The organism is Acidovorax sp. NPDC077693 (genome assembly GCF_044542805.1).
GTDB lineage: Bacteria > Pseudomonadota > Gammaproteobacteria > Burkholderiales > Burkholderiaceae_C > Acidovorax.
This window is the reverse complement of sequence record NZ_JBITVD010000002.1, coordinates 111,931-166,460: the sequence shown is the minus strand read 5'-3', so window position 1 is coordinate 166,460 and position 54,530 is coordinate 111,931. Positions and strand designations below refer to the sequence as shown.

General features: G+C 66.5%; 44 protein-coding genes and 1 tRNA gene (1 of these 45 running past the window's edge). 19 read left to right on the top strand and 26 right to left on the bottom strand.

Annotation, left to right across the window (positions count from 1 at the left end; genetic code table 11):
• The 8 genes from ACIGHN_RS02870 to ACIGHN_RS02835 all read right to left on the bottom strand — a co-directional run.
• Positions 1–200, bottom strand: a 200-nt coding sequence (locus ACIGHN_RS02870) for a hypothetical protein (RefSeq protein WP_396503192.1), incomplete at its 3' end; no start/stop codon positions are given.
• A 184-nt stretch (positions 201–384) separates the two neighbouring features.
• Positions 385–1,584 carry a ribonucleotide-diphosphate reductase subunit beta gene (locus tag ACIGHN_RS02865; RefSeq protein ID WP_396503191.1) on the bottom strand — a complete coding sequence of 400 codons (1,200 nt, stop codon included), beginning with the start codon at positions 1,582–1,584 and terminating at the stop codon, positions 385–387.
• Positions 1,585–1,719: 135 nt separating this feature from the next.
• A complete protein-coding gene (locus tag ACIGHN_RS02860) occupies positions 1,720–4,662 on the bottom strand; it encodes a ribonucleoside-diphosphate reductase subunit alpha (RefSeq protein WP_396503190.1) in 2,943 nt (980 codons plus the stop codon).
• Positions 4,663–5,040: 378 nt separating this feature from the next.
• On the bottom strand, positions 5,041–5,673 hold the full coding sequence (gene ampD, locus ACIGHN_RS02855) for a 1,6-anhydro-N-acetylmuramyl-L-alanine amidase AmpD (protein WP_396503189.1): 633 nt from the start codon (positions 5,671–5,673) through the stop codon (positions 5,041–5,043).
• Positions 5,657–7,201: a sigma-54-dependent transcriptional regulator gene (locus tag ACIGHN_RS02850; RefSeq protein ID WP_396503188.1), complete on the bottom strand. Its 1,545-nt coding sequence runs from the start codon at positions 7,199–7,201 to the stop codon at positions 5,657–5,659. The genes ampD and ACIGHN_RS02850 overlap by 17 nt, the downstream gene beginning before the upstream one ends.
• 11 nt (positions 7,202–7,212) lie before the next feature.
• On the bottom strand, positions 7,213–8,916 hold the full coding sequence (locus tag ACIGHN_RS02845) for a nitrogen regulation protein NR(II) (RefSeq protein WP_056417644.1): 1,704 nt from the start codon (positions 8,914–8,916) through the stop codon (positions 7,213–7,215).
• 3 nt (positions 8,917–8,919) lie between these two features.
• Positions 8,920–9,153, bottom strand: coding sequence for a PP0621 family protein (locus ACIGHN_RS02840; RefSeq protein WP_056417647.1), 234 nt, complete (start codon positions 9,151–9,153; stop codon positions 8,920–8,922).
• Complete coding sequence (locus ACIGHN_RS02835; RefSeq protein ID WP_056167431.1) at positions 9,150–9,947, bottom strand: inner membrane protein YpjD; 798 nt, start codon at positions 9,945–9,947, stop codon at positions 9,150–9,152. The genes ACIGHN_RS02840 and ACIGHN_RS02835 overlap by 4 nt, the downstream gene beginning before the upstream one ends.
• 102 nt (positions 9,948–10,049) lie before the next feature.
• Here ACIGHN_RS02835 and ffh point away from each other — a divergent pair, with 102 nt between their 5' ends.
• Entirely contained in the window at positions 10,050–11,429 is a 1,380-nt protein-coding gene (gene ffh, locus ACIGHN_RS02830; protein ID WP_056417650.1) for a signal recognition particle protein, read from the top strand.
• Positions 11,430–11,602: 173 nt separating this feature from the next.
• On the opposite strand, the gene ACIGHN_RS02825 is transcribed toward ffh, so the two are convergent.
• From ACIGHN_RS02825 to ACIGHN_RS02765, 13 genes are all read right to left on the bottom strand, one after another.
• Positions 11,603–12,442, bottom strand: coding sequence for a C13 family peptidase (locus tag ACIGHN_RS02825; RefSeq protein WP_396503187.1), 840 nt, complete (start codon positions 12,440–12,442; stop codon positions 11,603–11,605).
• 261 nt (positions 12,443–12,703) lie between these two features.
• Positions 12,704–14,776 (bottom strand): glucans biosynthesis glucosyltransferase MdoH, encoded by a 2,073-nt coding sequence (mdoH, locus tag ACIGHN_RS02820; RefSeq protein ID WP_396503186.1) that lies wholly within the window; start codon positions 14,774–14,776, stop codon positions 12,704–12,706.
• A complete protein-coding gene (locus tag ACIGHN_RS02815) occupies positions 14,749–16,326 on the bottom strand; it encodes a glucan biosynthesis protein G (RefSeq protein WP_396503185.1) in 1,578 nt (525 codons plus the stop codon). Before ACIGHN_RS02815 ends, mdoH begins: the two co-directional genes overlap by 28 nt.
• Before the next feature lie 181 nt (positions 16,327–16,507).
• Positions 16,508–17,926 carry a sigma 54-interacting transcriptional regulator gene (locus ACIGHN_RS02810; RefSeq protein WP_396503184.1) on the bottom strand — a complete coding sequence of 473 codons (1,419 nt, stop codon included), beginning with the start codon at positions 17,924–17,926 and terminating at the stop codon, positions 16,508–16,510.
• A 14-nt stretch (positions 17,927–17,940) separates the two neighbouring features.
• Entirely contained in the window at positions 17,941–18,633 is a 693-nt protein-coding gene (locus ACIGHN_RS02805) for a hypothetical protein (RefSeq protein ID WP_396503183.1), read from the bottom strand.
• Complete coding sequence (locus tag ACIGHN_RS02800) at positions 18,623–20,089, bottom strand: sensor histidine kinase (RefSeq protein ID WP_396503182.1); 1,467 nt, start codon at positions 20,087–20,089, stop codon at positions 18,623–18,625. The genes ACIGHN_RS02805 and ACIGHN_RS02800 overlap by 11 nt, the downstream gene beginning before the upstream one ends.
• A gap of 22 nt (positions 20,090–20,111) precedes the next feature.
• Positions 20,112–21,455 (bottom strand): tRNA (N6-isopentenyl adenosine(37)-C2)-methylthiotransferase MiaB, encoded by a 1,344-nt coding sequence (gene miaB, locus ACIGHN_RS02795; RefSeq protein ID WP_056418332.1) that lies wholly within the window; start codon positions 21,453–21,455, stop codon positions 20,112–20,114.
• Between the two features lie 94 nt (positions 21,456–21,549).
• Entirely contained in the window at positions 21,550–22,005 is a 456-nt protein-coding gene (locus ACIGHN_RS02790; protein ID WP_056417663.1) for a hypothetical protein, read from the bottom strand.
• 168 nt (positions 22,006–22,173) lie between these two features.
• Positions 22,174–22,250: transfer RNA gene (locus ACIGHN_RS02785), tRNA-Met, on the bottom strand.
• Between the two features lie 26 nt (positions 22,251–22,276).
• Positions 22,277–23,056, bottom strand: coding sequence for an enoyl-CoA hydratase (locus tag ACIGHN_RS02780; protein WP_396503181.1), 780 nt, complete (start codon positions 23,054–23,056; stop codon positions 22,277–22,279).
• Positions 23,057–23,182: 126 nt separating this feature from the next.
• The gene (locus ACIGHN_RS02775; RefSeq protein ID WP_396503180.1) at positions 23,183–24,982 is read right to left on the bottom strand and encodes a M61 family metallopeptidase; all 1,800 of its coding nucleotides are present in this window, start codon (positions 24,980–24,982) and stop codon (positions 23,183–23,185) included.
• 95 nt (positions 24,983–25,077) lie between these two features.
• Positions 25,078–25,806 carry a DsbC family protein gene (locus tag ACIGHN_RS02770; RefSeq protein WP_056417673.1) on the bottom strand — a complete coding sequence of 243 codons (729 nt, stop codon included), beginning with the start codon at positions 25,804–25,806 and terminating at the stop codon, positions 25,078–25,080.
• A 58-nt stretch (positions 25,807–25,864) separates the two neighbouring features.
• Positions 25,865–27,001: an FAD-dependent monooxygenase gene (locus ACIGHN_RS02765; RefSeq protein ID WP_056418336.1), complete on the bottom strand. Its 1,137-nt coding sequence runs from the start codon at positions 26,999–27,001 to the stop codon at positions 25,865–25,867.
• Positions 27,002–27,107: 106 nt separating this feature from the next.
• Between ACIGHN_RS02765 and ACIGHN_RS02760 the strand changes: the two genes are divergently transcribed.
• The 4 genes from ACIGHN_RS02760 (at position 27,108) to ACIGHN_RS02745 (ending at position 31,828) form a co-directional block, all read left to right on the top strand.
• Positions 27,108–27,980, top strand: coding sequence for an MOSC domain-containing protein (locus ACIGHN_RS02760; protein ID WP_396503179.1), 873 nt, complete (start codon positions 27,108–27,110; stop codon positions 27,978–27,980).
• 83 nt (positions 27,981–28,063) lie between these two features.
• The gene (gene ychF / locus ACIGHN_RS02755; RefSeq protein WP_396503178.1) at positions 28,064–29,158 is read left to right on the top strand and encodes a redox-regulated ATPase YchF; all 1,095 of its coding nucleotides are present in this window, start codon (positions 28,064–28,066) and stop codon (positions 29,156–29,158) included.
• A 307-nt stretch (positions 29,159–29,465) separates the two neighbouring features.
• A complete protein-coding gene (gene rarD, locus ACIGHN_RS02750; RefSeq protein ID WP_396503177.1) occupies positions 29,466–30,353 on the top strand; it encodes an EamA family transporter RarD in 888 nt (295 codons plus the stop codon).
• 281 nt (positions 30,354–30,634) lie between these two features.
• On the top strand, positions 30,635–31,828 hold the full coding sequence (locus ACIGHN_RS02745) for a diguanylate cyclase (protein WP_396503176.1): 1,194 nt from the start codon (positions 30,635–30,637) through the stop codon (positions 31,826–31,828).
• 23 nt (positions 31,829–31,851) lie between these two features.
• Here the strand turns inward: ACIGHN_RS02745 and ACIGHN_RS02740 are convergent, their stop codons facing one another.
• Positions 31,852–32,334 carry a YqaA family protein gene (locus ACIGHN_RS02740; RefSeq protein ID WP_396503175.1) on the bottom strand — a complete coding sequence of 161 codons (483 nt, stop codon included), beginning with the start codon at positions 32,332–32,334 and terminating at the stop codon, positions 31,852–31,854.
• 181 nt (positions 32,335–32,515) lie between these two features.
• Between ACIGHN_RS02740 and ACIGHN_RS02735 the strand changes: the two genes are divergently transcribed.
• The 6 genes from ACIGHN_RS02735 to ACIGHN_RS02710 all read left to right on the top strand — a co-directional run bounded on the left by ACIGHN_RS02735 (position 32,516) and on the right by ACIGHN_RS02710 (position 37,571).
• A complete protein-coding gene (locus ACIGHN_RS02735; RefSeq protein ID WP_396503174.1) occupies positions 32,516–33,124 on the top strand; it encodes a D-Ala-D-Ala dipeptidase in 609 nt (202 codons plus the stop codon).
• Positions 33,125–33,348: 224 nt separating this feature from the next.
• Positions 33,349–34,395, top strand: a complete 1,047-nt coding sequence (dusB, locus tag ACIGHN_RS02730) for a tRNA dihydrouridine synthase DusB (RefSeq protein ID WP_396503173.1) — start codon at positions 33,349–33,351, stop codon at positions 34,393–34,395.
• Positions 34,392–34,625, top strand: a complete 234-nt coding sequence (locus ACIGHN_RS02725; RefSeq protein WP_056167477.1) for a Fis family transcriptional regulator — start codon at positions 34,392–34,394, stop codon at positions 34,623–34,625. The genes dusB and ACIGHN_RS02725 overlap by 4 nt, the downstream gene beginning before the upstream one ends.
• Positions 34,626–34,725: 100 nt before the next feature.
• Entirely contained in the window at positions 34,726–36,339 is a 1,614-nt protein-coding gene (purH, locus tag ACIGHN_RS02720; protein WP_396503172.1) for a bifunctional phosphoribosylaminoimidazolecarboxamide formyltransferase/IMP cyclohydrolase, read from the top strand.
• Positions 36,340–36,456: 117 nt separating this feature from the next.
• Complete coding sequence (locus tag ACIGHN_RS02715) at positions 36,457–37,149, top strand: N-acetylmuramoyl-L-alanine amidase (protein WP_396503171.1); 693 nt, start codon at positions 36,457–36,459, stop codon at positions 37,147–37,149.
• Positions 37,149–37,571: a hypothetical protein gene (locus ACIGHN_RS02710; protein ID WP_156372064.1), complete on the top strand. Its 423-nt coding sequence runs from the start codon at positions 37,149–37,151 to the stop codon at positions 37,569–37,571. Before ACIGHN_RS02715 ends, ACIGHN_RS02710 begins: the two co-directional genes overlap by 1 nt.
• A gap of 97 nt (positions 37,572–37,668) precedes the next feature.
• Here ACIGHN_RS02710 and pobA read toward each other — a convergent pair whose 3' ends face one another.
• Positions 37,669–38,865, bottom strand: a complete 1,197-nt coding sequence (gene pobA / locus ACIGHN_RS02705) for a 4-hydroxybenzoate 3-monooxygenase (protein WP_396503170.1) — start codon at positions 38,863–38,865, stop codon at positions 37,669–37,671.
• Between the two features lie 117 nt (positions 38,866–38,982).
• Here pobA and ACIGHN_RS02700 point away from each other — a divergent pair, with 117 nt between their 5' ends.
• Positions 38,983–39,774 (top strand): IclR family transcriptional regulator C-terminal domain-containing protein, encoded by a 792-nt coding sequence (locus ACIGHN_RS02700; protein ID WP_396503169.1) that lies wholly within the window; start codon positions 38,983–38,985, stop codon positions 39,772–39,774.
• A gap of 73 nt (positions 39,775–39,847) precedes the next feature.
• On the opposite strand, the gene hemL is transcribed toward ACIGHN_RS02700, so the two are convergent.
• Positions 39,848–41,152, bottom strand: a complete 1,305-nt coding sequence (gene hemL, locus ACIGHN_RS02695; RefSeq protein ID WP_396503168.1) for a glutamate-1-semialdehyde 2,1-aminomutase — start codon at positions 41,150–41,152, stop codon at positions 39,848–39,850.
• Positions 41,136–42,092, bottom strand: a complete 957-nt coding sequence (locus ACIGHN_RS02690) for a bifunctional hydroxymethylpyrimidine kinase/phosphomethylpyrimidine kinase (protein WP_056417711.1) — start codon at positions 42,090–42,092, stop codon at positions 41,136–41,138. Before ACIGHN_RS02690 ends, hemL begins: the two co-directional genes overlap by 17 nt.
• 94 nt (positions 42,093–42,186) lie before the next feature.
• Between ACIGHN_RS02690 and ACIGHN_RS02685 the strand changes: the two genes are divergently transcribed.
• From ACIGHN_RS02685 to ACIGHN_RS02655, 7 genes are all read left to right on the top strand, one after another.
• The gene (locus tag ACIGHN_RS02685) at positions 42,187–42,360 is read left to right on the top strand and encodes a rubredoxin (protein WP_082485978.1); all 174 of its coding nucleotides are present in this window, start codon (positions 42,187–42,189) and stop codon (positions 42,358–42,360) included.
• A gap of 57 nt (positions 42,361–42,417) precedes the next feature.
• Entirely contained in the window at positions 42,418–42,816 is a 399-nt protein-coding gene (locus ACIGHN_RS02680; RefSeq protein WP_034692846.1) for a PleD family two-component system response regulator, read from the top strand.
• On the top strand, positions 42,816–43,181 hold the full coding sequence (locus tag ACIGHN_RS02675) for a PleD family two-component system response regulator (protein ID WP_056417714.1): 366 nt from the start codon (positions 42,816–42,818) through the stop codon (positions 43,179–43,181). The genes ACIGHN_RS02680 and ACIGHN_RS02675 overlap by 1 nt, the downstream gene beginning before the upstream one ends.
• Before the next feature lie 15 nt (positions 43,182–43,196).
• Positions 43,197–43,724, top strand: a complete 528-nt coding sequence (locus ACIGHN_RS02670; RefSeq protein WP_056417718.1) for a chemotaxis protein CheW — start codon at positions 43,197–43,199, stop codon at positions 43,722–43,724.
• Between the two features lie 21 nt (positions 43,725–43,745).
• The gene (locus tag ACIGHN_RS02665) at positions 43,746–46,034 is read left to right on the top strand and encodes a methyl-accepting chemotaxis protein (RefSeq protein WP_056417721.1); all 2,289 of its coding nucleotides are present in this window, start codon (positions 43,746–43,748) and stop codon (positions 46,032–46,034) included.
• 54 nt (positions 46,035–46,088) lie between these two features.
• Positions 46,089–52,367, top strand: coding sequence for an Hpt domain-containing protein (locus tag ACIGHN_RS02660; RefSeq protein WP_396503167.1), 6,279 nt, complete (start codon positions 46,089–46,091; stop codon positions 52,365–52,367).
• A 172-nt stretch (positions 52,368–52,539) separates the two neighbouring features.
• Positions 52,540–53,709 carry a PilT/PilU family type 4a pilus ATPase gene (locus tag ACIGHN_RS02655; protein ID WP_082485979.1) on the top strand — a complete coding sequence of 390 codons (1,170 nt, stop codon included), beginning with the start codon at positions 52,540–52,542 and terminating at the stop codon, positions 53,707–53,709.
• Between the two features lie 177 nt (positions 53,710–53,886).
• On the opposite strand, the gene ACIGHN_RS02650 is transcribed toward ACIGHN_RS02655, so the two are convergent.
• Positions 53,887–54,530, bottom strand: the final stretch of a protein-coding gene (locus ACIGHN_RS02650) for a cryptochrome/photolyase family protein (protein ID WP_396503366.1). 841 nt of this gene lie beyond the right edge of the window; only the last 644 of its 1,485 coding nucleotides appear in the window; the start codon falls outside the window, past its right edge — the gene reads right to left on this strand; its stop codon occupies positions 53,887–53,889.

Genomic DNA, 54,530 nt, shown 5'->3' with positions numbered 1-54,530 from the left:
GCAGCCTTCTTTGCTGCTACTGCCTTCTTGGCGGGAGCGGCCTTCTTGGCGGGTGCTGCCTTCTTGGCGGGTGCTGCCTTCTTGGCGGGCGCAGCCTTCTTGGCCGGTGCTGCCTTCTTTGCTGCTACTGCCTTCTTGGCAGGAGCGGCCTTCTTCGCGGGGGCTGCCTTCTTAGCAGCGGTCTTTTTCGCAGTTGCCATCATGTTCTCCTTGGGTCAATTTGCAAAGAGCACTTCCTGTCTTCAATGGACAAGAAGCGATCCATGGAGATGGAGGTCGACCCCATCCCCATGAACACGGGAACGCTCCACACGGCAATGCTCTGGGGCGCTGTCGGTGTGGTGCGTGGTGTAGATATCCATGGTGGTGCAATGCTAAAAAGTGCTAGTCCCAGGACAGCGCACCACCAGACTGGTATTCAATAACCCGGGTCTCGAAGAAGTTGCGTTCCTTCTTGAGGTCGATCATCTCGCTCATCCACGGGAACGGGTTTTCTTCATTGGGGAACAGCGTCTCCAGGCCGATCTGCGTGGCGCGGCGGTTGGCGATGTAGCGCAGGTAGCCCTTGAACATCGATGCATTCATGCCCAGCACGCCACGCGGCATGGTGTCTTCGGCGTAGCGGTATTCCAGCTCGACGGCCTTCATGAACAGCGCGTTGATCTCGGCCTTGAACTCGGCGGTCCACAGGTGCGGGTTCTCCAGCTTGAGCTGGTTGATCAGGTCGATGCCGAAGTTGCAGTGCATCGACTCGTCGCGCAGGATGTACTGGTACTGCTCTGCAGCGCCGGTCATCTTGTTCTGGCGGCCCAGCGCCAGGATCTGCGTGAAGCCGACGTAGAAGAACAGGCCTTCCATCAGGCAGGCGAACACGATCAGCGACTTGAGCAGCGTCTGGTCGGTCTCGAACGTGCCGGTGTGGAAGTTGGGGTCCATGATCGCTTCGATGAAGGGGATCAGGAACTGGTCCTTGTCGCGGATCGACGGCACTTCCAGGTAGGCGTTGAAGATCTCGCCTTCATCGAGGCCGAGCGACTCCACGATGTACTGGTAGGCGTGGGTGTGGATCGCTTCCTCGAACGCCTGGCGCAGCAGGAACTGGCGGCACTCGGGGGCGGTGATGTGGCGGTACGTGCCCAGCACGATGTTGTTGGCAGCCAGCGAGTCGGCGGTCACGAAGAAGCCGAGGTTGCGCTTGATGATGCGGCGCTCGTCTTCGGTCAGGCCGTTCGGGTCTTTCCACAACGCGATGTCGCGCGTCATGTTCACTTCCTGCGGCATCCAGTGGTTGGCGCAGGTGGCGAGGTACTTTTCCCACGCCCACTTGTACTTGAACGGGACCAGCTGGTTGACGTCGGTCTGGCCGTTGATGATGCGCTTGTCGGCGGCATTCACGCGGCGGTGCGTGGCAGCGACTGCAGGAGTTGCCTGGGGGGCTGCGGATGCAATCATCGACGCGTGGACGTCCTGCAGTGAGGGGGTCTGGAAAGACAGGGGCGGCTGCTCCGCCGGGTGGCTTTTGTTCAGTCCACCGTCCAGTTGATTTTGCGATGAGGGCTTGACTTCTTCGTCCCAGGACAACATAGATTTTCCAGTGTTCGGATTATGAAAGCAGTGCTGCAAAAAGGAAAGCACTGCAGCGTTGTGCAGCAACGATTTGTTGCTTCACAGCACCGAAGCAGCGTGCATTGAACGCGATGCACGCTGCTTCGTAGGACCTTACTGACAGGCCTCGCAGCTGACGTCGTCGATCGCGGTGAACTGAACGTCCGTGGCGGGCCGTGCCGCGGCCTGCGCAGAAGCTGCAGTGGCTGCTGCTTCCGACGCGCCGGGCTTGGATGGAGCGGCTGCAGAAGCCTGCTGCGAGCCACCCTCGTTGCCGGACGACACGGCGTTGAGCTGGCGTGTGTTCACGGTGCTCATCTCGACGTGCGTGGCGCTTTGCGTGCGCAGGTAGTACGTGGTCTTGAGGCCACGGATCCACGCCAGCTTGTAGGTGTCGTCGAGCTTCTTGCCCGATGCGCCGGCCATGTAGATGTTCAGGCTCTGAGCCTGGTCGATCCACTTCTGGCGGCGCGATGCGGCTTCCACCAGCCACTGCGCCTCGACCTCGAAGGCGGTGGAGTACAGCGCCTTGATGTCGGCCGGCACGCGGTCGATGGGGTGCAGCGATCCCTTGAAGTGCTTGAGGTCCATGATCATCACGTCGTCCCACAGGCCCAGGCGCTTGAGGTCGCGCACCAGCCCGCCGTTGATGACGGTGAACTCACCCGACAGGTTGGACTTCACGGACAGGTTGCCGAACGAGGGCTCGATCGATGCGTCCACGCCGATGATGTTGGAGATCGTGGCGGTGGGGGCGATGGCCACGCAGTTCGAATTGCGCATGCCGTCCTGCGCGATCTTCTTGCGCAGGGCGTCCCAGTCGAGCGTGGACGAGCGGTCCACGTCCACATAGCCGCCACGGGCCTCGGACAGCATGTCCAGCGTGTCGAAAGGCAGGATGCCGCGGTCCCACAGCGAGCCCTTGTAGCTGGTGTACTGGCCGCGTTCGCGGGCCAGCTCGGTCGACGCCCAGTAGGCGTAGTAGCAGATGGCTTCCATCGACTTGTCGGCAAACTCCACGGCCTGCTGCGACGCGTAGGGGATGCGCAGTTCGTACAGGCTGTCCTGGAAGGCCATCAGGCCCAGGCCCACGGGGCGGTGGCGCATGTTGGAGTCGCGGGCCTTGGGTACTGCGTAGTAGTTGATGTCGATCACGTTGTCCAGCATGCGCATGGCCACGGTGATGGTCTTCTTGAGCTTGTCGTGGTCGATCTGACCATCCTTCAAGTGCTGCAGCAGGTTGACCGAGCCGAGGTTGCACACGGCGGTTTCGGTGTCGCTGGTGTTCAGCGTGATCTCGGTGCACAGGTTGGACGAGTGCACCACGCCGGCGTGCTGCTGGGGCGAGCGCACGTTGCAGGCATCCTTGAAGGTGATCCAGGGATGGCCGGTCTCGAACAGCATGGTCAGCATCTTGCGCCACATGTCGGTGGCCTGCACCGTCTTGGAGGGCTTGATCTCGCCGCGCGCAGCCTTCTGTTCGTAGGCCACGTAGGCCTTCTCGAACGCGGTGCCGAACAGGTCGTGCAGGTCGGGCACGTCGGAAGGCGAGAACAGGGTCCAGGTGCCCTTTTCCATCACGCGGCGCATGAACAGGTCGGGGATCCAGTTGGCCGTGTTCATGTCGTGCGTGCGGCGGCGGTCGTCGCCGGTGTTCTTGCGCAGCTCCAGGAACTCTTCGATATCGAGGTGCCAGGTTTCCAGGTACGTGCAGACAGCGCCCTTGCGCTTGCCGCCCTGGTTCACGGCCACGGCCGTGTCGTTGACCACCTTGAGGAAGGGCACCACGCCCTGCGATTCGCCGTTCGTGCCCTTGATGTGCGAGCCGAGGGCGCGCACGCGGGTCCAGTCGTTGCCCAGGCCGCCGGCAAACTTGGACAGCAGCGCGTTCTCCTTGATGGAGTCGTAGATGCCTTCCAGGTGGTCGGGCACCGTGGTCAGGTAGCACGAGGACAGTTGCGAGCGCAGCGTGCCGCTGTTGAACAGCGTGGGCGTGCTGGACATGAAGTCGAAGCTCGAGAGCACTTCATAGAACTCGATGGCGCGGGCTTCGCGGTCGGATTCGTTGAGCGACAGGCCCATGGCCACGCGCATGAAGAAGCACTGGGGCAGCTCGATGCGGGTCTTGCGCACGTGCAGGAAGTAGCGGTCGTACAGGGTCTGCAGGCCCAGGTAGTCGAACTGCAGGTCGCGGTCGGCCTTGAGGGCGGCGCCCAGGCGGGCCAGGTCGAACGTCAGCAGGCGCTCGTCCAGCAGTTCGTTGTCCACGCCCTTCTGGATGAATTGGGGGAAGTACTCGAGGTACGCCTGGCCCATGTCGGCCTGGGCCACTTCCTTGTCCAGCACCTCGCGCACGATGGTGTGCAGCAGCAGGCGGGCGGTGGCGTAGGTGTAGTCAGGGTCTTTTTCGATCAGCGTGCGCGCGGCCAGGATGGAAGCCTTGTAGACCTCGTCCATGGGGACGCCGTCGTACAGGTTGCGCATGGTTTCGGCAACGATGGGGTCGGCCTTGATGTCCGCGCCCAGGTTCACGCAGGCCGATTCGATCAGGCCCTGCAGGCGGTTCAGGTCCAGCGCCACGCGCTTGTCGCCATCCATCACATGCAGCAGCGGTGCCGCTGGCACAGCGGCCTGTTGCTCGGTGTGGCGGGCACGCTCCTGCGTGCGGCGCTCGCGGTAGAGCACATAGGCGCGGGCGATCTCATGGTGGCCGCCGCGCATCAGGCCCAGCTCGACCTGGTCCTGCACGTCTTCAATGTGGAAGGTGCCGCCAGCGGGGCGCGAACGCACCAGCGCGCGCACGACGTTCTGCGTCAGCGTGTCCACGACTTCGCGCACGCTGGCAGAGGCTGCGCCCTGGGTGCCATGCACTGCAAGAAAGGCCTTCATCATCGCCACCGCGATTTTCTGGGGCTCGAAGGGCACCACCGCGCCGTTGCGGCGGATGATCTGGTAGTGCGGGAGCGATTGGGTGGCGGCCACTGGCGCTGCCTGGGATGCGGGCGCATCGACCGTGGCGGAGTGGGGGGTGACAGGCGTGTTCAAAGCAGCTTGCATGGGTGTCCTCTTCTATGGGCTGTCTGGGGTGTGATGCTCGGCTGGGAATGCAGCCGGGCCGGGAGATCGGTGTGCCGGGCTTTGGGGTGGGCACACTATATATGGTGTGTCTCGTGCGTTCAAGACACTACCGGTAGTGTATCGCGGTAAAACTGCCCCGAGGACGACACGGCTTGTGCTAGGCGTGCGAAGCAGAGGTCGGGCACCTCCGCGCAATCCATTGAAACGCGGGGATGTGGGACACGCAACCCGCATGCCGACACGCGTTGCGCGGGATTTCGCCGCCGAGGCCGCATGGTTCCTTGGGGCCACCCAGCACTGCAACAATGTGCAAGCGCACAAAGAAAAAAACGGGATGTGGCGCTGGGGCCGCAGTGATCAGCGGGTCGACGGAGGGTCGGCCAGCGTGGCGGCAGGAAAACGGCGCAACGGCCAACGCAGCGCATCCTGAAGACGGCGCCAGTCGAACCCTGGCCCGGGATCTTGCTTGCGACCCGGGGCAATGTGCTCATGGCCGGCGATGTGCTCGATGGCGTAGCGCTGTTCGATGTCCCGGCACAGTTGGGTGAGCATCTGGTACTGCGCCGCTTCGAACTCCAGGCCTTCCAGGCCCTCCAGCTCGATGCCGATGGAGTCGTCGTTGCACTGGCTGCGGCCGCGGTAGGCAGACTGGCCCGCATGCCAGGCGCGCTGGTCGCAGCTCACGAATTGCCAGAGCTGGCCCGTGCGCTCGATGAAAAAGTGCGACGACACGGCCAGGCCGCGGATGCTCTGAAAGTACGGATGGGCGTCCCAGTCGAGGTTGTTCGTGAACAGCTGCTGTACCTTGCCCGTGCCGTATTCACCCGGCGGGAGGCTGATCGAGTGCACCACGATCAGGTCGATGGCCTGCGCGCCCTGCACCGGGCGCTCGCCGTAGTTCGGAGAGGGGAGCCGGTGTGCCCGCTGGTGCCAGCCGCCGTCCCAAAGTGGGCCCGAGTTGTCCTGCGCGGCTTCAACCGATCTCGTCATTCGCATCCTGGTCGTTGGGCGCGGCAATGTTCAGGCGGGCGATGCGGTAGCGGATCTGGCGCAGGCTGATGCCCAGGCGCGCCGCGGTGGCCGTGCGGTTGAAGCCGGCCTCGCGCAGGGCGCGGATGAGGATGTCGCGTTCCTGCTGGTCCAGCCAGGCCTGCAGGTCGCTGGGCAGCGGTACGGAACTGCCTGGGTTGTGGTGAGAGCCGGATGGTGCCTGAAGGGTGGCGTGCGCGTCGCCTGCCGCGACTGCCGGCGCACTGGACGTGGTGGCCGCCTGGTGCGGCATGGCCCGCGCGCCGGCGCTATCCAGCGGCAGCGCCGGGCCGTCCACATGGAGTTCATCGCCATCGCTGAGCGCCACCGCGCGGTGCAGCAGGTTTTCCAGTTCCCGCACGTTGCCGGTCAGCGGATGGGCCGCGATGGCGGCCAGTGCCTGTTCGGTCAGTCGTGGCACGGCCATGCCCGACTCCTGCGCGATGCGTGCCAGCAGTGCGGTGCACAGGGCGGGCAGGTCTTCGCGGCGCTCGCGCAGCGGCGGGATCACGATCTCGATCACGTTCAGCCGGTAGTACAGGTCCTGGCGGAACCGGCCCGACTGCACGTCGGCGGCCAGGTCGCGGTGTGTGGCGCTCACGATGCGCACATCCACGGTTTCTTCCTGTGTAGAGCCCAGGGGGCGCACGCTGCGCTCCTGGATCGCCCGCAGCAGCTTGGACTGCATGGCGATCGGCAGGTCGCCGATCTCGTCGAGGAACAGCGTGCCGCCACGCGCCGCCTGGAAGTAACCGTCGCGGTCTTGCGAGGCGCCGGTGTAGGAGCCCTTGCGGGCGCCAAAGAACTCGGCCTCGAGCAGGTTCTCGGGGATCGCGCCGCAGTTGACGGCCACGAGCGGGCCGTCGGCGCGCTGGCTGCTGGCGTGCAGGGCCTGCGCCACCAGCTCCTTGCCCGTGCCCGATTCGCCATGGATCAGCACGGGCGCCATGCCGCGCGCCACCTTGGCCACCCGCTGCTTGACGTTGCGGATGGCCGCGGACTCGCCCACCATCCGCTCCAGCGCCGGGGTCGATCCGGCCGGGTCCGCAGCCGCCGAGGCCGCACTCTTGTTCTGGTTGCCGCCGCTGCGCGCCGCACGCGGCGCGGGCACGCCGCCCGTGCCCTGGATGGCCGAGGCCACCACCGAGCGGAACTGCTTGAGGTCCACCGGCTTGGTGAGGTAGTCGAAAGCCCCGGAGCGCAGGGCCTCGACCGCGTTCTCGGCGGACCCGTAGGCCGTCATGACCACGCAGCGCTCCTTGCGCTGCTGTTCGCGCAGGTCCTGCAGCAGTTCCATGCCGAAACCGTCGGGCAGCCGCATGTCGGTGATGACCGCATCGAAGCGCTGGGCCTTGAGCTGCTCGCGCGCCTCCTGCACGCTGGAGGCCGTTTGCACGCGGTAGCCCTCGCGCAGCAGCGTGAGCTCATACAGGGTGCGCAGGTCGGGTTCGTCGTCCACGACGAGGATGGAGGCTGGGGTGGCGTTCATGGCGGTGGGGGTCAGACCACGATGGTGTCGAACAGGGTGGCGGCCTCGGCGGGGCGGGTCGTGCGGCGAAAGCCGACGGTGAAGGCGTTGCCCCCGGTCTCGCCCTGCGCCGTGGTGTGTGCAATCCGCTGGTAGCTGATGGAGGCACCGTGGCGCTGGCACAGCTCGCGGCAAATATAAAGGCCCAGGCCGCTGGATCGGCTCTCGGAGGAAAAGAAGGGCTCGAACAGATGGCGCTCCACGGATTTGTCCATGGGCGCGCCATCGCTCCACACCTGCAGGCTGACCTGGCCCGACGGCTGCGCGCGGGTGCTGACCCGCAGCGCATCGGGCGCCTCGCTCATGTAGCGCAAGGCGTTGTCCAGCAGGTTCACCAGCACGCGCCGCAGATGCTCGGGATCGAATTCGACCTGGATGCCCTCGGCCTCCAGCGTCACCACGGCCCGGCGCCGGGCCGGGTTCTGGGATTGCCAGTCGCTCCATATCTGCGCCACGGTGTCGTCCAGCGGCACCGTGGAGGCCGGAGCGTGGCTGATCTGGTGCTGCACGCGGGCGATGTCCAGCACTTCTTCCGCAATGCGGGCCAGTCGGTCGGCGTTCTGCTGCACCATGTGCGCCAGGCGCTTTTGTGCCGGGTCGTGCAGGTCTTCTTCGAGCAATGCGTTGGCCTGGACGATGGCCGCCAGCGGGTTGCGGATCTCGTGGGCCACGGCGGCCGACATGCGGCCCATGGCAGCGAGCTTTTCGGTGCGCAGCCGCGCTTCCATCTCCCGCAGGTCGTGCAGGAACATCACGCACAGCCGCTCGGTCTGCGCCTGCCGGGAGGCCTCCCGCGTGGACGTGAGCCAGGTGCGCACGTGCAGGCCGGTGGGGCTCTGCCCGGGGTGCAGCAGGTCGACATCGGCGGTCTGGGGTTGCTCGTGCCGGAAGGTGCGCCGGGCCAGGATGATCAGGGGGCTCCAGGGGGATTCCGTCGCCAGCACGAACGGCAGCTCGGGAAGGTCGCGCCCACCCAGCAGTTGCAGGCCTGCAGGGTTGGCCATGCGCACGGTATCGCTTTCATCCACCACCAGCACGCCGTCGGTCAGGTTCTGGATGACGAGGGCACTGACCTGGGTCTGCACGCGGGCCGCGACCTGGCTTTGATGGGCCAGCTCTTGCTCGCGCGCCAGGCGGGCGGCCAACTGGTGCACCAGATAGCTCACGATGAAGTAGCCGGTGCCCGTCAGCGCACTTTGCAGGTAGCGCGGGGCCGCATCGCCGGTCGTGCTGATGCCCTGCCACCAGGCCCAGCCCAGCAGCAGCAGCGTGGCCGCCGCCGTGGTCCCCAGGGCCAGCGTCAAGGTGCCGAGCACGGCCGCCATGAGGATGGGCAGGCCGAACAGGGGGGTGAAATTCATGATCCCCGCGTGCAGCAACTGTACGAGGGCGATGGCCAGCAGGTCGACCCCGATCGACGGCAGCCACCGAGCCCCGGCGCGCGGCGATGGCGGTGCGTGCCCAGCCAGCACGCGCAGCATGGCGGTGGCCACCAGGTACGCCACACACACAGCCAGCACGGCCGGCTCCGGCGCCTGGTTGACGATCTGCCCGATGCCTTGCAGCATCAACAGTGCCAGCGCCACCACCACCCGGCCGGTCAGAAAACCGCGCCACAGCCGCACGAACGGCGCATCCACGGTGGGCAGGAACATCCCTGCGGGGGGTACTTGCATGGCTCAGGCCGGACCGAGGCTGCGGTGCTCCGGGCAGCAATAGGCCTGGCTGCCCAGCATCAAGGCCTCGGCCTTGGGGATGTGCACGCCGCAATGCGCGCAGGCCAGGATGTCCTGCGGGCCACCCGGCGGTGGGGATGCCGGGCGCACCGGAGCCTCTGCGCCGTCCTTGTCGCGCCGGCTGCGCCAGATGCCGATGGCCACGACCAGAACGATGAGCAGGACCAGGTACTTCATGCGCTGCGCCCCAGCACCACTTCCATGACGAAGCGCGAGCCCACATAGGCCAGCAGCAGCAGCGTCGAGCCCGCGTACAGCACGCGCACTGCGTTGCGGCCCCGCCAGCCAAAGCGCGCGCGACCGATCAGGAGCGCGGCGAACGTGAGCCAGGACAGCAGCGAGAACACGGCCTTGTGGTCCCATCGCCAGGCACGGCCGTACAGGGTCTCGCCAAACAGCCAGCCCGCCAGCAGCGTGGCCGTCAGCAGGATGAAGCCGGCCGTCACGAAGCGGAAAGTCAGGCGCTCCAGCGTCAGCAGCGGGATGCCGCTGTGCGGGTCCTCGGCCTGCCGGATGTGCCGCTCGGCGCGGGTCATGAGCCAGGCGTGCACCACCGCAGCACCAAACAGGCCGTAGCAGGCAATGCCCAGCGCCAGGTGCAGCGGCAGCCAGGCAGAAGCCGTGACATGCAGTGGCTGCCCCGGGAACACCAGGGCCAGCACCACGGCCACCGCGCCCAGCGCAGCCAGCACCCAGCGCGACTGCATCTGGGGAAAGAGCTGCCGCTCGACCGCATAGACGGTGAGTACCAGCCAGGCCGTCATCGACAGTGCGGGCGCAAACCCGAAGCGCGGTGCGTCGCCCCACAGGCCCCACACCAGGACGGCGCCATGCAGCACCCACGCCACCAGCAGCGCATTGCGGGCTGCCGTGGTGCCCAGGCGCTTGGCGGCGACGGCGGGAACGCCATATGCCACCGCGGCGGCCAGGGCCAGCAGCCAGCTGAAGGGGGAGCTACTCGCTAAAATCATGGATCGCAGTTTAGCCTTTTGCCCCCACCGCCCGTACCTGGGCGTGCCTGCCAGCCACAACCGTTGTGTTGATCGCGCGCAGGCAACACCGGAACATTGCCCATGGCCTCCGCCCTTACCGACAAACTCTCGCGCCTCGTCAAGGAGATGCGTGGCCAGGCCCGCATCACCGAATCCAACGTGCAGGACATGCTGCGCGAGGTGCGCATGGCACTTCTGGAGGCCGACGTGGCCCTGCCGGTGGTGCGCGACTTCATCGCGCGGGTGAAGGAAAAGGCGCTGGGCGAGGAGGTCATCGGATCGCTCAAGCCCGGCCAGACCCTGGTCTCCATCGTCAACCGCGAATTGGCGGCCACCATGGGCCAGGGCGTCTCGGACATCAACCTGGCGGCCCAGCCGCCCGCCATCATCCTGATGGCAGGCCTGCAGGGCGCCGGCAAGACCACGACCACCGCCAAGCTGGCCAAGCACCTGATCGAAAAGCGCAAGAAGAAGGTGCTCACCGTCTCGGGCGACGTGTACCGCCCCGCGGCCATCGAGCAGCTCAAGACCGTCACCAGGCAGGCGGGTGCGGAGTGGTTCCCGAGCACGCCGGACCAAAAGCCCCTGGACATCGCGCGCGCGGCGCTCGACTACGCCAAGAAACACTATTTCGACGTGCTGCTGGTCGACACGGCCGGTCGCCTGGCCATCGACGAAGCGTTGATGAAGGAAATCAAGGACCTGCACGCCGCCTTGAACCCCGTCGAAACCCTGTTCGTCGTCGATGCCATGCAGGGCCAGGACGCGATCAACACGGCCAAGGCGTTCAAGGAAGCCCTGCCCCTCACCGGCATCGTGCTCACCAAGCTCGACGGCGACTCGCGCGGCGGTGCGGCGCTGTCGGTGCGGCAGATCACGGGTGCGCCCATCAAGTTTGCGGGCGTCTCGGAAAAGATCGACGGGCTGGAGGTGTTCGACGCCGAGCGCCATGCGGGCCGCATCCTGGGCATGGGCGACATCGTGGCGCTGGTCGAGCAGGTCACGGCTGGCGTGGACATGGAGGCTGCCCAGAAGCTGGCCGCCAAGGTCAAGAGCGGCGACGGTTTCGATCTCAATGACTTCCTGTCCCAGATCCAGCAGATGAAACAGATGGGCGGCCTGTCCAGCCTGATGGACAAGCTGCCGTCCCAGCTCACGGCCAAGGCCGGCGCGGTGGACATGGACAAGGCCGAGAAGGACATCAAGCGCAAGGAAGGCATCATCCAGAGCATGACGCCGCTGGAGCGCCGCAAGCCCGAGCTCATCAAGGCCACCCGCAAGAAGCGCATCGCCACGGGCGCAGGCGTGCATGTCCAGGAGGTCAACCGGCTGCTCAAGGAATTCGAGCAGATGCAGGGCATGATGAAGAAGATGAAGGGCGGCGGCCTCATGAAGATGATGAAGCGCATGGGCGGCATGAAGGGCCTGGGCGGCGGTGGCATGCCCAAGATGCCTTTCTGAGACCCACCGTCGGAGCCGCTCCGTGTCATCGGCCCGGCTCAGCGGGGGCGCCTGACAGCGGCCGTCCAATGCTTTGACGGGCCGGAGCAGGGCCCGAGCGGGGCCCGCTCAAACCCGCCCTCTCACCAACTGCGCAATGGGCTTGTGTGCCGTCCGGTGCGCAGCTCAAGATCTCAGGGCGCCTGCAACCAGTCTTTCAAGGGCTGGTCCGCCCAGGCCTTGGCCTCTTCGCCGACGAAGGCCTGCGGCCTTGAAGCGGGCAGCTTGCGGCGCTTTTCCTGGGCGGCGATGGATTTTCTGGCCTCATCCATCCAGTCGGTCACTGACAGGTGCTCAGCGTCTGCCTGGCCGAACAGCGCTTCGGCGAACGGCGTGTGGGTGCCATCGTATTGGCAGCGGAACGAGGTGAGGCGCGTGTCGGAGGCCGTGAGCACCACGCGGTTCGGCGCCCTCAGTGGCTTGATGAATGCGCCGCTGTAGCAGGCGGACAGCACCACCAGCGTCGGTACCTTCAGCGGCGCCAATGCATCGCTCAGCAACCTGGGGGTGATGGGCGGCTGGTTCTTGCCAGCCACGGTGATGTTGAGCAGGCCAGGGTTGGCATGCGTGGAGATCAGCAGCAAGACCCGGTCCCGCGGTTGCACCACCTCGGCCATTTTGGACATCACCAATGCGAAATTTTCGACCGTCGCCTGCGGCCACTCTGCGCTCTCGCCGCGGGCCGGGTTGGCCAGCTTGAGCATCAAGGCGTTGGCGTCGAGCTCGCGGACCAGCTTTTCAGCCAGCAACACGTCGTTGCGGAAGGCCTTGGACTGCGAGTGCATCGCAAAGCCGGCAAAGATGATGCGGCCCGGTGGCTCGGCAGGCGGTGCTGGCGCGGGTGCAGCCTGGGGCGCGGTGGGAGCTTCGGCCATCGGCGCCGGTGGAGCGATGCACCCCGCGGCTGCGGTGGCCAGTGCCAGTGCGCCGACTCGAAAAAAGCGCCTCAGGGTGTCGGGGGCGAGGGAAGACATGGGCATGGTGATCAAGAAGCTAAGACGGATGGAAAGGTGGCAGCTGCCCGGTGGCAGCATGCGTCCGGCCGAGTCCAAAGCGTCCGTATCCTAAAGGAGTGCTGTCACCCTGACGCAGTTGTCAGGGCAGTGTTTCAAGTGCTTGCATCGATCGTCCGCATCCAAATCGCGGGACCTGGATGTCGATTTGCCGCGGATTCACCGTAAAAAAGCCGGTGCATGCACCGGCTTCGTGGGGGTGTGACGTGGGTCACAGGGCGGTCACGCCGCGCGCAGTGCGGGCTGCGCCAGGCGGCTCGCATGCAGCCAGGCGCGGCGCAGCACGGGAGGCGACCACGATTCCTCGGGGATCAGCAGCAGCCGCTGCGCGCGCAGCGCCTTGCCCAGCGCAATCTGGCTCGTCACCACTGCCAGCGGAATCGCCAGCGCCAGGGGCAGGCCCACGGGCATGAGCCACAACAGCGCGCTGCTGTCGATGAAGGCCACACCCAGCGCCAGCACAGCGATGATTGCGCTCATGGGGGCCAGCTGGCGCATGGCGTGGAGCCAGGGCACGGCATGGGCCTCACGGGGGGGCGACTTCCATTCGAGCTTCAGGCCCGTCAGCGCGATCACCACGAACAGCGAGTGCGCCAGCATGCGGATGGGCGCTTGCAGGATGGCCAGCACGCTTTCGAGCACAGCGCTCTTGAGCAGGCTGAAAGCGCCGCCGTACTGCGCTTGCTCGCGGCGCATGAACACTGCTGCCACGCCCAGGATGCGGGGCAGGAACAGCAAGCACAGCGTCCAGGCCCACAGCGCCAGCAACTCGGCCGGCAGGATGTGCCAGTCGGCCACCAGCTTGGCGCCCGACAGCCACAGTGCCGTGCCCAGCGTCAGGAACGCGAGCCACAGCGGTGCCGACAGATAGGCCATGGCACCCGTCACGAACATCGAGCGGTGCACAGGGTGGATGCCGGGTTCGGCCATCAGGCGGGCGTTCTGCAGGTTGCCCTGGCACCAGCGGCGGTCGCGCTGCAGCTCGGCCAGCAGGTCAGGGGGTTGCTGCTCGTAGCTGCCGATCAGGTCGGACACCAGCCACACGTGGTAGCCGGCGCGGCGCATCAGCGCGGCTTCGACAAAGTCGTGCGACATGATGCCGCCGGCCAGGCCGCCCTTGCCCTTGATGGGCGCCAGAGCGCAGTGTTCCATGAACGGCGCCACGCGGATGATGGCGTTGTGGCCCCAGTAGTGGGACTCGCCCAGCTGCCAGTACTGCATGCCCAGCGTGAACAGGCGGCCGGTGACGCGGGATGCGAACTGCTGCGCACGGGCGTGCAGCGTGACGTGGCCGATGGCCTGCGTGGCGGTCTGGATGATGCCGGCAGAAGGGTTGGCTTCCATCAGCTTGGCCATGGAGACGATGCAGTCGCCGCTCATCACGCTGTCGGCATCGAGCACCACCATGTAGCGGTAGTCCTTGCCCCAGCGGCGGCAGAAATCGGCCACGTTGCCGGCCTTGCGGTGCGTGCGGCGGGTGCGCAGGCGGTAGTACACCTGCACCTGCGGTTGCTGGCCGTGCTGCGCCAGGGCGCTGCGCAGCTCTTCCCAGGCAGCACGCTCGGCGGCGGCAATGGCGGGGTCATAGCTGTCGGACAGCACGAACACGTCGAAGGTGGCGCCGTGCCCGGTGGCTGCGACGGATTCACACGTGGCCCGCAGGCCGGCGAACACGGTCGACACGTCTTCGTTGCAGATCGGCATGATGATCGCGGTGCGCGCATCGGGCGCCAGATGGTGCTCGGTCACGCTGCGCACCGACAGCGCATGCTTGTCGCCGCGCACCATCACCCAGAACCCCATCAGGCCGGTCAGGAATCCCGTGACCACCCAGGCCGACAGCAGGGCAAACAAGGCGATCTGCCCATAGCCCAGCCAGGGGTTGTCGTACGTGGGCTGCACGCCCGCAAACAGCAGGCTGGCCAGCGCCGTGGCCAGCACCGTCAACACCATGAATGTCCAGCGGCGGCGCTGCGCCGCACCTTGCCAGGCCTGGGTGTGCTCATCCTTGGGCTGCGCAGGGCCGGCATTGCGGGCGCGTCCTGTGAGGCGCAGCAGCACAGCGGTGCTCAGGCTGTTCCAGAAGCCGCGCCAGGGGACCGGGGTCATCGACCCGCGGTGCAGCGGCGGCGCCGTGACAGCGTTCGGGTGGCGCTCTTCGCGCACCACGCTGCGTGGGCTGGGCACGGCGCGCAGATAGGGCACGGGCTGGCCAGGGGACACGGCCGCGGCTGCCTTGGCAGGGGAGCGATGGGGCGCCTCGTGGCTTACTCGGGAAGAATGATGTGCGTCCATGTTTCACTCACAGCGTTGTTGTCGTGTTGAAGAAAAGCGCGCAGCTCGATCGGGCGATCGGCCTTTTGGCGCTGTACGCGAACAGTCATGCGCCACTGGTCGGTGGCGGGATTTCGGTAGACGATGTTTTCCAGCACCTTGCCGTTGGCATCGGTGCTCACCACCGCCTTCACGGCGGCTTCGGGTGGCAGGGCCTTGAGCGCAGGGCCGTCGAAGTCGACGACGAACTGGGCTTGCTGGCGCAGGGCGGCAGCGGTTTCCTTGGTGTAGCCCATGCCGCGGCGCGATTGCGTCACCCAGCCGCCCGGGGGGCGCTGTTGCTCGTCGCCCTGCCAGCTCAGCTCGTAGGCGAACTCCAGGGGTTGGCCTGGTGCGGGCAACTGGGCAGGCACCCAGTAAGCGACGATGTTGTCGTGCGTTTCATCGGGGGTGTTGAGCTGCACCAACTCAACGCGGCCAGGACCCCAGTCGTTCAGGGGGCGCACCCAGGCGCTGGGGCGGCGTTCGTAGCGGGCTTCCACGTCCTCGTAGCTGGCCCACTGGCGGTCGCGCTGCATCAGGCCGAAACCCTTGGGGTTCTTGGTGGCGAACGATGTGACGACGGTCTGCTTGGGGTTCTGCAGCGGGCGCCAGAGCCATTCGCCCTCGCCGGTGGCGATCATCAGGCCGTCGGAGTCATGCACCTCGGGGCGGAAGTCATCCTTGCGGGGCTGGTTTTCGCCAAAGAAGAACATGCTGGTCAGCGGCGCGATGCCCAGCGTGCCGATGGGCTTGCCTGCGCCCGGCCGCACAAAAATGCGGCTGCGCACGGTGGTGGTGGTCTGCGTGCCGGGCTGGATGTCGAAGCGGTAGGCACCGGTGGCGCGGGGCGAATCCAGCAGCGCGTACACCGTGACCTGGGTCGACAGCGGATCGGGCCGCACCAGCCAGAACTCGGTGAAGCGCGGAAACTCCTCGCTCTGCCCGGGGGCTGCGCCCACGGTGTCGATGGCCAGGCCGCGGGCCGACAGGCCGTACTGCTGGCCCTTGCCGAGCGCGCGGAAGTAGCTTGCGCCCTGGAAAACCACCAGCTCATCCTTGTAGGCGTTGGAGTTCAGGTGGTTGTGCAGGCGAAAGCCCGCAAAGCCGAGGTCGCCCCAGGCCTCGGGCTTGACCTGGTTCTTGCCGTAGTCGAAGTCGGCACGGTTGTAGCTGATGTGGCGGGCACCCTGCGGCGTGACCTCGTTGATCAGCACCGGTTCCTTCTGGTACAGGCCCAGATGGAAGAACATGGCCTCGAAAGGCAGCTTCTCGGCGCGCCACAGCGCGCGGTCGGGGCGCCAGCGGATGTCGCGCACCTGGTCGTAGTTGAGCTTGGCCAGGTCGGCCGGCAGCTTGTCGCCAGCTGCCCGATAGGGCTTCTCGGCACGCTCACGGGCGAGGCGGGTGACGCTGTCGAAGTCGAAGCCTTGCGCCTGGGCCTTCGCGGCCACCAGAGCCAGCGCCAGCAGACCGACGGTCCGCTGGGCATGCCGGAGCAAAGGCGAGGAGGGAGAAAAAACAGCTTGCATGCGGCATATAGGGCAAACCCTGTGCCAGCTCTGAAAAACTGTTCTATATCAACGACTTAGGCCTTGATGTACATGTAAGCGATTGTGCAAGCAGTTTCTGCTGCCTCAAAAGCCATGTTTTTGTCGCTGTGTGGCGACAGGTATGGCGTTGCCTACAAAAAATGCTTTGAAAATCAAAGACTTAGTCGTGTCGCTCTTCGGCGACATCATCGCCGGCCGCCGTGTCGCTCTTGAAGTTGCCGGGGGTGAGGGCGTGCTTTTGCAGCAGGCGGTAGAACTCCGTGCGGTTGCGCTGGGCCAGGCGAGAAGCGTCTGCGACATTGCCGTCGGTCATCTTGAGCAGGCCCACCAGGTATTCGCGCTCGAACCGCTGCCGCGCTTCGGTAAAGCTGAGCACCTGGGCCGACGGGATGCGCAGCGCACGCTGCACCAGGGTCAGCGGCACGAGCGGTGTGGTGGACAGGGCGCACACCTGCTCCACCACGTTGAACAGCTGGCGCACGTTGCCGGGCCACGCGGCCATGGTCAGTGCCTTCAGGGCCTCGGGCGCAAAGCCCGACAGGCGCTTGTCGTACTTGCGTGCGAGGCGGTCCAGAAAGTGGTTCGCCAGCAGCGCGATGTCCTCGCGCCGGTCGGCCAGCGTGGGCAGCATCAGCGTCACCACGTTCAGGCGGTAGTACAGGTCCTCGCGGAACTGGGCCGTGGCCATGGCTGCTTCCAGGTCGCGGTGCGTGGCAGAGATGATGCGCACATCGATGGGCGTGGACTGGCTCGAGCCCACGGGCCGCACGGCGCGCTCCTGCAGCACGCGCAGCAGCTTGACCTGCAGGGCCGGCGGCATGTCTCCGATCTCGTCCAGCAGCAGCGTGCCGCCATCGGCCGCCTGGAACAGGCCCTTGTGGTTGCTGGTGGCGTCGGTGAAGGCCCCCTTCACGTGGCCGAACAGCTCGGATTCGAGCAGTGCTTCGGGGATGGCCCCGCAGTTCACCGCCACAAAGGGCTTGGCGGCGCGCGGGCTCGCCCGGTGGATGGCCTGGGCCAGCAGTTCCTTGCCCGCGCCGCTGTCGCCCAGCAGCAGCACGCTCGCATCCGACTGGGCCACCATGTAGGCCTCGGCGAGCAGGTCGGTCATGCGGTTGGAACGGCTCACGATCTCGGCGCGCCAGGCGTCGTTGGCGTGGGCGTGGGTCACGGCCGGCGCGCTCAGCGCCAGGGCCTGGCCGATCTTCTCGAGCAGGTCCTTGCCGTCGTAGGGTTTGGTGAGGTAGGTGAACACACCGCGCGAAGTCGCTTCCACCGCATCCGGGATGGTGCCGTGCGCCGTCAGCAGGATGACCGGCAGCGAAGGGTGCCGCGCGCGCACTTCGTCGAACAGCGCGAGCCCGTCGCGCCCCGGTAAGCGGACATCGCTGAGCACCAGCTGCGGCCGCGCCATGTCGAGCTGCGCGAGCGCTGCTTCGGCAGAGCCCACCGCAATCACCTCGTACCCTGCGGCATTCAGGCGCAGCGACAGCAGCCGCAGCATGTCGGCATCGTCGTCCACCACAAGGATGCGGGCCGATGCGCCAGCGCGGGATGCAGGGGTGGAGTGGGTGGGCATGGTGATGGGGCAGGTCAGGGGGCAGAACGTTGGGGGCCGTTGCCGGGCGAGGATGCGGGGGCCGCTGGCACCGGGGGGCGGGTGGTCAGGCTGCGCTCGATGGCGCGCACGGCTTCCAGCCGCTCGTTGAGCTGGTCGTTGCGCCGCTGCGCGTCGCGCAGTTGCTGCGTCTGCCGGTCCAGCTGGTCTTCCAGCCGGCGCAGGTTCAGCAGGCGGGCCTCCATCAGGCGTGCCAGCGGGTGCAGTGCCTGGGACGCCGCGCTCTGGTTGGCGAGCACGCGTTGCACCAGGCCCAGCGCGCGCGCCGTGTCCACGGCCTGGCGGGTTTGCGCCAGGGCGGTCGCCAGCAGCAACGGGGTTTCGGCAGAGGCCTCTTCGGCATCGCTCAGGCGCGAGATTTCCCTTGCCAGCTCTGCCGGTCCCATGCGCAGGGTCAGGTCGGTCTGGGCCAGGACCTGCAGCACCGGGCTGGGAGCGGGCAGCGGCGGGGGCTCCGCGCGCGGGGTGTGGTCCTGCGTTTTGACCTCGACCGGAGCCGGCGCCACGGCGGCCACGGGGGGCGGTGGCGGGGTCGCGGCCTGCGGGGCCGTCGCACCGCAGCCGACCAGCAGCCACGCCGCCGCCAGCGGAAGAAGTGCTGCCGCGGGGCTCGTCAGTGCGCGGGTGCGCTCCGTGGCCGCGAAAAGATGAAGGTCGCTAGGCTGCATGCGGTAGTTCTATGCGAAAGAATGATGTGGCGCCTTCGTCCACCAGGCGCACCGTGCCCCCATGGGCTGCGATGTACTCCTGGACGATGGACAGGCCGATGCCGGTGCCGCGCACGGCGTCGTCCGGCTGGCGCACGCCGCGGTAGAAGGGCTCGAAGACGTGGTCACGGTCCGCCGGTGCCACGCCGGGGCCCTGGTCGATGACATCCACCCGGACAGTGCCCGCAGCGCGCGACAGCACGATGCGCAAGGTTCCGCCCTTGGGCGAAAAGCGGATCGCGTTGGACAGCAGGTTGCTCACCGCCGAGGCGATCTTGTCGGCATCGATCGGCAGCGAGACTGGCGAGCCTTCCACCAGCACCTTGAGGCCCCGTGACTGCCACTGCAGCCGCTGGCTTTCCACCTGCGCTTCCAGCAGCGCCAGCAGGTCGGTATCGCGCCGCTTCAGCTGGCGGGCCTCGAAGGCTGCGGCATTGAAGCGCAGCAGGGCCTCGATCTCGCTTTGGAGCACCAGCGTGTTGTGGTGCAGGATCTGCGCCACTTCGCGCTGTCCGCCATTGAGCTCGCCGGTCACACCGTCCTGCAGCAGTGCCACGCCTTCGCGCAGTGCAGCCAGCGGGGTCTTGAGTTCGTGCGATACGTGGCGCAAGAAACGCGCCTTGTCGGCGTCCAGTTCCAGGAGCCGCAGGCGCAGCCATTCGAGCTGCTGGCCGACGCGGCGCACGTCGTCCGGGCCGGAGATCACCACCGGTTCGTCCAGCTGGTTCTCGCCCAGCTGGCGGATGGCGCCCTCCAGGCGCTTGAAGGGACGGGCCAGCCAGATGCCCAGTGCCAGGGCCAGCACCAGCGCCAGCACGATCACGCCCACCACCTGGTGCGTCACATTGCGGCGGCTGGCTTCCACGCGGTCCTGCAGCTCGCGGTTGCGCTGGGCATTGATGTCCTGGATCGACTGCGCGATGTTCAGGTTCAACGTCTCGATGGCCACGAACTCGTCGGCCACGAGCCGCTCGTTGTCCAGCGCGCGCTCAGGCGGGGCGTTGAGCAACTCCTTCACGCTATCGAGGTGCCGGCGCCATTCGATGGCCTGCTCCTCGGGGAGCCCGTCTTTTTGCAATTGGTCCAGGATGGCCGAGGCCTCGATCGACATCTCATCGAAGCTGCGGCGCAGGGGCGCATCGCGCAGCACCAGCGACTGCCGGGCCGCCCGCTCCAGGGCCTGGCTGCGCTGGTTCAGTGCCTGCGCGGCCGTGCCCATGGCGGTGGCATGGGTGGAACCGTGCCGGCTTTGCACCATGAGCTGCTCCAGCGTGTGCAGCGCCCGCAGCGAGCTCACGCCGAGCAGTCCCGCAATCAGCAGGAAGGCCAGCAGCAGCAACTGCTGAAAGGAAAACCCGTTGAGCGGACCGCCCGCCCTGGGCGTGCCAGCGCTGGGTGGACTGCTGGGTGCGGACATGGGAGGGGCTGTTCCTGCGGTTTCAGGCCAGCGCGGCCTCGTGGGTGAGGACTTCGCCGCGCAGCGTGTAGGCCTTGGCTTCGGTGATGGTCACGTCCACCATCTGGCCGACCAGGCGGGGCTGGCCCACGAAGTTGACGACGCGGTTGCACTCGGTGCGGCCCATCAGTTCAGTGGTGTCGCGCTTGGAGGCGCCTTCCACCAGGATGCGCTGCACCGTGCCCACGCGGCTTTCGCTGATGGACTTGATGTTGGCGTTGATCACGCCCTGCAGGTGCTGCAGGCGGCGCAGCTTCACGTCGTGCGGCGTGTCGTCGTGCAGGCCGGCCGCGGGCGTGCCGGGGCGGGGGCTGAAGATGAAGCTGAAGCTGTTGTCGAAGTGGATATCGTCGATCAGCTTCATCATCTTGTTGAAGTCGTCCTCCGTCTCGCCGGGGAAGCCCACGATGAAGTCGCTGCTCATGGCCAGGTCGGGGCGGATGGCGCGCAGCTTGCGCACCGTGCTCTTGTATTCCATGGCGGTGTAGCCGCGCTTCATCGCCATCAGGATGCGGTCGCTGCCGTGCTGTACCGGCAGGTGCAGGTGGCTGGCCAGCTTGGGAATGCGGGCATAGGCGTCGATCAGGCGGGGCGTGAACTCGTTGGGATGGCTCGTCGTGTAGCGGATGCGCTCGATGCCCGGGATGTCGGCCACGTACTCCAGCAGCAGCGCGAAGTCGGCGATCTCGCTGGTGTCGCCCATCTTGCCCAGGTAGGCGTTCACGTTCTGGCCCAGCAGCGTGATCTCTTTGACGCCCTGGTCGGCCAGGCCGGCGACTTCCACCAGCACGTCGTCGAAGGGGCGGCTGACCTCTTCGCCGCGTGTGTAAGGCACGACGCAGTAGCTGCAGTACTTGCTGCAGCCTTCCATGATGGAGACAAACGCGCTGGCGCCTTCGACACGTGCCGGCGGCAGGTGGTCGAATTTCTCGATCTCCGGGAAGCTGATGTCCACCTGCGGACGGTCCAGCCGTTCGCGCTGGTTCAGCAGCTCGGGCAGGCGGTGCAGGGTCTGGGGGCCGAACACGACGTCGACATAGGGCGCGCGCTTGATGATCTCGGCGCCTTCCTGGCTGGCCACGCAGCCGCCCACGCCGATCTTCACGCCGCGGGCCTTGAGGTGCTTGATGCGGCCCAGGTCGCTGAAGACCTTCTCCTGCGCCTTCTCGCGCACCGAGCAGGTGTTGAAGAGGATGAGGTCGGCCTCGTCCACGTTCTGCGTAGGCTCATAGCCCTGGGCTGCATTGAGCACGTCGGCCATCTTGTCCGAGTCGTACTCGTTCATCTGGCAGCCGAAGGTTTTGATGAAGACTTTTTTGGAGGCCATGGCAATCAATCTCGTGTCCGAATGGGGATGCGGCGGCGCGCGTCGGGCGGCCGCTGGGGCGTTGGGCAACCCGGCAGGGGCTGCGGGCGCCGGGTTACTTCTTCACCGGATCCGAGTCGGTGCGGAAATTGAACTGGATCGTGTCCGAGCCATTGCGCGGCTGGGCCGCTTCGCCTTCGGTCAGGATCCAGGCGGACAGCAGCATGCCCGTGCTGTTCTCGATCAGGTAGTTGACCTTGAAGGTCTGGCCCTGCACCGTGTGCAGCATGACCAGCGAGTTCTGGGGGCTGAACAGGCGCATGCCGGGCGCCATGCGGATGTTGCGCCCGTTGAGCACGGCATCGGAGCCACCCTGGACGGTCAGGCTGCCCCGCAGCGATGCGTCCGGAAAGTTGCGCGCCACCCCCAGGCCGGGCTGGACCTGTGCATGGGCGGGCATTGCCAGGCAGGCGAGGGCCGACAGGCTGGCCGCAGCCAGCGCACGCGCAGCATGCAGGCGCCGGCCGGTGCTGGCCGGAGGGGAGTGAGGGGCAGGGGTGCAGCGGTTCATGGTGTGTATCCAGAGGCTGGTAACAAGGTGGGGGAGGCCGATTTTACGGGCCAGGGGGCCCAGAAAACCGTTTTCGTACAAGGACTTACCGCCACGGCAAGGGCGCCGCGGCCACAAAAAAGCCCGCAATCACTGGCGCGTTGCGGGCTTTTGGCGGTCACTCGAATGTGGTGGTCGTAGGTGGACTTGAACCACCGACATCAGCATTATGAATGCTGCGCTCTAACCAACTGAGCTATACGACCGTAAGACCAAGATTATAGAACAAAAATTATTGGTGTGTGAAGTTGGCCGTGCGTTTGTTCATGAACGCGTCCATGCCTTCCTTCTGGTCCTGGGTGGAGAACAGGGCGTGGAACAGGCGGCGCTCGAACATCACGCCGTCGGACAGGCTGCCTTCGAACGCCCGGTTCACGGATTCCTTGGCGGCCATCACCGCGATCTGCGAGAAGCCGGCAATGAGGATGGCCGCACCCAGTGCTTCGTCCATGAGCTTGTCGTAGGGCACCACGCGGCTGACGAGGCCGGCGCGCTCGGCTTCGGTGGCGTCCATCATGCGGCCGGTGAGGGCCATGTCCATCGCCTTGGACTTGCCCACCGCACGCGGCAGGCGCTGCGTGCCGCCGGCCCCGGGGATCACGCCGAGCTTGATCTCGGGCTGGCCGAACCGCGCGTTGTCGGCCGCGATGATGAAGTCGCACATCATCGCCAGCTCGCAGCCGCCGCCCAGCGCAAAGCCGCTCACGGCAGCGATCACGGGCTTGCGGATGGAGCGGATGGCTTCCCAGTTGCGGGTGATGTAGTCGCCCTTGTAGGTGTCGGCAAAGCTGTACTTGGCCATCGCGCCGATGTCGGCGCCCGCTGCAAATGCCTTTTCACTGCCGGTGACGATGATGGCGCCGATCGCCTCGTTGGCGTCGAAATCCTTCAGGGCCGCGCCCAGCTCGTTCATGAGCTGGTCGTTCAGGGCGTTGAGCTGCTTGGGGCGGTTCAGCGTGATTACGCCGACCTTGTCCGCTTCGACGCGGACTTCGATGGTTTCGTAGGCCATGGTATCTCCTGGTTTATGGTTTGTTGTGAAGGGCTGTCGGCAATATACCCAAGCAGGTCCGCATTGCGGCCCGGCGCGTGGCGCGGTAGGTAAAAGGCCGTACCGCGGCCGCGCATCCGGCGGCGATCACGCCAGCCAGCGCCCCAGTGCGGTCGCGTCGGCGGCCGAGAGGCTGACGGTATCGGGGGCCGGAGCGTGCCGGGCGGGTTTGCGAGGCGCCGCGCTCTGGCCGCGGGGGGGCAGCTCCAGCGCCAGGCGCAGCAGCCGGCCGTCGCGTGCCACCAGGGCGGTCACCGAGGTTTCGGCGCCTGCATAGAACGCCACGTCGTCGAGCTTGCTGATGCGCCAGCCTTGCCCCTGCACCTCCACGCCCAGCCATTCGTCCCCGGGTGCGATGCCGGCCTGTTCGGCCAGGCCCGCGCGCAGCACGGTCTTGATCTGCACGCTGTGGTTTTCGGCCACGCGCAGCCCCAGGCGCTGGGCCCATTGCGGTGCCTCTGCCTGCAGGTGCACGCCGTGCGCCGCCAGCAGTTCGGCCAGGGGGAGTTCTGCCGTGCTGTGCACCCACTGCGCGATGTCCGCGTCGAAAGACCGCCCGCCCAGTTCCCGCAGCACGGTACGCAGGTCGTCCTCCGTCATGGGGCCGCCCTGGCAGCGTTTCCACAGCGCGCGCATCACGTCGTCCAGCGTGCTCTTGCCGTCGCGGCGCAGCGCCAGGTCCAGGCACAGCGCGACCAGCGACCCCTTGGTGTAGTAGCTCACCGTGGCGTTGGGGGTGTTCTCGTCCTGGCGGTAGTACTTGACCCAGGCATCGAAGCTCGCCTGGGCCACGGTCTGCACCATGCGCCCCGGGGTCTGGTGCACCTGGTTGATGGTCTTGGTGATGAGCTTCAGGTAGGTTGCGTCGTCGATCAATCCCGCACGGCGCAGCAGCAGGTCGTCGTAGTAGCTGGTGAAGCCTTCGAAGAACCACAGCAGGTCGGTGTAGTTCTCCCTTGCGTAGTCGTGCTGTGCGAATTCGGCGGGGCGCAGGCGCTTGACGTTCCAGGTGTGGAAATACTCGTGGCTGATCAGGCCCAGCAGCGTGGTGTAGCCGTCGCTCGCGCGGCTGTCGCCCACGCGGGGAAGGTCCCTGCGCCCGCAGATGAGCGCCGTGGAGTTGCGGTGCTCCAGGCCTCCGTAGCCGTCGCCCACGGCATTGAGCATGAACACGTAGCTCTTGAACGGGGCGGCGCCGTCGCCGTGCCAGAAACGGATGGCGGTCTCGCAGATATTCTGCGTATCCGCCAGCAGGCGCTTGTCGTCGAACGATGGCGCGGCGCCGGCCACGACGAAGCGGTGGGGGATGCCCGCCGCAGTGAAGCGGCCCACCCAGAAGCTGCCCAGCTCGACCGGGCTGTCCACGAGTTCGTCGTAGTCCTCGGCCTGGTACAGGCCAAAACCTTTTTTATCGACCTTGAGCGCAGTGAGCCCGGTGGCCACCGACCAGTCGGCCGTCGCCGGGGTGCTGGCCATCTCCAGCGTGTGGGCCTGCTTTTCCTGGCCGCGCACCTGCAGGCACAGGCTGGTGCCGTTGAAGAAACCGCGCGATGCATCCAGCCAGGCCGTGCGCACCGAGGTGTCGTAGGCGCAGACGGCATACGTCAGCACCAGGGGCTTGTCCGCGCTGCAGTCCGCGCGCCAGCGGTGCTTGTCCAGCTGCGTGAGCGGCACGGCGTGTTTGCCCTGGTGTGCCGTGAGCTCCTGCAGGTTCTTGGAGAACTCGCGCACCAGGTAGCTCCCCGGAATCCATACCGGCAGGGACACTTCCTGCAGCGCCTGGGGGTGGGCGATGGTCAGGGTGACGCTGAAGAGATGGGCATGCAGGTCCGCAGGCTCCACGCGGTAGTGGATGGCTGCGGGCTCGTGGTGGCGGGTGGAGGGCATGGGCGTGTGCTGTGTTCTGGCGTGGTGGCCAGCAGCGCCGGGCCCTGCTGGCAGGCTCCGGGAACGCCATCGCGTTCCCGCGGGTGCGGTGGGGTTCAGTTGCCGCCGGTGGCTTCGCTGCCGGCCTCGGCCAGGCGCTTTTCCACTTCCTGCGCGCCGATGGCGCCCGGCACGCGCGTGCCGTTGGCGAAGATCAGGGTGGGGGTGCCGGTGATCTTGTGCTTGCGGCCGAAGGCCAGGTTGCGTTGCAGGGCGCTGGTGTCGCAGCTGGCGGCGGGTGCGGGCTTGTCGCGCACCATGTGGTCCTGCCAGGCCGTGACCTTGTCCTTGGCGCACCAGATGTTGCGCGACTTTTCTGCCGAGTCGGGGCTCAGGATGGGGTACAGGAACAGGTACACCGTCACGTTGTCCACGTTCTGCAGGTCGCGCTCGAAGCGCTTGCAGTAGCCGCAGTTGGGGTCCTCGAACACCGCCACCTTGCGCTTGCCGTCGCCGCGCACGATGGTGAAGGCGTCCTTGAGCGGCAGCGCCGAGAAGTCCACCGCGGTCAGCTTGGCGATGCGGTCTTCGGTGAGGTTGCGGCGCGCCTTGGCGTCGATCAGCTCGCCCTGGATCACGTAGTTGCCCTTGGCGTCGGTGTAGAACAGGTCGGTGCCGATGCGCACTTCGTACAGCCCCTTCATGGGCGTGGGGCGCACCTCGTCGATCTTGTCCATCTGCGGGATGCGCTCGGCCAGCGCCTTGCGGATGTCGGCCTCCTGGGCGGATGCCGCCGCGCTGGCGAAAAGGCCGATGGCCGTGATCAGGATGGGAATCAATTTCATGGTGTTCTCGGGTTCAATGGTCGGCGGCCGCCAAGGCGTCCGCTGTGGTCGTCGTCAATCAAATTCCCATGGCCTGCCGGGCCACAAAGTCCTTCAGCGGGCCGCTTCTCTCGAAGCCCTTCATGCCCCAGTTGCGCAGCGCCTGTATCGGACCTTCCTGCCGCGCAAACAGCTGCTGCAGCCCGTCGGTGGCCAGGCCCATCGGCACCAGCGCCGCCTTGCGTTCGCGCTCGTAGCGCCGCAGCAGCCGCAGGTCGGCCACGCTGCGCCAATAGTCACGCCCATGCAGCACGGCCGCCAGCGCCTGCGCATCCGCAAGCCCCAGGTTCAGCCCCTGTCCTGCCAACGGGTGCACATTGTGGGCGGCGTCGCCGGCCAGCGCCCAGCTGCGGGCCGGGCGGCCGGCAGCGGTGCCGGGCACGGGCCCGCACCAGCGGTCGGCCCGGGCCAGCTGCAAGGGCCAGGCAGCGCGCTCGGCCGTCAATTCCAGTGCGCCCAGGGCCTCCTGGCTCGCAGTCTGCAGCCGCTGGGCGAATTCCTGCGGTGACAGCGCCAGCAACGGCGCCACCTGCTCCTGCAGGACGGACCACACAACCGCGACGGAGTTCCCCTCCCGCCCGCCCAAAGGCAAAAAAGCCAGGATGCCGTCGGGCAGAAACCACTGCCGGGCCACCTGCCCGTGGGGGCGCTCGCACCGCAGCCGGGTGGCGATCGCGTGCTGGGCGTAGGGCGTGACGTCGAAGTTCACGCCAAATTCGTCCCGCGTGCTGCTGGCCCGGCCCTCGCACACCACGGTGAGCGCGGCGGGGACGGGGGCGTTCACCACCTCGACATGGGGCTGGTAGCGCACCGCCTCGGCCAGGCGTGATTCCAGGGCGGGCACGTCCACGATCCAGGCGAGGGCCTGCACGCCCTGGGCCGCCGCGTCGAACCGCACGGCGCCGCCCTGGTCGCCCTGCACCTGCATCTGGCGCACGGCGGTGGCGTGTTCTTCGTCGGGCCAGCTGCGCAGGGATTCCAGCAACTGCCGGGACGCCAGGTTGAGTGCATAGGCCCGTACGTCGGTTGCGGCAGGATTCTTGGGGCCGGGGGCGGGCAGCAGCGCCACTTTCAGCCGGTCCCGTGCCAGCAGCAATGCCAGGGTGGTGCCCACCACGCCGGTGCCGCGAATGCAAATATCAAAGGTTTGGGCCATGAGGGGCATTGTAGGAGCCGTGCCGGGCCGCCGTGCGCAGTGCAAAATTGCGGGGAAGGGGCATCTTCCCCGTGTCCAAGGGTCCGTTTTTCAGGAGCGTGCTGGCGTGAGTTTCAACCCCGATTCCGATCTGTCCGGCACCATCGCGCGCCTGTTTGTCTACCCCGTCAAGTCGTGCGCGGGCATCGAGGTGCGGGAGGCGCTGCTCACCGAGACGGGCCTGGACCTGGACCGCGCCTGGATGGTGGTCGATGCCGATGGCATGTTCCTGACCCAGCGCGCGCTGCCGCGCATGGCCTTGATCCGCCCGCAGCTCAAGACCGAGGAGATGGTGCTGCGCGCGCCGGGCATGCTGGCGCTGCACGTGGCCATCGACGCGGTGGAGGCGCCCGCCACGGTGACCGTCTGGCGCGACACCGTGCCCGCCTGGGACATGGGCGCGGTGGCGGCCCAGTGGTTCACCGACTTCCTGGGCCAGCCCTGCCGCCTGGTGCGCTTCGATCCCGAGCACCGGCGCCTGTCCAGCATGGACTGGACGGGGGGCGTCGAGGCGCCCAACCAGTTCTCGGACGGATTCCCGGTGCTGGTGGCGAGCGAGGCATCCATGCAGGAGCTGAACGACCGCCTCACGGCCGCCGGCCACGGCGCCGTCGGCATCGAGCGCTTTCGGCCCAACGTGGTGCTGGGCGGCGTGGATGCCCACGACGAAGACCGGGTGGACATGGTGCGGGTGGACGGCGGGGCCGAGGGCGAGATCCATCTGCAGGGCGTCAAGCCCTGCGCACGCTGCCCCATTCCGGACATCGACCCGGCCACCGCCGAGAGAAGCCCCGAGGTCGGGGCAACGCTGCGGACCTACCGCGCGGACCGGCGCCTGAACGGTGCCATCACCTTCGGCATGAACGCCATCGTGCGCCAGGGCGCCGGCCAGGTGCTGCGCGTGGGGCAGCGGGTGGCGGCCGATCTGCGGTTTGACTGAGGCCTGAACAGACCCTCGCGGAGGGCCATGGCTGGCGCGCCGTAAAATCGGCGGTTTGTCTCCGAATTCCAGAAAGCCCTGCCATGAGCCTCCAATGCGGCATCGTGGGCCTGCCCAATGTGGGCAAGTCCACTCTCTTCAACGCGCTGACCAAGGCTGGCATCGCCGCCGAGAACTATCCCTTCTGCACGATCGAGCCCAACACGGGCGTCGTGGAAGTGCCCGACCCGCGCCTGCAAAAGCTCGCTGAGGTGGTCTCGCCCGAGCGCGTGGTCCCCGCCATCGTCGAGTTCGTGGACATCGCCGGCCTGGTGGCCGGTGCCTCCAAGGGCGAAGGCCTGGGCAACCAGTTCCTGGCCCACATCCGCGAAACCGACGCCATCGTGAACGTGGTGCGCTGCTTCGAAGACCCGAACGTGATCCACGTGGCCGGCCGCGTGGACCCGATCGCCGACATCGAGGTCATCCAGACCGAGCTGTGCCTGGCAGACATGACGACGGTCGAGAAGGCACTGAACCGCTACAGCAAGGCCGCCCGGTCGGGCAACGACAAGGAAGCCGCCAAGATCGTCGCGCTGCTCACGCCCATCCAGGCGGCCCTGGACCAGGGCAAGCCCGCCCGCAGCGTGCCCGTCAGCAAGGAAGACGCGCCGCTGCTCAAGCAGTTCTGCCTGATCACGGCCAAGCCTGCGATGTTCGTCGGCAACGTGAGCGAAGACGGTTTCGAGAACAACCCGCTGCTCGACCGCCTGAAGGAATACGCCGCCGCCCAGGGCGCCCCGGTGGTGGCCATCTGCGCCAAGATCGAGGCCGAGATGGCCGAGATGGGCGATGAAGACCGCGACATGTTCCTGCAGGAGATGGGCCTGGAAGAGCCCGGCCTGAACCGCCTGATCCGCGCGGGCTTCAGCCTGTTGGGGCTGCAGACCTATTTCACGGCCGGTGTGAAGGAAGTGCGCGCCTGGACGGTGCCCGTGGGCGCGACCGCGCCGCAGGCTGCCGGCGTGATCCACGGCGACTTCGAGCGTGGCTTCATCCGTGCGCAGACCATCGCGTTCGACGACTACATCCACTACAAGGGCGAGCAGGGCGCCAAGGACGCGGGCAAGATGCGCGCCGAAGGCAAGGAGTACGTCGTCAAGGACGGCGACGTGCTCAACTTCCTGTTCAATGTGTGATGCCCCCTGAGCCGCTGTGCGGCTCGGTGCCGGCCGCCAGAGGCTGTAGCTCTTCAGGCCGTCCAACCCTGCGCAGGCAGGCTTGGAGCCGCGGCCCTCGGCCCCCGCTCTCGCATTGCCGCGCAATGCGGGCAGCGGGACGACGCCGGTGGCCTGGCGGAGCCCGTTCCACGGCGTCCGCTGATCTGGGGGCGCGCCAGTTTTGTGCGCAGCTCCGTGGCTCACTGATTTCAAGAAAAATGCCGCTAGCGCAGGCAGATAAAGCGGTAACAGCTATGATTTCAATAGCGCAACCGGGTTTGCTGCCATGAACCCCGGAATCCTCTACGCCGCGCTGGCCTATGTCGCCTGGGGCCTGTTCCCGCTGTACTTCAAGCAGGTGGCCGATGTGCCGTCGGTGGAGGTGGTGATGCACCGCACGCTGTGGTCGCTGGTGTTCGTGCTGGCGGTGCTGCTGGTGCGCCGGCAATGGGCGTGGATGGGGGCTGTCGTGCGCCAGCCCCGGGTGCTGGGGGCGTTTGCGCTGTCGGCGCTGCTGCTGTCGGGCAACTGGCTGACCTATGTGTGGGCGGTGCAGAACCAGCACGTGGTGGACGCGAGCCTGGGCTACTTCATCCTGCCGCTGGTGAACGTCGCGCTGGGCTATGTGTTTTTGCACGAGCGTCCGCGCCCCGGGCAGTGGGTGGCGGTGGCCGTGGCGGCCGCGGGGGTCCTGTGGCTCACGGTGCAGGCGGGCCGGCTGCCCTGGATCGCGCTGGTGCTGGCCTCGAGCTTCGGGGTCTACGGGCTGCTGCGCAAGGTGGCCACCCTGGGGGCCCTGGAGGGCCTGGCGCTCGAGACGATGCTGCTGGCCCCGGTGGCCGCCGTCGTGCTCGGCTGGTGGGCCTGGCAGGGGCAGGGGGCGGTGGTGCAGGGCGACAACGCAGCCACCCTGGGCTGGCTGCTGGTGGCCGGGCCGCTCACCGCCGTGCCGCTGCTGCTGTTTGCGGCGGGCGCGCGGCTCATTCCCATGTCCACGCTGGGCATCCTGCAGTACATCTCGCCCAGCCTGCAGTTCGCGCTGGGCGTATGGGTGTTTCATGAGGCCTTCGAGCCCGCGCGATTGGTGGGTTTTGTGCTGATCTGGGCGGCTCTTTGCGTCTATTCTGCTGAAGGTTGGTGGTCGGTGCGCAGGACGGAGCCCGCGCGCCTATGATGCGCCGCGCTGCAGTGCGCGGCGGCCGCTGCGCACGGCGGTCCATGCCCCCATGGGTTGATCTTTCTCAAAACTGGGCGTGTGGCGCTGCCCGCTACTGGAAAACACCGTGTGGTGTGATGTCAGTTCTGCGTAAGATGCGCGGGGCCTGCCCCAGGCAGCTTGCCAAGGGCCCGCGCACCCCGGCAAGATGTTGCCACCCGAACGAACCCAGGCTCCGCCTGCCCTCCCACATGTTTTTTGGACGCAAGAATCCGTTTTCTGCCACGGATGCCTTTCCCTTGTCCGACGCAGTCATGGAGTTCGATGACTCCTCGTCGGCCGCGGCGGTGCGTCCGGCCCGGCGCGCCATGGACGGACTGGGCGCGCAGGGCGCGCGCGGCATGAGCGTGGCGCAGCAATGGCTGCAGGCGACGGGGCTGATCGGGCTGTACGCGGTGGCGTTGGTGGGTTTTTACGCGCTGGACGTGGTCTCCGCGCAGGTGCTGCTGGTGCTGGCGGGCTTGGCGGTGCTGTGCTGCCTGGTCTTCTGGGCGGTGTTTGCCACCAGGCTGCACCAGAAGCTGCGGCACCGGCACGTCAAGCTGGCCATCGTGGCCGCCGCGCTGGCGTGCATGCTGGTGCTGTTCTACCTGGAGCCCGTCACGCAGATCTTGCTGGCGCCCTTCGCGTTCGTGGCGGTGGCCTATGGCACGTTCACCGTGCCGCGCCGCACGCTGCTGGGCTTGTCGGCCTGCCTCATGGTGCTGTACGCGGGGGTGGTGGGGCTGCATTACCTGGACCAGCGCAATGCCGCGCTGCTGCGCCTGGAGGTGCTGCACGGGCTGGCCTTGCTGATGGCGCTGCCGGCCTTCATCTTGCTGATGGGCCGGGTGCAGCGCCTGTACCGCAGCCTCTACCATGCCAGCCGCAAGATCAAGAACATCCAGGAAGACGCGCAGCGCGACACCCTGGTGGGCTGCTTCAACCGGCGCTACGTGCTGGCCGCGCTCGAAGAGCAAAAGCAGCTGGCCGACGAAAGTGGCATCCCGCTGTGCCTGGCCGTGCTGGACATCGACCGCTTCAAGCGCATCAACGATGAGCTCGGCCACCTGGGCGGCGACGAGGTGCTGCGCACGTTCGCGCGCATCGCGCAGCAGGGCGTGCGCGGCGGCGATGTGTTCGGGCGCTACGGCGGCGAGGAGTTCCTGCTGATCTTCCCCGCCACCTCGCTGCTGCCGGCGCTCAACACCTGCGAGCGCATCCGAGCGCAGGTCGAGTCGCACGCCTGGAGCGGCCTGCTCAAGGGCCGGGTGACGGTGTCCATCGGCGTCACCCAGTATGTGCTGGGCGAGTCGGTGCTGGAGTTTTTCTCGCGCGCCGACACGGCGATGTACATGGCCAAGGAGGGCGGTCGCAACCAGGTGGTGGTCGAGGAGCCCGTGGCCAAGGGCGACTCGGTACTGTCGGAGTCGAGCGCCCACGCTTTCCTGTAGGCCTGCGCTCAGGGCGCAGGCGGTCAGCCGCCCAGCTTGCCGGGCATGAAGTGCAGCAGCACGCTGGTCATGACCAGGTAGCGCATGAACTTGCCGATGGCCATGTAGGCCAGGCAGGGCCAGAACGGCAGCTTGAGCCAGCCGGCCACCGCGCACAGCGGGTCGCCGACCACCGGCAGCCAGCTCAGCAGGCAGGCGCGGGCGCCGAAGCGCTGCAGCCAGGCCAGGGCACGCACGTCTGTGTGGCCGCCCCGTGCCTTGTCCACCGCCTTGTGCGCGCCCACACCCATCCACCAGCTCACGCCACCCCCCAGCGTGTTGCCTGCCGTCGCCACCAGGATCGCCGGCCAGAACATTGCGGGGTTGATCTTGATGAGGCCGAACACGGCGGGCTCCGAGCCCAGCGGCAGCAAGGTGGCCGAGATGAACGAGACGATGAAGACGGTGCTCAGGCCGAACTGCGGCAAAGCCAGCCATTCCAGCAGCTGCTGCATCCAGTGTTGCATCCAGATTTCCATAGCGGCGAAGTGTAGGGCGGCAAAACAGGGTGGTCCGCGCATGGGGGCGCTGTCCTACGCCGGCCCGCGGCATCTGCGCATGGGCCCGCCACGGCCCGATTTGTATCGTGAAGCAACACGGTGCCGCTGAAATCTGTTCTTCCTTCCAGGCGCCGCACAGGAGGCCCCCATGCAGAAAAACTCCCTGTCCCCACTGGCACACCATGCAGACCGTGCCGGGCGCGCCAGCGCCAAGGTGCCTTCGGGCACGCGCTGGTCGTCGGTGGCCATGGCGCTGCTGCTGCTGGCGGCGTGCGTGCACAGCCCCCAGGCGGCGGTATCGACATCGCCAGAGCCGCTGGTGGGCGTGACTGGACCTGGTCGCGGGGCGGCGCAAGGTTGTGCCGAGACTGCGGCCTCACGCAACGCGCTGCAGGGCATTGCGCAGGAGCTCAAGGCCCAGGGCCTGGCCTTCCGTGCGTCGTGCCAGGTGGCGCAAAGCCGCAGCGGTTGGGTGGTGCAGGTGAAGGTGGTGGATGGCGCCAAGGCCAGCAAGGTGGTGCGCGGCCCGCTGGCCGATGGCCACGATGTCGACATGGGCACCCCGGCCGGTGTGGAGTTGGCGGGTGCGCAACCCGGCGCACAGGGCTTTTCGCCCGACGTGCAGCACAACCGCGAATGGCTGCGCGGCCTGATGGCCCGCCATCAGTTCGACAACCTGCCCACCGCCTGGTGGCTCTTCGCGCAGCGCGGCGCGGTGCCCGCCCCATCGTCCGAGACCGATCTGGCAGCGCGTTGATAGGAGGCTGGCCGCCACGGCCAGCGGCGTGCCAGGGTGAATCGGGCCGTGCCATCGTGTGCGCAAGCGGCGGCCTCTGCTGGGCTGGGCGCGAGGGGCATGTCCGGCCGCACCGGCAGCCCCTGGTTTTCACGGGACGGAACATTTCATTTGCTGAAATTTTGAGCAGGTACAATCCGCCTCCTTTTTCAGCATTCGCTGCTGCCCCCTCCCGCACCCTACCCATGCACATCGGCCACATTCCTTTGGCGAACCGGTTGTTCGTCGCCCCGATGGCGGGCGTCACGGACCGGCCGTTCCGCCAGTTGTGCAAGGCGCTGGGCGCGGGCTACGCGGTGAGCGAGATGGTGACCTCGCGCAAGGACCTGTGGAACAGCCTCAAGACCTCGCGCCGGGCCAACCATGAGGGGGAGCCCGGGCCGATTGCCGTGCAGATCGCCGGCACCGAGGCGCAGATGATGGCGGAGGCCGCGGTCTACAACGTGGAGCGTGGCGCGCAGATCATCGACATCAACATGGGCTGCCCCGCGAAAAAGGTCTGCAACAAATGGGCGGGCTCCGCGCTGATGCAGAACGAGGCCCTGGCGGTGGAGATCGCCGAAGCGGTGGTTGAGGCCTGCGCGCCCTTCAACGTGCCCGTCACGCTGAAGATGCGCACCGGCTGGTGCCAGGAGCACAAGAACGCGGTGCAGCTCGCCCGCGCTTTCGAAGGCGTGGGCATCCAGATGCTGACCGTGCACGGCCGCACGCGCGAGCAGGGCTATCGTGGCCATGCGGAGTACGACACCATCGCTGCGGTCAAGGCCGCCGTGAAAGTGCCCGTGGTGGCCAACGGCGACATCACATCGCCCGAAAAGGCGCGCGACGTGCTGGCCGCTACCGGGGCCGACGCGATCATGATCGGCCGCGCCGCCCAGGGCCGGCCGTGGATCTTCCGCGAGGTCGGCCACTTCCTGGCCACGGGCGAACACCTGGCACCACCCCTGGTGGCCGAGGTGCGGCGCCTGCTGCTGGACCACCTGCACGACCACTACAGCCTGTACGGCGAACTGACCGGGGTGCGCAGTGCGCGCAAGCACATTGCCTGGTACCTGCGCGCGCTGCCCGGCGGCGAGGCCTTCAGGCAACACATCAATACGATCGAAGACAGCGCCACGCAGTGGCAGTCCGTGGCCGACCACCTGGATGCCCTGGGGCAGCAGATGGACCGGCTGCCCGCCGCCACCGGCGTGGACGCTGACACAGAAGAACAAGAGGGAATGGCTGCATGAGCAAGAAACACATCGAGGAATGCGTGCGCGAGAGCCTGCAAGGCTACTTTCGCGACCTGGGCGGAGAGACGCCCGACGGCATGTACGACATGCTGGTGCGCGTGGTCGAAAAACCGCTGCTGGAAGTGGTGATGCAGCAGGCCGACAACAACCAGTCCCGCGCCGCCGAATGGCTGGGCCTGAACCGCAACACCCTGCGCAAGAAGCTGTCGCTGCACAAGCTGCTGTGACGACCCGCACAACCTATTGCTATTAAATTTATAGCTGCTAGCGCTTATCCATAAAGCGGTAGGCCCTGTTTTTATTCAAACTCTCCCCACCACCACTGCCATGAACGCACTTCTTTCCGTCTCCGACAAGACCGGCATCGTCGAATTCGCCCAGGCCCTGCACGCGCTGGGCATCAAGCTGCTGTCCACCGGCGGCACCGCCAAGCTGCTGGCCGATAACGGCCTGCCCGTGACCGAGGTGGCCGAGGTCACCCGCTTCCCCGAGATGCTGGATGGCCGCGTGAAGACGCTGCACCCCACGGTGCACGGCGGCCTGCTGGCCCGCCGCGAACTGCCTGAGCACATGGCCGCCTTGAAGGAGCACGGCATCGACACCATCGACCTGCTGGTGGTCAACCTGTACCCGTTCGAGTCCACCGTGGCCAAGGCCGGCTGCACGCTGGCCGACGCCATCGAGAACATCGACATCGGCGGCCCCGCCATGGTGCGCAGCGCCGCCAAGAACTGGAACGACGTGGGCGTGATCACCTCGGCCGACCAGTACGACGCTGTGCTGGCCGAGCTGAAAGCCGGCGGCAAGCTCTCCCACAAGCTGCGCTTTGCGCTGTCGGTGGCCGCGTTCAACCGCATCGCCCAGTACGACGGCGCCATCAGCGACTACCTGTCGTCCGTCACGTTCGAAGAAGACAAGCTGTCGGAGACCTACGTGCCCACGCGCGCCCAGTTCGCCGGCCAGAGCAACGGCATCTTCACCAAGGTGCAGGACCTGCGCTACGGCGAGAACTCGCACCAGCAGGCCGCGCTGTACCGCGACCTGCACCCCGCGCCCGGCTCGCTGGTGACCGCAGAGCAGGTGCAAGGCAAGGAGCTGTCGTACAACAACATCGCCGACGCCGATGCGGCATGGGAATGCGTCAAGAGCTTCGAGGCACCTGCCTGCGTCATCGTCAAGCACGCCAACCCCTGCGGCGTGGCCGTGGGCCTGGATGCCCTGGATGCCTACAGCAAGGCCTTCCAGACCGACCCCACCAGCGCCTTCGGCGGCATCATCGCCGTGAACCGCACGCTCGACGGCGCGGCTGCCGCGCAGATCAGCAAGCAGTTCGTCGAAGTGCTGATGGCCCCCGACTTCACCGCCGAGGCGCTGGAAGTCTTCAAGGCCAAGGCCAACGTCCGCCTGCTCAAGATCGCGCTGCCACCGCACGCCTCCAAGACCGACACGCTGACCGACTGGCAGCGCGGCCGCAACGCCATGGATGCCAAGCGCATCGGCTCGGGCCTGCTGCTGCAGACCGCCGACAACCACGAGCTGTCGCTGATCGACCTCAAGGTGGTCACCCAGAAGCAGCCCACGCTGGAGCAACTGGAAGACCTGCTGTTCGCCTGGAAGGTCGCCAAGTACGTCAAGAGCAACGCCATCGTCTTCTGCAAGGGCGGCATGACCATGGGCGTGGGCGCCGGCCAGATGAGCCGCCTCGATTCCGCCCGCATCGCCAGCATCAAGGCCGGCCACGCCAACCTGTCGCTGCAGGGCACCGTGGTGGCGAGCGACGCGTTCTTCCCCTTCCGCGACGGCCTGGATGTGGTGGTGGACGCAGGCGCCACCTGCGTCATCCAGCCCGGCGGCTCGATGCGCGACAACGAAGTCATCGACGCAGCCAATGAGCGTGGCGTGGCGATGGTGTTCAGCGGCGTGCGCCACTTCCGCCATTGATACCTATACAAAAAAAGATATCTGCGTAAAAAGCGGCCTCACGGCCGCTTTTTATTTGCCCTTACATCTGAAAACGTTTCAACTTGAAAATTTCCTTGTTGAAAGATTTGCCTTCAAATGAAATCTGTCGCGCATATCAATAGGTTCATTGCGGGGCGGATTATGTTGAAGCTAAGTGCTGACGGGATGGTGATCGAAAATTCCAGGGTGGTTGCTCACAGGGTAACATCCATCGAGCGTTCAAAAATGGCTGCCGTGATGGGCATCATTGCCCATCAAACCGGTTCTTCTACCGAGAATTCCACACTGGCTAGTTATAAACAACCAGGCGCCAATGGTGCTCATTTTCTTATTTCGAAAACGGGTGTTATATATCAGACGGCTTCTATCATGTATCGCACCAATCATATTGGTCCGATACGCGCCCGTTGCCTTGCTGAAGTGAAATGCACGCCTTCTGAAAATTCGGCATACAAGAAGATGGGCGTCACCCGAATGCACGCAGCGGAAATGAAAAAATCAGTGCCTGAAAGATATCCGTCCAATTCCGAAACCATCGGGATCGAGATCGTGGGCCAAGCTTTCCTGCCGGCTAACAAACCAATGCCCAAAGGGCTGAGCGACGTTCAGCAAAAGCGTTTTTTTAACGATCATTCGGTGTACGAGGCGTTGACGGGTGCACAACAGATGTCTTTCAAATATCTGCTGGAGGAACTGCTGCAGACCTTGAGCTTGGAGAAAGCAGATGTCTTTCGGCACCCCACCGTCAGCCGCAAGAACGTCACGGAAGCGGCCACTGCGGAGTGGTGATGCCAAAACTGTTGTCGACAACCCTTGCCGTGATGGCCGCAGGAGTCGCCGCGTTTGCCCACGCGGCGGACGATTTTCCGCTCCTCCAGAAAGACTCCAAGGCGACGTATATTGTCAAGAATTCTGCGGGAGCGAATTCATCGGGCAATCAAGATCATTGCGTCGATTCGGTATTGACCGAGCGAAAAATGCGATTCTTCATAAAACATGCTGTCCCAAGTACGGCATTCAATTATCAACGGGCATTGATCCTGGATGACTGCACGGCCGAGGGTTTTGTGCGGTCCCACAAAGGAAAGACCTATCGACTCACTCTGGATGGCGCCACGGGATGGGGCGCGTTGGCGGCCGGAACCAAAACCAGGTATCTTTATTGCGAGCGTTGTGAAGGCATCTTAGACAAGGATTTTCCCCTCGACTGAGATGCGTTATTGGCTCTTGATGCGTTGCAGGGGGTGCACGACGTCCGCGCCCCCGTCAAGCATGTATCGAAACCGCTTCAAACGCTTGAAGAGCGGATTACGAGGGCTCACGCAGCGCAAAATCCAGCGGCAACCCCACATAGTTCTCCGCCAGCGACGTGGACGCCGCGCGTGAATTCACCAAGTAATCCAGCTCCGCCTCCTGCATCTTCTGCCCGAACTCGCCCGTGTCCGGAAAGCGGTGCATCAGCGAGGTGAACCACCACGAGAAACGCTCGGCGCGCCAGACGCGGCGCAGGCAGCGGTCCGAATACGTGTCGATGCCCGCGCTCGATTGGTCGCGGTAATAGTCCGACAGCGCATTCCACAGGTACCCCACGTCGCTCGCAGCCAAGTTCAGGCCCTTCGCGCCGGTGGGCGGCACGATGTGGGCGGCGTCGCCCGCCAGGAACAGGCGGCCAAAGCGCATGGGCTCGGCCACGAAGCTGCGCAGCGGGGCGATGCTCATCTCCAGGGCCGGGCCGGTGACCAGGTTCTCGCGCGCCTCGGGGTCCAGGCGGTGGCCCAGTTCGGTCCAGAACTGCTCGATGCTCCACTGCTCCACCTTGTCGGTCGATGGCACCTGCAGGTAGTAGCGGCTGCGCGTGTTGCTGCGCATGCTGCACAGCGCGAAGCCGCGCTCGGTGTTGGCGTAGATCAGCTCGTGCGACACGGGCTTCACGTCGGCCAGCACGCCCAGCCAGCCGAAGGGGTAGACGCGCTCGTAGGTGCGCAGCGCGCCCTCGGGCACGCTGGCGCGGCACACGCCGTGGTAGCCGTCGCAGCCTGCGATGAAGTCGCACAGCACCTCGTGCGTCTGGCCGTCCTTCTCGTACGTCACGCGCGGCTGCTGGCCGTCGAAGTCGTGCACGCTCACGTTCTGGGCGTCGTATACCGTGGTCAGGCCTTCGGCGGCGCGGGCGTCCATCAGGTCGCGCGTCACCTCGGTTTGGCCGTACACCGTCACCCGGCTGCCGCCGGTCAGCGCGTGCAGGTCGATGCGGTGGCGGGCTCCCTTGAACAGCAGCTCGATGCCGTCGTGCGGCAGCCCTTCGGCATGGGCGCGGGCGCCGACGCCGGCTTGGTCCAGCAGGTCCATGCTGACCTGCTCCAGCACGCCGGCGCGGATGCGGCCCAGCACATAGTCGGGGCTGCGCTGTTCGATGATGACGGCGTCGATGCCGGACGTGTAGAGCAACTGGCCGAGCAGCAGGCCGGCGGGGCCTGCGCCGATGATGGCAACCTGGGTACGCATGGTGGGGCAACCTCGTGGGGAAAAGATGCTGCCAAGCGTAGGTTGATCTGCGTCAAACGGGCAGGGCGACTGGGCGGTTGCGTGCGATGGGTGGATGTATTGTGCGATCATCGCGCAATGACCACCGTTCAGACCGCGTCCCCCATCGCCAGGGCGGACTTCATCGAAGGCATGGCCAAGGGCATGGCGGTGCTGGAGAGCTTCGACACCGAGCGCCAGCGGCTGAACGCCACGCTGGCGGCGCAGCGCACGGGCCTTACCCGCGCGGCGGCGCGCCGGCACCTGCTGACGCTGGCGCACCTGGGCTACCTGGAGACGGACGGCAGCTACTTCTGGCTGGCGCCCAAGGTGCTGCGCTTTTCGGGCAGCTACCTCGCGTCGGCCCGGCTGCCGCGCGTGCTGCAGCCCACGCTCAACCGGCTGGCGGCGCAGACGCAGCAGTCGTTCTCGGCGGTGGTGCTGGACGGCAACGAGGTCGTGATCGTGGCGCGCAGCGGTGTGTACGGCGCGCCGTCCCGCGTGTTGGCCTACGGCCTGCACCTGGGCGCGCGGCTGCCGGCGCACCCCACGTCGACCGGGCGGGTGCTGCTGGCGGCGCTGCCTGCGGCGGAGCTGACGGCCTGGCTCAAGGGCTGCACCCTGCAGCGTCTCACGCCGCACACCATCACGCAGGTCGGGCCGCTGCGGCAGGTGATTGCCAGGGCGCGGCGGGACGACTGCTGCCTGGCGGTGGAGGAGCATGAACTGGGCGTGCACGCGCTGGCCGTGCCGCTGCGCAACCTGCAGGGCCGCACGGTGGCGGCACTGAACGTGGTGGCATCACCCAAGCAGGTGGACGAGGGCAGCCTGCAGCGCGACATGCTGCCGCTGCTGCAGGAAGCCGCGCGCGAGTTGCGCGGGCTGTTGTGATGGCGCTGCAGCCAGGATTTCGATAAAAAAATGCCGCTACCGCGCTATGGATAAGCGCTGGTAGCTATGATTTTTATAGTGTCTTGAACACTTCGCGCGCGGCGGACACGGTGGCGTCGATGTCGTCGGCCGTGTGGGCCGAGCTCACGAAGCCTGCCTCGTACAGCGCTGGCGCGATGTAGACGCCGCGGTCCAGCAGGCCGTGGAACAGCGTGTTGAAGCGCGCGTTGTCGGTCTTGAGCACCTGGGCGTAGTTCTGCGGCAGCTCGGGCAGCAGGAAGAAGCCGAACATGCCGCCTTCGCAGTCAGCGCTGAAGGGCACGCCCTCTGCGGCGGCGGCGGCAGACAACCCATCGACCAGCGAGCGGGTGCGGGCCGAGAGCGCGTCGAAGAAGCCAGGCTTCTTGATCTCGCGCAGCGTGGCCAGCCCGCAGGCGGTGGCCACGGGGTTGCCCGACAGCGTGCCGGCCTGGTACACGGCACCCAGCGGGGCCAGGTGCTCCATGATGGCTCGCGGCCCGCCGAAGGCCGCCAGCGGCATGCCGCCGCCGATCACCTTGCCCAGCACCGTGATGTCGGGCTTGAAGCCGGGGATCGACTTCGCGTACACGCTCTGCGCGCTGCCCAGCGCCACGCGAAAGCCGGTCATCACCTCGTCGAGCACCAGCAGCGCGCCGTACTCGGTGCACAGCTCGCGGCAGCGCTTCATGAACGGGACGCTCGCGCGCACCAGGTTCATGTTGCCCGCGATGGGCTCGATCATCACGCAGGCCAGCTCCTTGCCGTGCAGGGCAAAGGCTTCTTCGAGCTGGGCGACGTTGTTGTATTCGAGCACGATGGTGTGCTGCACCACTTCGGGCGGCACGCCGGCGCTGGTGGCGTTGCCGAAGGTGGCCAGGCCCGAGCCGGCCTTGACCAGCAGCGAGTCGGCATGGCCGTGGTAGCAGCCTTCGAACTTGATGAACTTGCTGCGGCCCGTGGCGCCGCGCGCCAGGCGGATGGCGCTCATGCCGGCCTCGGTGCCCGAGCTGACCAGGCGGATCATCTCCATGGAGGGCACGAGGCCCAGGATCTCCTCGGCCAGTTCGACCTCGCGCTCGGTGGGCGCGCCGAAGCTGAAGCCATCGAGCGCCGCCTTCTGCACCGCGTCGAGCACGGCCGGGTGGCCGTGGCCCAGGATCATCGGGCCCCAGGAGCCGATGTAGTCGATGAAGCGCTGGTCGTTGGCGTCCCAGAAGTACGCGCCCTGGGCGCGCTGGATGAAGCGGGGCGTGCCGCCCACGGCCTTGAAGGCCCGCACGGGCGAGTTCACGCCGCCGGGGATGAGCGCCTTGGCGCGCTCGAACAGGGGGATATTGAGGTCAGTGCTTGGTGTCATGGGGGGGCATCACAAAGCCTTCGATGGCCTGTGTTTCGTCGATCGGGGTGTCGTCATCCGCATCGTCTTCATCGTCGTCGGGCTGGGCCCAGAACATGCGGTCGGGCACGATGTGGCCCATGCCGGGGCGAAAGCCGGCATCCAGGCAGCGGTCCAGGTAGCTCAGCGCCTCGCTGGTGGCCTCGCCCAGGTCGTTGCCGGCGCCGACCAGCGCGGTGAGCGCGGCCGACAGCGTATCGCCCGCGCCGGCGAAGGTCGCGTCGAACAGCTCGAACTTGCCGGTGCCCAGGATGGCCTGGGGCGAGGCGAGCACGTTCTCGACGAACTGCTCGGGCAGGGGGATGCCGGTGACCAGGGTGTAGGGCACGCCCATCTCGGAGGCCGCGCGGGCGATGTCGCGCGCCGTGGGGCTGCGCTCGCTGCCCCAGTCCGGCAGCAGCCAGCGCCACAGCGTGCTGTGGTTTCCTACCAACACCGAGGTCTGCGGTAACAACAATTCCCGGAAGGCATCCAGATACTCGTCGATCTGCTCATCCGTCCACCAGGACAGGTTGGGCATGTAGGCGATCACGGGGACTTCGTCGTAGTCGGTGGTGATCTCGGCGATGGCGCTGATGTTCTCGGGGCTGCCCACGAAGCCGACCTTGATCGCCTGCACCGGCATGTCTTCCAGGACGGTGCGGGCCTGTTCGGCCACGGCCTCGTCCTCGAAGCTGAAGTGATCGAAGATCTGGGCGGTGTCCCTGGCGTAGGCGCCGCACACCACCGCAATGGGGTGGCCGCCCACCGAGGCGATGGTGGTGATGTCGGCGGTCAGGCCGCCCGCGCCGCTCGGGTCGCTGGCGTTGAAGACCAGGATGCAGGCGGGGCTGGCGTCTTCGGAACCGTCATCTTCGATATCTATGATTTCGGGGGAGGGTTGGGATGCTTTGGTGGTCATGGACCAGATCCTGCTAGAGGGGTGGCACAGAAGCCGCAACCCGCTGAGATGACTAGATACAATCGTTGCATTCTATGTGAAGGCCCTTTAAGCTGTGACCGACTCTAAAACCTGGATGTGTTTGATTTGCGGCTGGATATATGACGAGGCGGAGGGTTCCCCTGAGCACGGCATTTCCCCCAATACTCCCTGGGAGCAGGTCCCCATGAACTGGACCTGTCCCGAGTGTGGTGCACGCAAGGAAGATTTCGAGATGGTTCAGATTTGAGACGCTCTAGATCATGGACTACAGCGTTGTTTATTTTTCCATCGGGAGCAGTAACAATTGACTACAACAGGCGCATCTTTCAAAGTGCTCGTGGTGGATGACAGCAACACCATCCGTCGAAGCGCCGAGATTTTTCTCAAGCAGGGGGGGCACGAAGTCTTGTTGGCGGACGACGGCTTTGATGCTTTGGCGAAGGTCAACGATTACCAGCCGCAGCTGATTTTTTGCGACATTCTCATGCCCAAGCTCGACGGGTACCAGACCTGCGCCATCATCAAGCGCAACGCCCGTTTTGCAGATACACCGGTAGTCATGCTGTCCTCGAAGGACGGTGTGTTCGACAAGGCGCGCGGGCGCATGGTCGGCTGCCAGGAATATCTCACCAAACCGTTTACCAAAGACCAGTTGCTGCAGGCTGTGCAGCAATTTGGCAATGCCCAACAAGGAGCGATGTAATGCCCATCCAGAAAGTACTGGTCGTCGACGATTCGAAGACCGAGCTGATGTTTTTGACCGACCTGCTGCAGAAAAAAGGCATGCAGGTTCGTACCGCAGAAAATGCTGACGAAGCTTTTCGCCGTCTCGCAGAAGAAAAACCCGACCTGATTCTGATGGACGTGGTCATGCCTGGCCAGAACGGTTTTCAGCTCACCCGTGCGATCACGCGTGACCCGCTGTATGCCGATGTGCCGATCATCATGTGCACCAGCAAGAACCAGGAAACAGACCGCGTCTGGGGCATGCGCCAGGGCGCGCGCGGCTACATCACCAAGCCCGTGGATCCCGCAGAGCTGCAGGCCAAAATCGACGCTCTCAGCTAACGCGGCGGCGCGCTCATGGCCAACCGCGAAGCCCTGCGAGAGCTCCAGACCCGACTTGCCAGCCGACTGCAGGCGGCGCGGGTCGAAGGAACCTCTGTATCGTCCTGGCTGGCTGTAGAGTCCGCCGGGAGTTTTTATTTGCTGCCGCTCGCGCAGTCCGGCGAGATCTTCTCCTGGGTGTCCGTGCAGGCCGTGCCCTACACCCAGAGCTGGTTTCTGGGCGTCGCCAACCTGCGCGGCGGCCTGGTGGGCGTGGTGGACCTGGCCGGCTTGCTCGGTGCCACGGCGCCCCGCACCGACCAGGCGCTGTCCGAGTCCAGCCTGCTGGCATTCAACGCCGCGCTCGACGTCAATGCCGCCCTGCTGGTGGACCGCCTCGCGGGCCTGCGGGGCACCGACGCTTTCGTGTCGTCCCAGCCCCCGGCCGAAGATGCGCCCGCATTCTTTGGCACCACCTATATCGATTCCAGCGGCACACGCTGGCAGGAGCTGAACCTGCAGCTCCTGTCCCAACATCCCGCTTTCCTGAGCATCAGTGCTTGAGTTTTTCTGTAAGGCTGCACCATGTCCGTCGTCAATCAATTTGGAAAACTGTTCAACCGGAAACCTGCCACGCCGGACAACGGCGCGACGGCGGGCACTGCCGACGATGGGCAGGATCTCCTGGCCACGGGTTCGCTGGACGGCGCGCAACTGCGCGATGCGTACCAGGCCGAAGCCATGAACAGCGTGCAGGGCGACCCTGACGGCTACGCGCCGGAGCTTTCGGCTGCAGACGTCGAGGAAGACCTGATCTCCCTGCCCATCCTGGGCCGCGCGACGGCCGCGGCCCACCAGCGCCGGCTGCTGGCCCTGCTGGGCGTGGGCGTGCTGGTGCTGGGTGCCATTGCCTTCTGGGTGCTGCAGCAAGCCGACCGCTCCGCACAGCAACTGGCCGCGACCGGCCAATCGCTGATGCAGTCGCAGCGTCTGGCCAAGTCGGTGTCGCAGGCGCTGGTGGGTAGCCCCCAGGCCTTCCCCGACGTGGTGGAAAGCTCGGGCGTGCTGGCGCGCAACGTGCGCGGCCTGAACGCTGGCGACAACGAACTGGGCGTGCAATCGCTGGGCGAGCCCTACAAGCCGGACCTCGATGCCGTGAACCCGCTGATGGAACGCGCAGAGCGCAACGCCAGCGTGGTGATGGGCCAGCAAAAGATCCTGACCCAGGTGGGTGACGCTCTGCGCACCATCAACCGCCAGTCCTCCGACCTGCTGGAAATCGCCGAAACGGTGTCGTCGCTCAAGCTGCAGCAGAACGCGCCCGCCGCTGAAATCTCCGCCGCCGGCCAGCTGGTGATGCTGACCCAGCGTATCGGCAAGTCCGCCAACGAATTCCAGACCATGGAAGGCGTGAGCCCCGAGGCCGTGTTCCTGCTGGGCAAGGACTTGAACTCGTTCAAGGAAATCGCCCAGGGCCTGCTGGACGGCAGCCCCGAACTGCGCCTGGCCGCCACGAAGGACGCCCAGACCCGCGAGCAACTCGAGTCGCTGATCAAGCTGTACGAACAAACCCGCACGCAAGCCAGCGCCATCCTGGGCAACCTGCAAGGCCTGGTGTCTGCGCGTGAAGCCCAGTCCGCCATCATTGCCGACAGCGAACCCCTGCGCCGCCAGCTGGAAGGCCTGCAGTCCAAGCTGTCCGCACAAACCGGTGTGGGCGGCGGCCAACTGGCAGCCCTGGCCCTCGCCGGCCTGTTCGTGATTCTTTGCGGCGTGGGCATCTCGCGCGTGCAACTGCTGGACAGCCGGGGCCGCCAGGCCGCTGCCGAATCGCAGCAAAAGGACGCCAAGCGCCAGGAGCAGGAAGCCAAGCGCGTCAACGACGCCAACCAGGCCGCCATTTTGCGTTTGATGAACGAACTGCAGTCGGTCGCTGAAGGTGACCTGACCCAGGAAGCGACCGTGACCGAAGACATCACGGGCGCCATTGCCGACTCGGTGAACTACACGGTGGAAGAACTGCGCCAGCTGGTGGGCAGCGTGCAGAACACGGCGACCCGCGTGGCACAAACGACCGCCCAGGTGGACAGCACCTCGACCGAACTGCTCGCCGCCTCGACCGAGCAGCTGCGCGAAATTCGTGAAACCGGCCGCTCCGTTCTGGACATGGCGACCCGAATCAACGAAGTGTCCACACAGGCGCAAGAGTCCGCCACGGTGGCCCGCCAGTCGCTGCAAGCTGCCGACTCCGGTCTGCAGGCCGTGCAGAACGCCATCGGTGGTATGAATTCCATCCGCGACCAGATCCAGGACACCTCCAAGCGGATCAAGCGCCTGGGCGAATCGTCGCAGGAGATCGGTGAAATCACCGAGCTGATTTCCGACATTACCGAACAGACGAACGTTCTGGCCCTGAACGCTGCCATCCAGGCAGCGTCCGCTGGTGAAGCCGGTCGCGGCTTCTCGGTGGTGGCAGAAGAAGTGCAGCGACTGGCTGAACGTTCCGCAGACGCCACGCGCCAGATCTCGGCGCTGGTGAAGGCCATTCAGACCGACACGCAGGATGCCGTGGCCGCTATGGAGCGCTCCACGCAGGGTGTGGTGGAAGGGGCCCGACTGTCCGACAGCGCCGGTACCGCACTGACCGAAATCGACCGCGTGTCGCGCCGCCTTGCTGAACTGATTGAGCAGATTTCGTCTTCGACATCCCGCGAAGCCGTGCTGGCCAACGAAGTGGCCGACAACATCCAGCACATTTTCGCGGTGACCGAGCAAACCGGTGAAGGTACCCGGACCACCGCACAGCAGGTGCGCGAACTGTCGCACATGGCCGAAGAACTGCGCCAATCGGTGGCACGGTTCAAGATCGCCTGACGCGTCAGCAGTTAGTCATCAATCAGCTGGCTCATAGCGGCCGGGGACGAATACATGTCATCTATGGATGTCAACAATGCACCGGCCGCAGACTGGTCCCAAGGGGACCAGGACCTGGGACCTTTGGCCTGGGTGCTGGATGAACTGCGCAAATCGCTGGACGGTGCGGTCAAGGCCATGCGCCGCTTCGTGCGCGATGCCGAAGTGGCCCGGGAGTCGGATCTGGCCGCGCTGGACGCGGGCTCTCTGCGCATAGCGCGCCAGCAACTGCACCAGGCGTGCGGCGCGCTGGAAATGGTGGGCATGGGCCCGCCGGCGCTGGTGCTGCGGTCGATGGAGTCTGCCGTCCAGAAGTTCGTGCAGCGCCCCGAGACCTGCAGCGACGAAGCTGCGGCCGTGATCGAGCGCGCCAGCTTCGCCCTGATCGAATACCTGGAGACGGTGCTGGCGGGCAAGCCTGCCTCGCCGGTGGCGCTGTTCCCGCAATACCGCGAGGCCCAGGCCCTGGCCGGGGCCGACCGCGTGCACCCCGCAGACCTGTGGCCCGTGGAGCGCCGTTTCCGCGAGCCGGAAGGCACCGTGTCCGTGCCGCCGCTGCCCTATGGGCCCGAAGCCCGCGCGCGCCTGGATTCCGCGGTGCTGCGCATCGTCAAGTCGGGCGACATCAAGGCGGCGATCAGCCTGCGCGATACCTGCCTCGGGTTCGTCGCTGCCCAGCCGGACCGCCAGTCCCGCGCCTTCTGGAAGATCTGCGCCGGCTTCTTCGAAGCATTCGGCACGGGCCTGCTGCCCCCTGACGTGTATGTGAAACGCGTGGCGTCCCGCGTGCTGATGCAGTACGCGACGCTGGCCAAGGGCGACACCACCATCGCCGACCGCCTGGTTCAGGACCTGCTGTTCTTCTGTTCCCAGGCCAAGCCGGCCGAAGGAACGCTGGACCAGGTGCCTTCGCTGCGCGCCGTGCGCCAGGCGTTCTCGCTGGACCGATTCAAGCCGGTCGACTACGACACGCCCCGCTTCGGCCGCTTCGACCCCGCCGTGCTGGCGCAGGCCCGTAAGCGCATCGCTGCAGCCACGGAAACCTGGTCCGGCCTGGCCGGCGGTGACCGCAACAAGCTCAAGCCCGCGGCGGACCAGTTCAGCCTGGTGTGCGATTCCCTGCGCAAGCTGCACCCCGGCAGCGAGAACCTGGCCCAGGCGCTCACGCGCGTGGTCGAATCCACCACCCGTTCGGGCGAGCCACCGTCGGCCGCCCTGGCGATGGAAGTCGCCACCTCGGTGCTGTATCTGCAGGCTGCTTTCGAAGAACTGGACGCTGGCGACGAGCAGATGGGCGTGCGCGCCACCCGCCTGGCGGAGCGCCTGGACGCCGTCGGCGCCGGTGCGCAGCCGGAGCCGCTCGAACAATGGATGGAAGAGCTGTACCGCAGGGTCAGCGACAACCAGACCATGGGCAGCGTGGTGGACGAGTTGCGGGCCACCCTGGGCGAGGCCGAAAAGGCGCTCGACCAGTTCTTCCGCAACCCCCAGGACACGGCCATTCTGGCCGCGGTGCCCGGCCATCTGGCGCAAATGCGCGGTGTGCTGTCGGTGCTGGGCCTGGACCAGGCCTCGCTGGCCGTCGTGCGCATGCGCGACATGGTCGAGCGCCTGTTGATCAACGAAGTGCCCGAGGCCGAGCGCCAGGGCGTCTTCGAGAAGCTGGGCAACAGCCTGGGCGCGTTGGGCTTCCTGATCGACATGCTCAGCTACCAGCGCACCATGGCACGCAAGCTGTTCGTGTACGACGAGGACCTGGGCGAGCTGCGCATCCTCATGGGCAAGACCCGTCCCCGTGCATCGGACGCCGTGGAAGAGTCGCCGGCCAAGCTCGAAGAGCGCTCTGCGATTCCGGTGCCCGACGTGCTGCCGCGCTTTCCGGTGCAGGAGCCGATCAGCGCACCGACCGACTTCGGCTCCTTGCAGGAGCTGCCGGATTTCCCCGCGGCCGCTCCGGCCGAGGAACCGGCCCTGGCCCCCGAAATATCCTTCGACGCACCGGACCTGGGTGCCGGTGCCGCAGCACCCGCTGCCGCTCCCGCCCCCACGATCACCCTGCGCGAAGCGCCCGCCATCGAAGACGAACTGCTCGAGGTGTTCCTCGAAGAAGCGCGTGAAGTGGTGGTCAACGGCCTTGCCGCCATCGACCTGCTGCGCGACGAACCCGGCAACCTGAGCGAGCAGACCACGCTGCGGCGTGCTTTCCACACGCTCAAGGGCAGCTCGCGCATGGTCGGGCTCAACGACTTCGGCGAAGCCGCCTGGTCGATGGAGCAACTGCTCAACGCCTGGCTGGCCGAGCAAAAGCCCATGCAGCCCGAGTTGCTCCAGCTGTCGTCGGATTCCTTGCAGGCCTTCAGCCGCTGGGCAGACGACATCGCGGCCGGACGGCATGCAGGCTGGGAGCCTGAACCCTTCCGCAAGTCGGCCGATGCGATGCGCCTGGATGGCACGCTGCTGCCGCTGGCGCTCCCGTCTGCCGACGGTTCGGTGGCCCCTGCCGCCGCCGAGCCCGAGCTGGTGCCCGCAGAGCCCGAGCTGGCGGCTCCCGAAGCGCAGCCGCTGGTGGCCGATCTGCCACCGGTGTTGCCCGAGCCCGTGGCCGAAGAAGCCGCTCTGGCGGTCGAAGAAGAATTCACGATTCCCGACTTCGAGGCCACGGAGATCGCGGAGCACGGGCCCGAAGAGATCGCTGCAGTGCCCGAAGTGGCCGAGGACATCGACTTCTCGGTCTTCAGCGCTGCGCTGAACGAATCCGCGCCTGGTGGCGAGGCACCTGCCGCGCTGGATACGTCCAGCGTGGACTTCGTGCTGGACCTCGAACTGCCCGACCTCGAGCCCGTGGCCGCCGCCGAGCCGCGCGCCGACGATGCGCTGTCTCTGGCTGCCGAACCGGCTGCCGAGATGCCCGTTCAGGAGGCCGATGCGCCGCCCGCCCTGCCGCCACTGGAGTCGGTGGAGGAAGTCGAATTCCTGGAAGCCCAGGAATTTGCGGAGCTGGAAAAACTGCTGGACGCCGGCGAGCCGGAGCCCGAGGCTTTGCTGCCAGCCGAACTCCCGGAAGCCTCTGTGGAGGCTCCCGTGGAGTCGCCCGTGGCCTTGGTGGCCGACGAGGCCCTCGATGCAGAACTGCAAGCACCAGCGCCTGCCGCGGCCGAGCTGGACGAGCCCCTGCAACTGGACGACTCCGCCAACGATGACGCCGTCAAGGTCATCGACACGCTGCGCATCCCGATCCCGCTGTACAACGTCTACCTGAACGAAGCCGACGAATGGTCGCGCCGCCTGGTGACGGGTCTGCAGGAATGGTCGCTGGAGCTGCATGAGCCGCTGCCCGACAACGCGGTGGCGTTGTCGCACTCGCTCGCCGGCAGTTCCGCCACCGTGGGATTCACCGGCCTGTCCGAAATGGCCCGCACCCTGGAACATGCGCTGCAGCATGTGCAGTTCCAGTCCGGCGGCACGCAGGAGCAGGCCCAGGCCTTCATGGCTGCGGCGGAAGACATTCGCCGCCTGCTGCACCAGTTCGCTGCCGGGTTCCTGAAGGAGCCCAGCCAGGAAGTGCTGGAGCAACTGCGCCAGATCCTCGAGACCGAGGTCGAGAACACCCTCACGCCGCCCGAGGAAGACCTGGTGGATGCTTTCGCGGCCGAGTCCGTGGCGCCAGAGCCCGCGCCACCTGCCGTGGCACAGGCGCCCGCCGTGCCCGAAGAGGCCGAGGAGCCCCAGTCGTTTGCCGAGTCGACGCTCGACCCCGCGCCGCTGATCGTGCCGCAGGGCCATGTGGCCCCGGCCCTGTCGGTGGTGGCCCACGACCAGGACCAGTTGGTCGACGATGCCATCGCCCACGCCGTTGCCTTGTCGTCGGACGTGGACGACGATATCGACGCCATCGACGTCATCGACCCCGACCTGTTCCCGATCTTCGAGGAAGAGGCTGCTGAGCTGCTGCCCCAGCTGGGTGGTGCACTGCGCCAGTGGGCGTCCCGCCCCGACAACCTGGGCGCACGCAGCGAGGTGCTCCGCGCACTGCACACCCTCAAGGGCAGCTCGCGCCTGGCCGGTGCCATGCGCCTGGGCGAAATGGCGCACAGGCTGGAATCGGCCATCGAACACCTCGATGCCGAGACCGTCACGTCCGACCAGATCGAGCCGCTGCAGGGCAGTTTCGACGGCCTGCAGGCCAACTTCGAAGCCTTGCGTGCGATTGGCCAGAACGCATCGGACACCGTGGTGTCGCTGCCCGTCGAGCCCGCACTTGGCCCGGCTGCGGCCGCAGCACCGGCGGTATCCGCCGCTGGCGATGCAACCGCTCCGGCAGCCACAGCGCCTGCGCAAGCGGGCGTGCCTGCAGCCCGGCTGCCCGGCCCGTCCCAACTGGCGCCCTTGCGCGTGGCCGCCAACCAGTCGGTGCGCGTGCGCGCGCAGCTGCTGGACCGCCTTGTCAACCAGGCGGGCGAGGTCATGATCAGCCGTTCGCGCCTGGATGTGCGCCTGGGCCAGTTCCGCAGTTCGCTCACCGACCTGTCGGGCAACCTGGACAGGCTGCGCCAGCAGCTGCGTGACATCGAAGTGCAGGCCGAGTCGCAGATGCAATCGCGCCTGGCGCTGTCCAAGGACTCCGCCGCCGGGTTCGACCCGCTGGAGTTCGACCGCTTCACCCGCGTGCAGGAACTCACCCGCATGATGGCCGAATCGGTGAACGACGTGGCCACCGTGCAGCGCAACCTGCAGCGCGCCATGGAAGGCGCCGAAGACGATCTGATCGCCCAGGGCCGCCAGGCCCGCGAGCTGCAGCGCGACCTGCTGCGCACCCGCATGGTGGAGTTCGAAGGCATTGCAGAACGCCTGTACGCCGTGGTGCGCCAGGCCTCCAAGGAGACCGGCAAGCAGATCAAGCTCGACATCACCGGCGGCTCCATCGAAATGGACCGCGGCGTGCTGGACCGCATGACGCCTGCGTTCGAACACTTGCTGCGCAATTGCGTCGCCCACGGTATCGAAGACCCGCAGGTGCGCACGGCGGCGGGCAAGCCGGCCTCCGGCACCATCACGGTGGACCTGCACCACGAAGGCAACGACGTGTCGGTCGAGTTCCGCGACGACGGCGCAGGCCTGAACCTGCCCCGCATCCGCGAGAAGGCGCTGGCGCAGGGCATCGTGGAAGCGGGTGTGGAGCTGAGCGACGCCGATGCCGCCAACCTGATCTTCATGCCCGGTTTCTCCACCGCATCCGAAGTGACCGGCCTGTCGGGCCGGGGCATCGGGATGGACGTGGTGCGCGCCGAGATCAACGCTCTGGGCGGCCGCATCGAGACCTCGACCGAAGCCGGCAAGGGCGCTGCGTTCCGCATGGTGCTGCCCCTGACCACGGCGGTGACGCAGGTGGTGATGCTGCGTGCAGGCGACCTGGCCATTGGCGTGCCTGCCAGCGTGGTCGAGATCGTGCGGCGCACCTCGTCGCAGGATCTGGAAGAGGCCTATCGCACGGGCACCTTCGACGACGGCACCGAAAAGCTGCCGTTCTTCTGGTCCGGCGCGCTGCTGCAGGCTTCGGCCCGCAGCCACGAGCCTGCCGGCAAGACCCGCCCTGTGGTGATCTTCCGAAGCGCCGCTCAACGCATTGCCATGCACGTGGACGAAGTGCTGGGCAACCAGGAAGTCGTGGTGAAGAACCTCGGCCCGCAGTTGTCCCGTCTGCCTGGCTTGGCCGGCATGTCGGTGCTGGCCTCGGGTGCCGTGGTGCTGATCTACAACCCCGTGGCGCTGTCCACGGTGTATGGCGACCAGGTGCGTGCTGCCAGCGTCGGCCTGCCACCCATGCAGGATGCGGCCGGTGCCGGTGCAGGTGCGGGTGCGGGTGCCGGCAAGGCCGTGGTGTCGCCCCAGCTGGCGGGACCGAGCCAGGTGCCCCTGGTGCTGGTGGTGGACGATTCGATCACGGTGCGCCGCGTCACGCAGCGCCTGCTGCAGCGCGAAGGCTACCGGGTGTCCCTGGCGGCCGATGGCCTGCAGGCGCTCGAACGCCTGCAGGAGGAGCGGCCGACCGTGGTGCTCTCCGACATCGAAATGCCGCGCATGGACGGGTTCGACCTGGCGCGCAACATCCGGGCCGACGGTGCACTGCGCGACCTGCCCATCATCATGATCACCTCGCGGATCGCTGAAAAGCACCGCGAGCATGCGATGGAGCTGGGCGTGAACCACTACCTGGGCAAGCCGTACTCGGACGAGGAACTGCTGAGCCTGATCCAGCACTATGCGCGCCTGGAGGCCGCGGCCGCCGAGGCTTGACCAGGGCACTGCAGGCGCAGATGCCCGGATCGGTGGACGAAAGAGATAGAGACGAGACGAGACGAACGAATGTGTGCCGCGGCATGCGGCCCCCTGAAGGAGCTGCATGCCCGGTTCTCACACAGTTCCTGCAACGGGCGCCCTGGAGGCGCCCTTTTTTTTCGAGCGTGCCATGCCCTCAGAGTCCGATGTCGTGATCGAGCCCCACCCACCCGCACCGTTCGGTGACAGCCGGCTGCTGGCCTGCCTGGCCCTGGTGGCGCGGGAAAGGGCCTCGGACCTCTTCCTGCTGGCAGGGGCGCCGCCCACCGTCAAGCGGCAGGGGGACTTTCTGCCGATCAGCCAGCAGGTGCTGCCCGCGCAGGACATCCGCACCATGGCCTATTCGATCATGGGCAAGGCGCAGCGCCATGAGTTCGAAAGCACGATGGAGTGCGACTTCTCGTACGCGACGGCAGAGGGCGATCGCTTTCGGGTCAACGTGCACCTGCAGCGCGGCCAGGTGGGCATGGTGATCCGCCACGTGGCCTCGCGGATCGCCACCCTGGACGAGCTGGGCCTGCCCAAGGTGCTCAAGGAGCTGGCTTTCCTGAAGGGCGGCCTGGTGCTGACGGTGGGTTCAGCGGGCTCGGGCAAGACGACCACACTGGCCGCGCTGCTGGACCACCGCAACACCAACGCGCCCGGCCACATCCTCACCATCGAAGACCCGATCGAGTACCTGCATCCGCACAAGAAATCGCTGATCACGCAGCGCGAGGTCGGCATCGACACACGCTCCTACGACGAGGCCCTGCGCCGCGCGATGCGCGAGGCGCCCAACGTGATCATGATTGGCGAGATCCGCGACCGCGCCACGATGCAGCATGCTCTGCACTACGCCGAGTCGGGCCACCTGTGCGTGTCCACCCTGCATGCGCACAACGCCAACCAGGCGGTGCAGCGCATCCTCAATTTCTTTCCGGAGCATGCGCACAAGCAACTGCAGATGGACCTCTCGCTGAACCTGCGGGCGGTGATTGCGCAGCGGCTCATCAAAGGCGTGTCGGCCCGCCTGGTCCCAGCCACAGAAGTCATGCTGCTCACGCCCTACGTGGCCGACCTGATACAGAAAGGGCAGGTCGACGAGCTCAAGACGGCGATCAGCCGGGGTGTGGAGCAGGGCATGTGCAGCTTCGACCAGTCACTGTATGCGCTGGCCGAGTCCGGCGCGATCAGCGCCGAAGAGGCCATCGCCCATGCGGACAACCGCACTGACCTGTCGCTCAAGCTGCGGCTGGCCGCCGGGGGCTCGCTCACGGTGGCGGGGATGAGCATGCGGGAGAACACGCCGCTCGTTTGAGCGATGTGGCGGACACCGATTTGCCTCCAGAAAATACAAGAACCTGTCCCTGCTGAGCATTCCACGAGCTCGGGACGGGGCTTGGGGGCGGGCCCGGGGAAGCGCCGCGCAAGGCTTCGACAGGCTCAGCCCGAATGGTGTTGCATCATCGACCGCCCCTCGGTACGAAGGTCAAGCTCAGGCGCTGGCCTTCACCACCGCATACCGCTCCAGCGTCTGCTGCCGCGCGGTGTCATGGTCCACGATGGGCAGGGGGTAGTTGCCCCCCAGTTGCACACCGGCGCTCTGCAGCTCCAGAGGCTTGGCCTTCCAGGGGGCATGCAGCGCCGCGTTCGGCAACCCGGCCAGCTGGGGCAGGTAGCGGCGGATGAACTTGCCGTCGGGGTCGAACTTCTCGCTTTGGCTCACCGGGTTGAAGATGCGAAAGTAGGGCTGCGCATCGCAGCCGCTCGAGCTGGCCCACTGCCAGCCCCCGTTGTTGGCCGACAGGTCGAAGTCGTTCAGCTGCAGCGCAAAGTAGGCCTCGCCCCGGCGCCAGTCCAGCCCCAGGTCCTTGACCAGAAAGCTGGCCACCACCATGCGCAGCCGGTTGTGCATGTAGCCCGTCTGGTTGATCTGCGCCATGGCGGCGTCCACCAGCGGGTAGCCGGTGCGGCCCTCGCACCAGGCCGCGAACAAGGCATCGGCCTCGGGCCCCGTCTCCCAGGCGATGGCGTCGTAGGCGGGCTTGAAGCTATCGGTCACCACGTGGGGGTGGTGGTACAGGATCTGAAAATAAAAGTCCCGCCAGATCAACTCGCTCAGCCAGGTGGCAGCGCCGG

Bases quoted from the DNA above. Each gene is read 5' to 3' on its own strand.
- ACIGHN_RS02865 (WP_396503191.1), bottom strand. From the start codon at position 1,584: ATGTTGTCCTGGGACGAAGAAGTCAAGCCCTCATCGCAAAATCAACTG.
- ACIGHN_RS02860 (WP_396503190.1), bottom strand. From the start codon at position 4,662: ATGCAAGCTGCTTTGAACACGCCTGTCACCCCCCACTCCGCCACGGTC.
- ampD (WP_396503189.1), bottom strand. From the start codon at position 5,673: ATGACGAGATCGGTTGAAGCCGCGCAGGACAACTCGGGCCCACTTTGG.
- ACIGHN_RS02850 (WP_396503188.1), bottom strand. From the start codon at position 7,201: ATGAACGCCACCCCAGCCTCCATCCTCGTCGTGGACGACGAACCCGAC.
- ACIGHN_RS02845 (WP_056417644.1), bottom strand. From the start codon at position 8,916: ATGCAAGTACCCCCCGCAGGGATGTTCCTGCCCACCGTGGATGCGCCG.
- ACIGHN_RS02840 (WP_056417647.1), bottom strand. From the start codon at position 9,153: ATGAAGTACCTGGTCCTGCTCATCGTTCTGGTCGTGGCCATCGGCATC.
- ACIGHN_RS02835 (WP_056167431.1), bottom strand. From the start codon at position 9,947: ATGATTTTAGCGAGTAGCTCCCCCTTCAGCTGGCTGCTGGCCCTGGCC.
- ffh (WP_056417650.1), top strand. From the start codon at position 10,050: ATGGCCTCCGCCCTTACCGACAAACTCTCGCGCCTCGTCAAGGAGATG.
- ACIGHN_RS02825 (WP_396503187.1), bottom strand. From the start codon at position 12,442: ATGTCTTCCCTCGCCCCCGACACCCTGAGGCGCTTTTTTCGAGTCGGC.
- mdoH (WP_396503186.1), bottom strand. From the start codon at position 14,776: ATGGACGCACATCATTCTTCCCGAGTAAGCCACGAGGCGCCCCATCGC.
- ACIGHN_RS02815 (WP_396503185.1), bottom strand. From the start codon at position 16,326: ATGCAAGCTGTTTTTTCTCCCTCCTCGCCTTTGCTCCGGCATGCCCAG.
- ACIGHN_RS02810 (WP_396503184.1), bottom strand. From the start codon at position 17,926: ATGCCCACCCACTCCACCCCTGCATCCCGCGCTGGCGCATCGGCCCGC.
- ACIGHN_RS02805 (WP_396503183.1), bottom strand. From the start codon at position 18,633: ATGCAGCCTAGCGACCTTCATCTTTTCGCGGCCACGGAGCGCACCCGC.
- ACIGHN_RS02800 (WP_396503182.1), bottom strand. From the start codon at position 20,089: ATGTCCGCACCCAGCAGTCCACCCAGCGCTGGCACGCCCAGGGCGGGC.
- miaB (WP_056418332.1), bottom strand. From the start codon at position 21,455: ATGGCCTCCAAAAAAGTCTTCATCAAAACCTTCGGCTGCCAGATGAAC.
- ACIGHN_RS02790 (WP_056417663.1), bottom strand. From the start codon at position 22,005: ATGAACCGCTGCACCCCTGCCCCTCACTCCCCTCCGGCCAGCACCGGC.
- ACIGHN_RS02780 (WP_396503181.1), bottom strand. From the start codon at position 23,056: ATGGCCTACGAAACCATCGAAGTCCGCGTCGAAGCGGACAAGGTCGGC.
- ACIGHN_RS02775 (WP_396503180.1), bottom strand. From the start codon at position 24,982: ATGCCCTCCACCCGCCACCACGAGCCCGCAGCCATCCACTACCGCGTG.
- ACIGHN_RS02770 (WP_056417673.1), bottom strand. From the start codon at position 25,806: ATGAAATTGATTCCCATCCTGATCACGGCCATCGGCCTTTTCGCCAGC.
- ACIGHN_RS02765 (WP_056418336.1), bottom strand. From the start codon at position 27,001: ATGGCCCAAACCTTTGATATTTGCATTCGCGGCACCGGCGTGGTGGGC.
- ychF (WP_396503178.1), top strand. From the start codon at position 28,064: ATGAGCCTCCAATGCGGCATCGTGGGCCTGCCCAATGTGGGCAAGTCC.
- rarD (WP_396503177.1), top strand. From the start codon at position 29,466: ATGAACCCCGGAATCCTCTACGCCGCGCTGGCCTATGTCGCCTGGGGC.
- ACIGHN_RS02740 (WP_396503175.1), bottom strand. From the start codon at position 32,334: ATGCAACACTGGATGCAGCAGCTGCTGGAATGGCTGGCTTTGCCGCAG.
- ACIGHN_RS02735 (WP_396503174.1), top strand. From the start codon at position 32,516: ATGCAGAAAAACTCCCTGTCCCCACTGGCACACCATGCAGACCGTGCC.
- dusB (WP_396503173.1), top strand. From the start codon at position 33,349: ATGCACATCGGCCACATTCCTTTGGCGAACCGGTTGTTCGTCGCCCCG.
- ACIGHN_RS02725 (WP_056167477.1), top strand. From the start codon at position 34,392: ATGAGCAAGAAACACATCGAGGAATGCGTGCGCGAGAGCCTGCAAGGC.
- purH (WP_396503172.1), top strand. From the start codon at position 34,726: ATGAACGCACTTCTTTCCGTCTCCGACAAGACCGGCATCGTCGAATTC.
- ACIGHN_RS02715 (WP_396503171.1), top strand. From the start codon at position 36,457: ATGAAATCTGTCGCGCATATCAATAGGTTCATTGCGGGGCGGATTATG.
- ACIGHN_RS02710 (WP_156372064.1), top strand. From the start codon at position 37,149: ATGCCAAAACTGTTGTCGACAACCCTTGCCGTGATGGCCGCAGGAGTC.
- pobA (WP_396503170.1), bottom strand. From the start codon at position 38,865: ATGCGTACCCAGGTTGCCATCATCGGCGCAGGCCCCGCCGGCCTGCTG.
- ACIGHN_RS02700 (WP_396503169.1), top strand. From the start codon at position 38,983: ATGACCACCGTTCAGACCGCGTCCCCCATCGCCAGGGCGGACTTCATC.
- hemL (WP_396503168.1), bottom strand. From the start codon at position 41,152: ATGACACCAAGCACTGACCTCAATATCCCCCTGTTCGAGCGCGCCAAG.
- ACIGHN_RS02690 (WP_056417711.1), bottom strand. From the start codon at position 42,092: ATGACCACCAAAGCATCCCAACCCTCCCCCGAAATCATAGATATCGAA.
- ACIGHN_RS02675 (WP_056417714.1), top strand. From the start codon at position 42,816: ATGCCCATCCAGAAAGTACTGGTCGTCGACGATTCGAAGACCGAGCTG.
- ACIGHN_RS02670 (WP_056417718.1), top strand. From the start codon at position 43,197: ATGGCCAACCGCGAAGCCCTGCGAGAGCTCCAGACCCGACTTGCCAGC.
- ACIGHN_RS02665 (WP_056417721.1), top strand. From the start codon at position 43,746: ATGTCCGTCGTCAATCAATTTGGAAAACTGTTCAACCGGAAACCTGCC.
- ACIGHN_RS02660 (WP_396503167.1), top strand. From the start codon at position 46,089: ATGTCATCTATGGATGTCAACAATGCACCGGCCGCAGACTGGTCCCAA.
- ACIGHN_RS02655 (WP_082485979.1), top strand. From the start codon at position 52,540: ATGCCCTCAGAGTCCGATGTCGTGATCGAGCCCCACCCACCCGCACCG.